Origin of the sequence: Spartinivicinus ruber, assembly GCF_011009015.1 — a bacterium.
Taxonomy (GTDB): domain Bacteria; phylum Pseudomonadota; class Gammaproteobacteria; order Pseudomonadales; family Zooshikellaceae; genus Spartinivicinus; species Spartinivicinus ruber.
Genome location: NZ_CP048878.1, coordinates 3,601,175 through 3,658,845, shown reverse-complemented (window position 1 = coordinate 3,658,845; position 57,671 = coordinate 3,601,175). Strand labels below are relative to the sequence as shown.

Genomic DNA, 57,671 nt, shown 5'->3' with positions numbered 1-57,671 from the left:
TGATATTGGAAAAGCCACCCACAGTAATCGCAGGGGTGTCATTTTCTGCTGCGATAATAATAGTTGAGGTCGCTACATTGCTGGTGCCAACTCCATTCGTCACCGCAACGGTAATGGTGCGCGTCAGTGCTGTGCCTCCAATGTTGGGATCATCCCCTGTGTTTTGGTAGTGAATTAAGGCCAATGCATCAGCATAATCGGCGGCACTGGCCGTACCACTTAACGTCATGATGCCATTGGTAAAGGCACTGGCTGTGATGCCGCCAGGGAGGCCACCTGCGGTACTATCGAGTAGTAGGTCGCCGGCTTGTGGGTTCGCTAAAGTAATCACAGCGCCGGTCAGATTGCCATCAAATGGAATATTGACATCCGTATCCGCAATGGCAACGCTTGGCCCACCAGTGCCTACCTCAGTGAATGTGTTGGTAAAGTTGTTACCCACCGCAGTGCTGTCATCTGCATCAAGATCCAACATCGCTTCATCATCGACCAGAGTAAAAACAGCCGGCGTGCTGTTAATCGTCACGGCAAGATGGCTACTGCCTGTTAGCTGCAACTGAATGGTTTCACTCGCTTCAAACCGCTCATCATCTAGAACCTGCACATTAATGGTGGCTGTGCGTTGACCTGGCTCAATGGCTACGATGCCGGTTAATGCTTGATAGTCACTACCAGGGGTGGCAGTGCCTGAAACGGCATACGTAAAGCTAATGGCTTTGCCGGTGTTATTCACCACACCTAAATCCACAATCAATTGACCCGGTTGGGAAGTGCCTTCTAGCACAGTGACGGTTTTTGTCGCTATTGTCACTGTGGTGGGTGGCAATAAGGTTTGAAAAAAAATGGCTTTATCGAGTTTCAAATCATGCGACACACTGGGGACCATGATTAAGGGGGGATGAGTCACTGGTGATTGGCCATGAAAAGGCTGTTGAATCGCATTCACTTCCTGTTGTATGGAAGAATACGTCAGTTTCCGGGGAACTGGTGTGGGGAGCTGATACCCAGCGTCATTATCACTGTCTTCATCAGCGGATGTTGTCTTTTTAACCGATATGCGACCTTGTGAATCAATGGCACTTGGTAAAGAGCGGATGACATTCGCTAAGGCTTGTAGTTTATCACTGGATAAACTACTGGTGTAGATCACCTGGTGCTGCTCAATCGCCTCAGTGATTAAATTTTCCTGATCGTGAACTTGTTCAGCTTGGATGTAAATCGTTTCGCCATTGGGAGCAGTAATGCGAATTAAACTATCGGGTTGACGGTCTATCACGTAACTTGAATTATCAACTGAGTGTTGATCAATAATGGAATGATAAGCGGAAAGTAAAATAACGCCTTTGCCAGAGGGGTCCGGTAAAGACTGTAGCTTTCCATTCGGTAAAAGGATTTTTAAATCATTAAAAGCCTGACTAAGCCTGGGCATACGACACCTATACTGCATACTCCTGACATAAGTATAAGCATAGTGTCTTTTTTCATTTGGATTTGAATTTATGAGCTAACCAGTAAAAAGCGATCAATTATTGGGTGAATTAACTTGCTACCCCCAATTAATCATGAACAGTTTAGGCGATAACGCATTGGCTCTAAAGACAACACCACAGGGGGGCGTCATTTCTGACCTCCCCACTAAGGAACCAAAACCATACAGTGCAAATATTGCTTTTTGATTGGCTATTAATGACAAGATACAAATTATTAAGCGCCTTATTAATTATGTTTCATCTTTGTTTTTCATGAGCCGCTGCTTCATAACCTAATGCCTCCAGTAATTGCTCAAATGCTTGAATCTGTTGACTCTTTGCCCATTTCCATGCTTTACCCAAAAAAGTGGGGTGAGCAGGCAAACAATCAACACAGCGATTTAACTCAGCAGCCACCAGTGCACGAGTAAAGGGGCGATCATTAATGTGTTTGAACTGATCCGGTAACCGCTGAAAATCGCTTAATAAGTGATCCATCCGTAAAAAGGCATGGTATGGACTCAGGGCAGAGGCTTTGGTTCGCTGATGATGTTCCTTGGGATTGATTTTGGCTAATAGCTGCTTGGCTTGTTGGCAAGCTGTTAAGGCATCTACTTGGAGAGTGGCCACTTGTTTGGGGTTCACCACTTGCGCTTCAAAATAAGCGAGTTTGTCCAATAAAGCATTCAGTGATTGGTCAACGAACTGCCTTTCTAAATTTAGTCCGACTAAAAAGTCTTTGCAGTAACAGTGCATATCCACTTCTGTTTGCGTATCCAGCGACTGCCCTAACCGTGCTTGCTGACAGGTAGGATGTAAGGTTTTCATCAGTGACAAGCCAGACACATGAAAACCAATCGCTTGTGCTAATCGATTATTGAGGGTGACATAATAATCATGGATCAAAGCCTGTTTTATGATGACATCACTTTTATGGCGAATGGTATTGATGAGCCGAGTCAGTGATCGATTGATGGGCTGTGAGCGATAATCATAATTGACCTTTGTTGGCTGCTCCTGTTTTGTTTGGGGTATATAGGAAATTGGCTTGATCGTTCGCGGCTGAATATGACCTAATCGATCAATGGCTAAATAATGAGACAATTGTCCCTGGGTATTTTTAATAGCCTTCCCAAGTATTGTAAATAACAATAATCTTGTCGTGTTATTTTGGAATTTAATGAGTTGATTAAGGACACGTGCTAATGCAATGGGGTCATTCGGTAAGCTTTTACAAATTAGCGTATTGGATTCTCTTTGTAAAAAATAACGTGATAACGCTGGCTTTTGTGTACTTAATGGGAATACTGCTGCTTCTTCTTTGCTACGAATTTGCTGATAAATCTTAAATACATAATTAATTTCATCGGCTATTTGATAAATAGCTGTATGAGGAATGGAGGGTGCCTCTCTCAGTTGTGACGGTTTAACGGCGCCTAACGATACCGTCCCCGTGGTTTTTTCAAGAGAGGCTTTTTCTTGGTCAATCTGTCGGATTAAATGCGAAAAAAGCGGCGCTTGGTGCTGGGTTGATGACGACAAGCGTGCTGTTTGCGTGGCAATCGGGCAGGCGGTATTCACTTCCTCCGTCATAGCGGAGGAAACGCGTGCGGGTTTTACTACATCATTAATGGACATCGTTTTTTTCCTGACACCCATTAACCCCATCAGTTAACTGGCACGCGGAAGGCAATAACCCATCAACCACAGGAAGTTGGCATTGATAAAAGTACATACAAGGTAAACGTCGGAATGAATTAATAGGTTAAATGTGAATGAGCACTAATATATCAATATTGCCACAGGTATGCATTATTTTTATAAAAATATCTCTAATTATTATATAAACACTCTATTAAAATATTCATATTAAACAATCGTTTTTTATTAAAAAGCACTTTAGTAATGGTGAGTAACAATAAATAATTTTTTTAGGGGAATATTTTTAGTGGTATTTTTGGTTGGCGGGCTTTAAGTGACAAAAACAGTTAAACAAAATAGGAAGGAGGATTAATGGTAAAAGCCATCAGTAAAAAGCTCAGCGAACCCAAACCAGGGCGAGGTCGCTGAGTAACAAGTTTTATGTTTATTGCTCACGTTGACCAATCGGTTTAATTTCATTGGAAAGACTGAGGATGGTGATGCCTGCATGGTAAGCATCGTCAGCATCAATTTCAGCTCCTTGAATCCAGCTTTTAAGACAATCGATGGTACGAAGTAGGTCAGTTTTGCGGCCAGCCAGTGTGGCGGCATCATTAGCGTACATTTGATCCAGTGTCATGGTGCTCGTCTACCTTATTCTAGCCAATGCCTTTAGGATGAGGCGGCCACCTCATCCTAATTGACTTTAATGATAGATAATTTCCTCTGTAATCTCTTCTGGAGGTGGTGGAGGCAGGCTGCACTCATCAATATAGTTCGGACTGCTATAAAGATAGCCTTCTACTTTTTCAAATCCCCAGCCTTGCCTACCATTGGCCAAGGCTGTCCAATCAGTGGTATAAAAGTGATCTGTGTTATAGGGGTTCCAGTAGCGATATAAAGGCTTACTCTCTGGTTTTTGTTCAGTCAGTACATACCCAACGATGCCTTCCAGGCGATAAAAGTTTTTATCAACTCCAAGTTCATTCCAGTTTGTAGTGTAAAAATGGTCTCCAGCAACTAAATTCCAATACCGATAAAGTGGGGTTGTTCCATTTTTTGGTTGATTAAATAAATACCCTTCGATACCTTCATAAACCCAGCCATCTTTACCATTTCCTAATTCATTTTTATCGGCGGTATAAAAATGATCACCAATGGCTAAATTCCAGTACCGATGCAGTGGCACTAATTCAGCTTCAACACTGCTGCTTGCATTCACTGCCATACTGCTGAGTAATGCTAGCAATACAACCCATATTTTAGAGAAAACTGAAAACCGCTGAACTAAGTACTGCATAGAGACTCCTTAACGGGAATTTGATCACAATTTGAACGGCGACCATCCTATTAAAACGCGTTGACTAAATCCACAAAAAATATCGAATAAAATGTTACTGTCTGTAAATGAGTTGATAACTATATGACTTTAATAATTATTTTTATCATTCAAAAAAATTAATTAATCATTCAAATTAAAATATAGAGTAAAAAAGAGGTGTTTAGGAATTAATACCTTAGTCATTGGTAAATGCTAAGTGCTGATCAATATAATATATAAATTAACGTGAATTTTGCTTGAAAAACGATCAATGTAATTACTGAAAAGAAATTTAATGAACCTTTGGAAGTATGCTAGTTTCCCCACTACTCTTGTTGGAAGGCCAACTTAATGGTTATGTTGTTTTACACAGTGAACACATCTAATAAGAAGCTCTAGAATGAGTGTAATTGAACTATTTTGCCATGTAGATGATTTTTGCATTGAATTCATGCCCACTTGGGATAATATATTGAAAGACAAAGGCATACGGCAAAAGCCCTGGTTTTTTAAATTATCGATCAGTGAAAAAGTAATTTTTTTATTCACACTCATCAATCTCAATGCAGGAATTTTAAAGAGTATTATACCGGATTTATTTAAAAAATATTTTCGCGGTTATTTTCCAAACTTGCTCAGTTATTCTAGTTTTGTAGGGCAAAAAATGATATGCATTGTTGCCAAAGTATTTTGGTAAACCTCGCTATTTACAACCATGTTCAGCAACATAGAGAACCGCATTGAGTACTTGCTAGTTCGATAGTTTTACATTGCCTCGCTGGAGAGGCAGTAAGTGTTCGATCATTTTAAATTGTTGTTGTAATTTTCATGTGCCTATTTTAACAACATTAGTGTTAACAGGGCCAGCTTAAATAGAAATATTGCCTTATGTACTTATAAAAATGATGAAAATAATAGTGGTAGTCAACTTAAATAGCTTTCCTATAATGACTTTACTATTAATGACATCATTGAAGGAATACAGCTATTTTTAGAGTTTAAAATCGGAAAGCAATAGCAGTAACTATATCTATTGCGAAGGATTAATTTATTAATAATCTAGGACTAGCCCTTAATAAACCCAAATCGATAAAAAACTGGTTAATTTTTGTATAAAAGTTAACCGGTTTGCTCTTTGAAAATCAATTACTTGGGGTTTGCTATACAACAGAGCATCCTGCATTAGTTTGGACACAGTGCTTCTTTCTTTTAAGTTGGTTAAAAATACAGCCAGCCTGTCATTCACATCCTGGTAACTATCATAGCTGGCATTAGAAAAGACGACAGGGGAAGTGGTTGGGGGGGGGAGATAGGTTATCAACCCTTTCAGCGTGTACTTCTCCGTTATAAAATACTTGAGGGATCGACAGACACATTGCGACCTAACATTATACCAATCGTGGTAAATAATCTGTAAAATACCTGGTCACAGTATTTCACTTAATTTGACTAGGAATTTAATAATGGCAAGGATTGCTTCTATTCCAGATGAATTGTATGACTACGACTTTGATGCCTTACTGAACAGAGAACCACATCCAAGAACACGGCTTCGCTTATTAGCGATGGCTCATTTACAAGCAGGTTGGTCTCAAACTGAAATAGCACGAGCATTAAGGAAATCAAACAATACCATTCAGGACTGGCTCAACCGTTTTAGACGAGATGGCCTTGAAGGACTTTATGAACAACCCGGTAGAGGAAAAAAACCGTTTCTTTGTCCTTCACAATATAATGAATTTAAAGCAGCGGTTATTACCTTACAAAACCATCGTCAAGGCGGTAGAGTTCAGGGTAAAGACATACAACAGTTGCTGCTGGAACAATTTAATATAGACTACAGCTTAAGTAGTATTTATGAAGTATTGCATAAAGCAGGACTTTCTTGGATTACATCAAGATCTAAACATCCTAATCATAGCCCAGATAAACAGCAAGCATTTAAAAAAACTTTGAAAAAGAGGCCTTAAAAGTACTTCCCTCATGCGTTTCTCCAGATAAAGTTGATATTTGGTTTCAAGATGAAGCCAGAGTGGGTCAGCAAAATACCTGTACGCGTATTTGGGCAGAGAAAGGTACGCGTCCACGAGTGGTAAAGCAACAACAGTTTGAGTCAGCTTATCTCTTTGGCGCTGTTTGTCCTGCTAAAGATAGAGGAGTGGCTCTTGTATTACCTATTGCTAACACAGAAGCAATGAGGTTGCACTTAACAGAAATTTCAAAAGCCATTTCTAAGGGAAGACACGGACTGGTTATCGTTGATCAAGCGGCATGGCATACGACTCATCGCCTAGAAATACCTGCGAATATCACGCTATTAAATTTACCACCCGTTTCCCCAGAGCTTAACCCGGTAGAGCGGATATGGGAAAAACTGAGAGAAGATTCACTGGCAAATCGTTGTTTTAAAAATTTCAATGATATTGTTGAGTCTTGTTGTGAGGCATGGAATGTATTTGTGAATAAGAAAAATAACATTAAAAGCTTGTGCTCCAGATGTTGGGCTGTTTTAACAAGCTAATAAACAGGATTGGTATTAGTTCCTTCTATATTGAGGTAACCCAGCGAAAACCGAAGATAGTAATACACTGCTTGTAGAATAACACCCTTGGGAAAGTGACAACCTTTAAAGCATTTATCTGTAGGAATAGTGACTACAAATTAACCGCTAGAGTTAACAGGACTATCATCAGTAGTAAAAGTTTGCGACGGAGCCTTTTTAATGACTACTTGAAAACTATTTATTCTCATAATTTATTTTGAGCAATCATTACTTGTGAATTAGTATCACTTTAGATAGTTGTAGATGTGTTCTAGTTAATTAAAAAGAACAGTAATCTCCTTATAATAGCTAAAGTCATCTTCTTGATATACCTGTATTCCATTAATGCTTATCAAAATTTTTATAGGAATATTCATAAATACAAGTGGTTGATTTTAGTTAAAGATACTCGTGAAGGATAAAATATCTTTATAGTTTATAGCCGAGATTACCATTTAATTTCTATAATTGAGTGGGTTATCATTATTTAAAGTGTCTTTATCTAATATACCTTGTCGCAATTTATAAAAGTTTGCTATCTCAACGTAAGAAGGTAAAAGATGTATAATTATCAGCGGAATATTTTTACATCAAATAGTAGTTTAGCATCGTACACTACCATGTTTTTTCGGAAATATTTTAGTGGTTTAACTTTACCCTTAGCCTGCAGTGTAGTGTGCTTAGGATCATTCAATAGTTTTGCTGATGAATGCGCCATTTCGAGTCAATGTCAGGTAGAGCGTGATACTCCAAATTCTGAACTAATAAAAGGAAAGATGCCCCTAACTAATTTTGATACAGTAATGGAGTACATTAATAATAACAATATCACCAGTGTTAAAGGATTTCTCAGCGCCTTACCTGAAAGAATGCACAATAACTATGTTATTATGAGCAAGTCCAGAGGTGGCGTTAAAGATGAAACCAGTTTAGAAAACCCTGGATTAATTATGTATGGATCTGATGCACGATTTCTGGTGCATGCCATTTCTGATAAAACTAAATCTAATTCTCCTGATTCACACTATGAAATGGTAGATCTTGCCAGTTTAGGTGAAGATGGTACCTGGGTTTTTCGGTCAATTGATTTTACTAAGGCTAATAAATCTGGGAATGTGAATGATGTTAAGTTAAGTGACTCTGATCAAACTTGTCAAAAGTGTCATGCTGATATCAATGGTAAAAATCTAAGACCTATTTGGGGGCAGTACCGACAATGGCCAGGGGCATTTTCGGATGATGGTACTTTTATAAAATACTTTAAAGAAGTTATAACAGGCGACCCTACACTAGATGCTCTAATTGCCTCAACCGTTATTAGTAATGAAATTGTTACTCAAACACAAGCTAATACATTAAGAAAGATAAAAAATAAACAACATAATAATGATAGATTTCATACAATAAAAACCAGTGAGTATGGGTTTGATCAAGTAGGTAGAACATTACATTTGCCTGATCATGCATATGGGTATTCACTAGTGCAGTTTAACTTTGAAATTGCCAGTGCGCAGGCTGAGAGTGTTTATAAAAGAGTAAAAAAATCTGAAAATTATGCAGACTTAAGGGAAGAGTATTTAGCTTTAAGCTATTGTGATGGTCGTGCTCAACAACTTGATAATGATATAAAACAAAAAATTACACAACTAGTGAAAAATAAAGGAGGAAGTACCAGCGGCTATAATGGAGATGCTCATTGGTCGGATATTGTCCGATTATGGGGATTAGACCCAGAACATGAGTTAGCTATACACCTTAAAAAGAGAGATATTGAAAAAGCAAAAGATCATAATGGTGGTAAACTATCTTATAGTAACCTAAATTGGAATACTAGTGTTAGTGCGTTAAGAGAAGTTGTGGACTTGTTGATTATTAGGGAGCTGGCAGAGCAAAAAGATAATGGACTCTATGCTATTTTAGCTAATGGTAGGATACCAAATGAATTACTTGGTTACACGACGACAGAATATGGAAACAGCGCATATGCAAATTTAGCTACATTCTTTGAGCGTAGTTATAAAGTTCATTTTGAGCTACTCGGTGAAGAGAGAAGAGAGTCGAGAAAAAAATATTACGACACTAATCTACTTCGTATTCACCAGAGTATGGAGAATATAAAAACAGAATTTTGCAACTTATTAAGTAAAAATATTCGCTAAAAGAAACTCTGCTGTAGACTTTTACCACTGATGATAGTCATTCGAGTTAACTCTATGGTTGTCTTGTAGTTAATATGCATCTGCTATCAATAATTTTTGACTATATAATAATTGCAACTTGACGTTCAACATAACAATAAAAACGCTCTTGTGATAAAAGAGCGATACGTTAAAACGCAGATACTAACTGAGTTAGCAGCAAATACAGAACTGACAGAAAAGGAAATTACGGCAGTTCTTGATGAGCTGACTGGTTGAATGAAAGGACACATTAAGAAGCGTACCTGGATTATTGAGAGTAGTAACTAAGACAAAACCAGCTACCAAAGCCAAGCCTGCGCCAATACAGGTGATAGTTCAGTCACTAAAATGACTAAAGAACTTTGCGCTGACTTAATAAAACAACCATTATTTAAGACCTCGTTGAACGGAGTCTTAAATAATGTAGCTGGGGATTTATCGTTGTATTATAAAGTCAGGGTAAATAAGAGATTAGGCAAACAAGATGAAATAGAATTTTTGCCATTTGTTGTTAATGATGCTCCGGTTCATTTTATGTTCAGTAAGAAGACAACTCCGCAAACTGACCTGACTTTAATTAATCAAAGACTAAAAAAGCTAAAAAAAACACCTGAATATGAGGAGCTTTTTGGTGAGATGAACATTCCTTTTGATACCGACTAGAGTGCTATTTCTCATAGTAACCTTCTAGTAGTTGATCATAGTATTTGTCATAGGTACCATCTTCTTTCATGGATTTTAAACTGTTCTGGTCAAACTAAACCGGACACTTTTCTCTGAGACTGTTCAAAGTTAACCGGAGACATATTTTCATTAGCCGTATGCAAACGTTCCAGATTATAATATTTCATATATGCAGTAGCATCAACATTACCTAATAAACCCTCTTTATAACTTCTAGCCCATTTGTGATAGATAAAAACAACTTTGTATCCTTTGCGTTTAAATGCTTCTGAAATGATATGATGTACAAAACCACCATGTTTAAAGTCTTTTGATGACCAAGGTGGGTATTCACCGGTTGCTACTTTCAAAACCTTTCCTAATTATCATCATACCTAAGCTATATTTAGTAGCTTACCTGGTAGTGGAGGTGTTCTCAGTGCTACAAATGCTAGCCTAGGAATAAATTCTACTAAGCTAAATCTTCGATTAAATCGATACTGAAATTCAGCAAGATAACGTTGTGCATATTTAGCGCGAATAGCATGATAAGTACTACGTAAAGCACTTTTTAAGTTTCCAAGGATGGTGTTAACCCAATAAAATTCAGGTTCCTCTACTGATGCACGACCACCACCGCATACAATTTTATCATGAAGACAACCTGCTTCTATGACACCATTAAAACAGGCCAGTCCATCGGAGATTACGGTACTGCCCTTGGCCAAATTCTGCCTACTCCAAGCCGTTATCTCTTCTTTATTAAACCCTTTTAAAATGCTCAGTTTAATTCGTGTCGGTTGACCTTGTTTTGTTGTTTCTACGGCTGCTACAAAAGGTATTTTCCCATCTGCTCCCCTACCTCTTTTGCAACCTGTACGCTCACCACCAAGATAGGCATCATCAATTTCAATAAAACCCGACAATTGCTTGGTGCCTTCTCTTTCTTGCATCACTTTCATGAGCTTATGTTTCATTCTCCAGGCAGCTTGATAGGAAATACCTAAATGGCGATGTAATTCTATGGCTGATATACCTTTTTTGTCTTGGGAGATCAAATACATCCCTTGGAACCAAGTCTTTAATGGTAATTTGGTTGATTCAAAGATAGTACCTGCAGTTACAGATGTTTGCTGGTGACATTTATAGCACTGCTGAAGCTTTCTAGTAGTGAGTTGACAGCATTTGTCGTATCCACAATTGGGGCACTGAAAACCTTCTGGCCATCGCAATTTGTATAAGGTATTAAAGCATTGTTCTTCTGTACCATATTGTTTGAGAAACTCGTTTAAACTCAGGCCTTTTTGAAATTGAACTTTGTTGATAGCCATTATTTATACCTTCTCAATTAAGTTTCCATGCTGTTCAAATATACAGCAGTTAATGGCTTAGGTATAGTGATAATTAGGAAACCTTTTCTTCAGATGCAGACAAGGTACATATCAATAAAAAAATTAGAGCAATGATTTGCCGCATTAGAAAATACTTGCACAAGCCTTTACATATAAAGGATGTTTAGCAATATCCCAAAGTATCGTTTGAAAATTAGCGCTATTAACAACATGCAAAGATATCTACTATTACCAGGCTCTAGCCCCAGTTCATCACATACAGCGACTTGTCGTTGCTATATTTGCTTATAGGTTCACTTTGTCCTATTACTACTAGGAAAGTAGAAAGAAATTACCAAAGTAACCAATGGTAAAGCTCCAATCTTCACTAACTCAAATACACCCTGCAAAGCTGCATTTTCTGGATAGCACGCATAACCAACAAATACGCCAACACAAATTACAGCTAGCCAGCAAAGAACTTGCTTACCAAACTGTAGTCGTTCCCCCTCGTCAATTGTTACACCATCTCCAAACCTATCTCTAATATCAAACACGCTGATCGACTAACAGGGCTAAGGTCAATATTATTATTTTGATTATTCTCAGAGGCAGCCATTATACCCCCACAACTTTACCAATGGCTTTAAGGTCATCTTTTCCAGCGTTTTCAATGCTTCCCAAGCAACGTCCCTTGCTTTTTTCTTCCTGAGCAATAGAAAGCAAAGCAAAAGCTCTGCGCATTATTTCAGCCTTAGATATACAGTTAGCCTTAGCGATGGCGTCTAGCTCGCTGTTTACTTCGTTTGATAGGTCAAGTGTTACTCGTGGCATGGTCTTGCACTCCTACTCATAAAGGACAGCCCACCAATGCCAGGCATGGAACATCAGCCGACACCCAAAGCAGAAAAATAGTAGAACAAGCAGTCGCATTCTTGAAGGCTGGTCACAAGATACAAGCTGTTTCACCAGGAGCAACTGGGCTACCGAGTATCAAGGACGTTAACCGGTCGTATCAGATGAGCATTAGAGGGTTTTTATCTTAGGTGGTGGGGATACTCTCTACCCCATCACGCTAATACACCTGTAAAAGAGGACTAAACTTTTGTAGAGACCCTGAACTGAAATAGAATTGATATCACTATGGGTAAACTGTTTCGACAAATAGCAAGATGTACACTCTTAGTTTCTGTCATGTGGCATGTATTAGTACCCCCTACATTATTAGCCCAAGAAGTAGAAATTTATACCTACGACATTCTCCCACCATATGCTTACCGAAATGATGCAGGAGAGTTAACGGGCATTTATATTGAGATCACAAAGACTGCTATTTCAAGAATGGAGGGATACAGTTTTAAATTTCGGGTCGTTCCTTGGAGTCGAGCCAAGTTTGCTGTCAAGCAAGGAAAGGCATTTGCCATACTTCCTCCTTATTTTCATGCTCATGACTGGCTTACAGATACTGAACCAAAACGACCGTATATTTGGCCTTATTCTCAGCCACTTTATACTCAGCATGACGTAGTGATTTGTCATGAGCGTATCTTAAGTAAAAAAAGAGCTAAATGGCCTGATGATTTTCAAGGTTTAGGATTTGTCATGTTCAGAGGTGATGGTCGAGCGGGAGAGCAGTTTGCTAGGCAAGTTAAAGAAGGTAAAATCAAGTTAACATTGGTAAACTCTGTTAAAGATACAGCTAGAGTTATGCTGCTTGAACGAACTGACTGCACGGTTACTTCTAGAATCCCATTTGCTTGGCATTTAGTTAATACTATAGAGCAAGCCAGTTATCAACAACAAAAATACAAAAAAAATAGCTTGAAACTGAAAGAGGTACTCTTCATTTCTAAAAATACCGGACATTTGGGATACACTGATATTGATGATGAAAAGAACTTCCCATATAAAAAAGATTTTGCAATAAAATTTGATATTGAACTATATAAAATGAAACAAAGTGGGGAGTTAGATGATATTGCTACTCGCTTCATTGATACTGAGTATGTCAAGCAACTAACGGAGCATAGCCAAGGAAGCAACATTAAGGACTCGGATTAAGCGTCTAGGTAGAATAACAATTGGTTTTCTACGTCAGATAAAATGCATGATATTGTTATAGGATTTTTTATTAATCGCTATGAAATTGGGAGAAAAATTTGAAAAAATACAGATTTGAGCCGCTACCTACAGAACTATGGAATACTACGGTTGCTGATGGCTTATACAGTTATGGTCAGTATGGCTTTTAAAAATTTTCTCAGAAGAATGTTACATATTCTGGTGTTACTCAAACGGGAGGACAGGTTGTCAGTCATATTCCAGAGCCAATGTTGCTGGTTGGTTTGAGGTTGCTTAATTGTTTGCTATTACAATGTCGTAAAAGTAAATAATACACTCTGTGTTATGCATCAAGCTAAGTAAAGGATGTTTAGCTTGATGCGTAAGTACTTAGTTACTCTCTGTTACTCTCTAAAAGATTACTCTTCTTAAAATACAGACCGCGTATATTGCCAGCTATTATTTTGGTAGCAGGCCATTGCTGGAAATGCATCCTGGCTGTCTTCTAGTCTAATCACATAATTACGACAGACTAATCCCATTTGGCTGGTATAGGTACTACCTGCAACAAACCCAACATGTCCTAGCTTAGGGTGGGATATACGACGGTATTCCCCTTCAGCAAAACCGCTGAAACCGGTTTGTATCCACCGTTCATCTTGTTCATCTACAGTTGTTAGTTGGAATTCACTATTAAAACTCCATAGTGTCCACTTGACTATATGGGATCGGTCAATATCCCAAATTGATGGTTGGGCTTGAGAAGCAGCACGGGCTTCACCATTAAAGTTGATCAAGCTTTGCCCAAATGTAATGAATATGGCAAGTAAAAGGGTAGTGTACTTTTTCATAGGGCTATTATAAGTATAAGTGAAATACTACTTCTAAAGTACTCTTCATGAATGATTTTGTCAGCCACTAACAATTTATAAGCACCTGGAGCTTCAGTACTTAATGGTCTCGCTTAAAAATCACACGTTTTGAGTATAATAAAGAATAGTTGATTTTATCAAAATTGTTTCAATAATGACTGGCAAAATAGAATAGCTGAAGATTCGTGATGAATAAAGTGGGGTAATGAATGCGAGTGAATGTGTTTTGTGCGTCAAGGTCTGGATTAGACCCTAGTTTGCCATCTATGGTACAGCAGTTAGCGTTAGAGTTAATAAAAAAGAAAATAGGTGTTGTCTATGGGGGAGCGAATGATGGCTTAATGGGCATGTTGGCAGATCAACTATTGGCATTATCGGGTGAAGTAATAGGAGTCATGCCAAAGCTATTAGTTGAGCGGGAAAGAGAGCATACAGAGCTGACCAAGTTGTTTGAAGTGGATAGCCTGGCTGCCAGAAAAGAAAAAATGGCCAGTTTGGCAGACTGTTTTTTAGTGTTACCAGGTGGCTTAGGTACACTAGATGAGTTGTTTGAAGTACTGACTTGGGCACAAGTGGGTTTACACAATAAACCCATTGCTATTCTTAATCATCAGGGTTATTACAGCCCATTAATAACCTTTTTAGAACAAGGGGTAGCCAGCCAGTTGATTTCTGAAAAAGACTTTAACCGGTTGCTTATTGCAAATACACCTGTTGCTATAGTAGAAAAGTTAATAGAAAGCCTGGCATTTGATTAGAAGTCCTGTGAGGTGTTTTTTTGCAACATCAACTTAGCCATTGGTTGGCTGTGATAAAGCAGCAAGCAGCAGTCAGTCGCCACCGTGCTACCATCATTATTGCGGGTGAACAAGCCTGGACTCAACAACAAGCCCAACAGTTAGTTGCTTTGTTGGGACCATTAGAGAAGGGCTATTGGATAACAAATGATAACATACTGCCTCATGGTATTAATGTAATACCACCACAACAAGTCAAGGCTTTGTTAGGTCAAGAAAGTCAACTTTTGATTTATGATGCATTTACGGGCTTTAATCCTGATCATTTTGCAGCAATATCTGGTACTTTGATTGGTGGGGGGTTGCTATTATTATTGACACCACCTTTAACAGCTTGGGCTGAATTTAATGACCCAGAATATCATCAGCTGACAGTATTGCCATATACTGCAGAGAAAGTGCAAGGCTATTTTTTACAGTGGCTGATATTCACCCTTAATCAGTCTCGTCCCTTATTTATTCAATGGCAACAGGGTCAACCATTACCATCAATATCGACGAAAGTGGCTGCTGAGCAATCAGTAGTCAGTTTAAGTAACCCTATTAATTCAGGTAGTTGTGCTACCCAAGATCAAACGGAGGCTGTAGCGGCAATATTAAAAGTTGTCACAGGGCATAGCAAACGCCCTCTAGTGATTACCGCTGACAGAGGACGTGGCAAGTCGTCAGCATTGGGAATTGCTGCAGGTCAGCTATTGCAGCAAGGTAAGCGCATTTTAATTGTAGCGCCTGACTTTGAGGCTGTGCATACCGTATTTCATCACGCCGCTGTTCAGCTTGATATCAACTGGCAGATACAACCGAGACTGGTCTATAAAAAAGGTTGGCTGGATTATGTGACGCCGGATGAATTAAGTCATGAAATGACAGCGGCTGATGTATTATTTATTGATGAAGCTGCAGCGATTCCGACTGATTTATTATGCTGTTGGACACAGCACTACAAGCGTATTGTATTTGCGACAACCGTTCATGGTTATGAAGGGACTGGACGGGGGTTTACCGTTCGTTTTCAGCCACTGTTAAGCAAAGTTAGACCGCAGTGGCGACTCAAACATTTAACTCAGCCAATTCGTTGGCAACCGCATGATCCATTGGAGCACTTCTGTTTTGAAGCATTATTGCTAAATGCAGAGCCTGTTGCTGACTCACAATTAGTGGATATTGATATCAACTCAATGGAGTTTAAGTCGGTAACTGCTAAAGAATTAGTGCAACAGCCACCTTTGTTAAAAAGCTTATTTGGTTTGCTGGTAACTGCTCATTATCGAACTACGCCTGGTGATTTAAGACACTTATTGGATGGGTCTAATTTACAGATTTGGTTAGGCCTTTATTATGGAGAAGTGGTTGCAGCAAGCTTGCTGGCATTTGAAGGGGGACTGGATCAGGATTTAGCCCATGAAATTTATTTAGGCAAACGTAGACCCAAGGGGCATTTATTACCGCAAACTTTAGCTGCCCACAGCGGTTACGAACAAGCAGTCGGGTTGCGTTGTGCCAGAATTATTCGTATAGCCGTTCACCCTGCCATTCAAGGTAAGGGCATTGGTCGACAGCTAGTGTCTTATATTCACCAAGCCTTAGCAGAGAAGCAAGACTACCTGGCGGTTGCTTATGGGGCTACCCTACAGTTGTTGGATTTTTGGCAGTCACTTGGCTTTTTACCTTTACGGTTGGGGCTTACCCGAGAGCCAAGTAGCGGCTGTTACGCACTCATCATGGCAAAACCAGTGTCGCCAGCTGCAATAAACCTATTGACGGAGATAACAGCTCGATTTAATCAGCAATTCATTTGGTTATTAGCAGAACTATGGCCAGATCTGAATTATCAAATTGTCACTCACATTTTAAGATACCATGGAAATAATAACGTGGTGATATCAAGCCAGGATCAACAAGATGTCTATGCATTTGGTTTTGGTAACCGGCTATATGAAACTTGTATTATACCGTTAAGACACTGGTTACAGTGGCTTATTCTGCAAAAAGAAGGGCAGTGGTTGTTACTCTCAAGTACAGAACAGCAACTCTGGATTAACAAAGTATTGCAGCAACATAGTTGGGAGCGCTTGCAAAAGTCATTTGGTTTGTCGAAAAAGCCCTTGCTCAAACAAATGCGACAGACAGTACAACAATTAATGTGTAGTAAATAAAGTTGTTTACTCTGGCCATGAAATCAGCTAGTCATTTTTGTATGACTTGGCTGTGTAAGGAATGTATGTAGGTTGATGGCCAGTAATGAAAGTGGAGAAAATCACCAAACTGGGTTAACTTGTAGTTAGCAAATAATTTTATATGGGGTGGAGCACTCAATGCCCATCAATGGCGTAGGCAGCTTGTCTCATTTCCCAGTAGTGCAATTACCCACAGTTAATCGTACTTCTGAGCGAGTTGATGGCAACAGCCGGGCAAATAATGAGTTAAAGCAAAATGAGCTTGTTCCCACTACAATCCCCACCTCTAATCATACTGTTGTTGATGTGGTGGCAACCCAGGTGGTGCCTAGTAGCCGTGCAGTACCAGAAATACAACCGCAACCTGGTAACACTACTAATCAGCAAACGACGAGAGACCAGTCAGTCATACCTCAGGGAAGTGCAGGCCAGTTGATAGCCAGTGAACCTGAAAATATTGTCATTACTGAACAACAGCAACAATTACTCCAACGATTTCAACAAGCATCGTTACCTGTGGATAATACCTCCAGATTAATTGATGAAAGAGTTTAAAATAACTTCTCTCAAAACTTATCGCTAATTAACTTAAGAAACTTTATCGGCATAATTAGTTAACAAAAGCAGTAATAACATTCTATTCTTCACTAGTAAGAAAGGTTTTGGTCTCTTTAGATTATTTTAGTTTTAACAAAGGCTCTGTTATGTTTGGATCTAATAAATATAAGCAGCAGTGTTTTAATTTGGAGCAAGAAAATCAGCGTTTACGTGATAAGGTTGCTGAGCTGGAAAAAAGCGTTCATGAAGCAGAGCATGGTAAGGACGATCTGTTGCGAGAAGCAAAAGGTGGTGCAGAAAACCTGAAGCAGTTGATCAACACCTTTTTTTATGGTGAGCAAATGATTCAAAGTATTAGGGAAGCATTGGCTAGTGCTGCACACCAATTACAAGGTGAAAAAAGTAATTTAATGGAGGCTGATAATCTGTTTGTTAATACCGGTAATTTGCTTGACGCATTAAGAACGCGTGTCAGTGGCATTAGTGATGTAGCGACTGATAGCGCAGATAGTGTCCAAAACTTAGAAAAAGTGGCCTCACAAATTACCCAGTTTGTGGGGGTGATTCGTGATATATCTGAGCAAACCAACTTATTAGCACTTAATGCCGCGATTGAAGCTGCACGCGCAGGGGAAACTGGTAGAGGATTTGCTGTGGTGGCTGATGAAGTGCGAAATTTGGCACAAAAAGCAGGGGAAGCCAGCGATGAAATTTCTACTTTGGTTGACACAGTAGTACAAGGTACCCAAGTGAGCACGGCGCAAATTCAAAAAATGGTGGAAGCGACAACTGCGGTTAACCAAGAAACAGAGGATATTGGTAATACTGTTAATGAAGTATTGAATATGTCTCGGCAGATGCAAGGCATTATTGAAGAGTCAGCGAATACCAGTTTTATTCAAACGGTTAAGCTTGACCATGTTGCATGGAAAGTGTCTATCTATCGCCACTTAATTCATCAATTGCCTGTTCAGGAAGGGGCTATTGTTAATCATGAAAAATGTCGCCTAGGGGAATGGTATTACCATGGTGATGGTAAAAACTACCAAAATTTAATGGCCTATCGACATTTAGAAGAGCCCCATAAACTGGTCCATACGAGTGGAGTCCAGGCAATTGAAGCGCAGTTGGCAGGCAATCATGAGGAAGTATTAAAACACCTGGAAACGATGGAATCTGCCAGTGTTAAGGTGGTGGATTGCTTAAGTGACCTGGAATCTGCTATTAGCTCATCTGATCATAACCATGGGTTACATCACTAACTCCTTCTAGGGCCTTAGCTCCAATTATAAAACCCCTTTGTGTTAAGTCGTAATAAACCTGAAATGTGTGGCACCGGATTGCCGCACGGCATTAGCATAATAATCACTAAGCTTTTGTAATTATTGTATTTTTTATTTGGCATAGGCATTGCTCTGGAATAGCTGAATGGCAATGACTGGCGCAGAGCTAACAGGTGGTAATTTCGCAAATGGCTATTGGTTTTGATCAAGCATTAGGGGTTCACCCGCAAGCATTATTGTTACGAGGAAAGCGTGCCGAGCTATTGGCTGATAATTTAGCTAATAGTGATACGCCGGGTTTTAAAGCACGTGATATTGATTTTAAGCAAGTACTGAGTCAGGTAAATGAGCAACAAACTGGCAAGAAATTGCCGTTACAGCAAACCCATCAGGACCACTTGACAGGCTTACGCCAGCAAGGAGATGCTGATCTGCTGTATCGGGTTCCTATTCAGCCAGCCATCGATGGTAATACTGTTGATACCCAACAGGAATACTCTATTTATGCACGGAATGCCATGGACTATCAAAGTACGTTCGAGTTTGTTAATAGTTCGTTTAAAGGCTTAACCAAAGCGATTAAGGGGCAATAGCAATGGCTTTAGTCAATGTATTTAATATTGCAGGGTCGGGGATGTCGGCACAATCTGTGCGAATTAATACAGTGGCAAGCAATATTGCTAATGCGGAAACGGTAAGCAGCAGTATTGATCAAACCTATCGGGCTCGATATCCAGTCTTTACTGCGATTAGTCCGCAGCAGCAAAATGTATCTTTTAATCAGTTACTGCATGAGCAACAGCCTCAAACTGAAAAGGGAGTGATGGTAAAAGCCATTGTTGAAAGCAAAGCACCCTTACAAAGACGGTATGAGCCTGAGCATCCAATGGCAAATGATGAAGGTTATGTATTTTATCCAAATATTAATGTGGTTGAGCAAATGACTGATATGATTTCAGCATCGCGCTCATTCCAAACCAATGTGGAAATTATGAATACCGCAAAAACGATGTTGCAGAAAGTGCTTACACTAGGGCAGTAAGCGTAATTATAGGTAAATTCTAGAATATAGTATTTGTGCTAATTGAAGGCTCGATGAGGTGTTCCAATGAGTACGCCAATAACGAATAACGGCAACGTTAGTTCCAATAATGCAGTTATTGAAAAATATCAGCTGCAACAACCGAAAAGCAGTAACGCTAATACTGAGTTGGGTAAGAATCAATTTTTAGAATTGATGATTACCCAAATGAAGCATCAAGATCCATTGAATCCCCAAAAAAATGAAGAGTTTGTTGCGCAGCTAGCTCAGTTTAGTTCGGTGGAGGGGTTGGAAAACCTTAATCAAACTGTTGAGTCAATGGCAAATGCCTTTAATTCCAGCCAAGCATTACAAGCTTCAGCTTTAGTGGGGCGAAAAGTATTGGTTGCTACTTCAAGTACAGAGCTGGAAGCTGGAGGTAAAGTAGCCGGGTTGGTTGAGGTCCCCCAACCGGTTAATAACTTATTTGTTGATATATACAACAGTAGTGGTCAACAGGTAAGGCAAGTGAATTTAGGCAGACAACCTGCTGGTGAGATAGATATTACCTGGGATGGTAAAGATAACAGTAACCAATCACTCCCTGCAGGAAAGTATGGTTTTAATGCTTATACCATGGTGGAAGGTAAACAAGTGCCATTGAATACACTCTTAGGTGCCAATGTGAATAGTGTGACCTTAGGTGGTTTAAATAATGTGTTATTAAATGTCGAAGGTGTATCAGGGCAAGTGAAACTGAGTGAAGTAAAACGTATTCAATAGCAGTAGGCAAGTAATTAAAGAAAGCACTATTACAGATACTCAATAATATACCCAATTATCTAGTCTAGAAAAGTTGTACGGCAATAGTAGTACATAATTAGGGAAGTACCTCATTTGAGGTAATACCTGTAGCAGTAAGTAATGCTGAGAGGATAGTAGTATGGGATTTAATACTGGCTTAAGCGGTTTAAAGGCAGCCACCATTGATCTGGATGCTATAGGCAATAATATAGCCAATGGCAGTACCATTGGTTTTAAAAACTCAAGAGCAGAATTCCACGACTTATTTGCACGATCATTTGGTGGCAGTGCCAGTAAAGCGGGTAATGGGGTGATTGTCCAAACAGTTGCACAGCAGTTTAACCAAGGTAATCTTAAACCGACAGAGCGTAATTTAGATTTATCAATTAATGGTACTGGTTTTTTTATTACTCGGGCGACAGATGGTGTCAATTATACTCGCCAGGGCATTTTTGGTGTAAATCGAGATGGACAAATAGTCACGAATACGGGAGATTTTTTGCAAGGCTTTATTGCTGATGCAACAGGGGCGATTGTTCCAGGCGTATTATCTGATTTGCAAGTCGGTGAGCAGTTTCAAGACCCACGGTTAACCAGTAATGTTGATATCAGTTTTAATGTTGACTCCAGAGAAACAGTATTAGCTACCCGAGGTACCACCTCTGAGGCCAATGGCGTGATTATAGCCAATGCTCAGGCGGGTATTAATAATGGCTATACAGCAGGTAGTTTTCTGTTACAAGATGTTTCCCAAACACCGGTAGTAACCTTAGCCACTCTGGCAGTGCCCAGCGTCGCGAATTTATCAGCCGGTGCAATAGCCGCTGAGATTGCTCAGCTGGGTGACAATAATGGGGTGATCAGTGCCAGTGCCAATACCCGAGCAAAAGTTGATGTTACTGCATTACCGCTGGGTGGTGCTGCTGCCGCGGGCTCTTCCATAAGTATCAATGGCCAAGCAGTGAGCTTGCCTACGGTCAATAATGTCAATGAGTTGGCGACAGCTATTTCTAATTTAACCGGAATAAGTGCAGCTATTGATGCTGCTGCGCCCAATGAAATCCGAATTTTTAATAATACTGGGGATGATTTAAGGGTTGCCATTAATAATACAGGTGTTGGTGGTGGTATTCCTGTGCAAGGGGCTACTACCACTAGTTTTACTAACGCTGGGGCTGCTGTGAATGTCACGGATGGTAATACAGTAACGGTTGGTGGTGAATTATCATTTCAGTTAGAAGAAGATATTCAAGTAGCCGCCCCTGTATTACCCGCTACAATTTCAAATGTTTTTAATTTACCGCTGACTTATACGCCTTTTGTTGAAAATGATTTTAATCCTATTGATCAGGCTACTTATAATCATGCAACTCAAGTACAAATATTCGATAGCTTAGGAAATTCCCATAATCTAACGTTATATTTTGTTAAAGAACCTGAAATGACATCTACCCCTAATGCCAGTGACTGGAGCATGTATGTGTTGATTGATGGGGAGGATGTCGGTGATCCCATTGTGCCAGGCGGTACAGCAACACGCTCAAGGTTTTCTGTGCAGTTTGATCGGGAAGGCAATTTAGTGAATACCAACCCCATTGTCATTACTAACTGGGTACCGGTTGATGGTAATGGTGATCCGATTAATGCTTTACAACCGGTTAATATTTCTGCTGGTGGTGATGTTTTGCCATTACCAGAACCGCCTACTAGCTCTAATTTCGTTATTGATATTGCAAGTTCCACACAGTTTGGCAGTCCATTTGCTGTGGATAGTTTAACGCAAAATGGCTTTGGCGTAGGCCGTCTAACTGATCTGGATGTCAGTCAGGAAGGCATTTTATTTGCCCGTTATACTAATGGTCAAAATTCCATTTTAGGGCAGTTGGCCATGGCGAATTTTGTTAACCCACAAGGGCTAACCCCCATAGGAAAAACCGCCTGGATAGAGTCAATAGACTCGGGAGAACCGGTAGTTGGTGCGCCAGGGACTGGTGTGTTAGGGTCAGTTGAGTCTGGCTCGTTAGAAGAAGCCAATGTTGATGTAGCAGAGGAATTGGTTAATTTAATTATTGCACAGCGTAATTACCAAGCTAATGCCAAAACCATTCAAACTGAAGATACGATTACACAAACAATAATCAACTTAAGATAACTATACACTTCGCTGTAAGTATATGTCGCTTTATTTTTACATCTAAAAATGAATCGTGATGAGTATATATCTTTTGCTGTGATTATTTAACTGTTTAATTTGTATTTAAATGTAAGTTGTGAAAGGAATAAATTCTTACTTTTTAAGTATAATAATATTAAAAACCAGTTTTGTTAAAACTGGTTTTTTTTTTGCAGGACTTCTTGAGGCATCTTCCCATTTTTTTGGTTAACAATCGGTATCGTTTCTCATGGATAAAGCATTATATATAGCGATGACTGGGGCCGTACAAAATATGCAGGCTCAAGCTATTCGAGCCAATAATTTGGCAAATGTGAATACCACTGGGTTTAAAGCAGATTTTGAACAGGCTCGTTCCATGCCGGTATTTGGTGATTTCTATCCCAGCCGCGCCTATGCCTTAACGGAAAATCCTGCTACTAACTATAACCCGGGTTGGCTCCAGGAGACAGGTAATGACTTTGATGTGGCGATTAAAGGGGATGGCTGGATTGCGGTAATTGGCCCTGATGGTACTGAGCGTTATACCCGTATAGGTAACTTATCAATAGGCCCCAACGGGCAGCTTTATACCGGCAATAATTTGCAGGTATTAGGCGAAGGTGCCCCTATTGTGATACCTGAATTCGATAAAATTGAAATTGGCCTTGATGGTACTATCAGTATTCGCCCCCGTGGCCAAGGGCCGCAAGAGTTAGCACAAATTGACCGAATTAAATTGGTCAATCCACCATTGGAGCAGTTGGAAAAAGACGAAAATGGATTATTTAAATTAAAAGAAGAAGGTGCAGGTCCAGTATTGCCTGATGCCAACGTCAGAATGGTATCAGGTTTTTTAGAAGGAAGTAATGTGAGTGCTGTAGAAGAAATGATTCACATGCTTTCCTTAGCTCGCCAGTATGAAGTCCATGTGAAAATGATGAGCCGTGCTGATGAAAATGCAGAGGCAATGGCGCGTATATTGCAAATTGGTTAGTTAATACAGTCTAGTAAAAAGATGCTAAATCAAATAGTGACTAGAGGATGAAAAAAACTACTTAGAAAAGGAGCATTTTTATGCATCCCTCTCTCTGGATCAGTAAAACCGGCATGCATGCCCAGGATAAACAACTTTCTGTTGTAGCCAATAATTTAGCAAACGTGGCAACAGTTGGTTTTAAAAGGGATAGAGCAGAATTTGAAGATTTGTTTTATCAAATTCAACGACAACCGGGCGCTCAGTCTTCTCAGGATAATCAAATTCCCTCTGGATTACAGATTGGTACTGGGGTAAGAGTAGTTAGTACACAAAAAGTGTTTTCCACCACTGGATTTCAAACCACCGAACAACCACTCGATGCTGCCATAAACGGACGAGGTTTTTTTCAAATTTTATTACCTGATGGCACGATTGCTTATACGCGAAATGGGCAATTTCATTTAAATTCTGACGGTGATGTAGTGAATGGCAATGGTTTGCCATTAGAGCCAGGCATTACCGTGCCGAGGGATACCATTAATTTTACCATTGGCGAAGATGGTACCGTTACGGTTCAAACACCCGGTAATGCCCAGCCACAACAATTAGGGCAAATTACCTTAGTTGATTTTGTTAACCCGGGTGGCTTACAGGCAGTGGGCAGTAATTTATTTTTAGCGACTGGCGCCAGCGGTGATCCTGTTGAAGGTACTCCTGGCCAGGATGGTTTAGGTTTTCTTAAGCAGTATACATTGGAAAGTTCTAATGTCAGTGTCGTGGAAGAAATGGTCAATATGATTACCACCCAGCGGGCATATGAAATGAACTCAAAAGTAATTGCTACTGCAGATCAAATGCTACAGTTTGTGAACCAAAATGTTTAATGAGTAAGTAAACGATAGAGTATTTATATCAATAAAGTAGTGTATATACTTATCACGATTCATTTTTAGGTGTTAAAAAACAGCAAGAATACCCACAGTGAAGGGTATTTTAGGCGAGGCCATCGAGCGATGAAGTCCCAGGAGTTTAGATTCAACTAAATGACTGGGGTGAAGACAGTTTATTGCTCCTGCATAAATTGCATTCACACCATCCGTGGTGTTCAACGACGATAACAAAGCCTAAAATTCATTCACGAAGGGTATATCGAAAGGGAGTGTAGTAATGAAATATCCATATTTTCTGCTTATTATCATCGCGACCACAGTTTCAGGTCTACCAGGCTGTATTTCATTACCTGCACAACCTAATGATCCTGCTTATGCCCCTGTTTATCCCGCGACGCCTAAGCCCACAGAATTAAATAACGGTGCTATTTACCAGTCAGGATTTGAAATTACTTTATATGAAGACCGTAAAGCTCACCGCGTGGGAGACATTATTACCATTCAATTAGATGAATCGACTCGAGCAAAAAAAGAAGCAGATACCGAGCTTAGCAAAAATACAGATGCTACCATTGCAAATCCCACCGTATTAGGGAAAACAGTCAAAGGTCTGTTTGGAGGTGATTTAAGCTTGGATACCAGCTTATCTGCTGAACGAGATTTTGATTCAGAAACTGAGTCGAAGCAAAGTAACAGTTTAAGCGGCAATATCACCGTTACGGTCTCAGAAGTATTACCGAATGGTTTATTAAAAGTGCGGGGCGAAAAATGGTTAACCCTCAACCGTGGTGATGAATATATCCGTATTATGGGTTTAGTCCGGCCAGATGATATTGGTCCAGATAATGTAGTTTCTTCACAAAAAGTAGCGGATGCACGTATTACTTATAGCGGCCGAGGTGAATTAGCGGACTCAAATACAGTAGGCTGGATTACCCGGTTAATTTTAAGTGCATTTTTTCCATTCTAGTGTTACCTGGGAATGACAAGTTGTGAATATCAAAGTAGCGAATAAATTATCCTTTGTTGTGACTATATTCGTCGTCTGGTTTGTAACCGTCTGGTCTTTAAATGTCACTGCTGAACGGCTAAAAGACTTAGCAAGTATCGCTGGGGTAAGGTCAAACCAGCTGGTGGGTTATGGTTTGGTGGTAGGTTTAGATGGTACTGGGGATAAAACCAGTCAAACCCAATTTACCTCACAATCATTTATGAGCATGTTAAAGCAATTTGGTATTAACTTGCCACCTGGCATTAGGCCTCAATTAAAAAATGTAGCAGCTGTTGCGATTCATACTGATTTACCGCCTTTTGCCAAGCCAGGGCAAAAAATTGATGTGACGGTTTCTTCTATTGGTAATGCTAAAAGCCTACGGGGAGGCAGTTTATTATTGACTCCCTTAAAAGGGGCGGATGGACGAGTTTACGCGATTGCACAGGGTAATTTAGTGGTTGGAGGGTTAGGCGTTGAGGGTGCTGATGGCTCTAAGGTAACAATCAACGTACCCAGCGTGGGTCGTATACCTAATGGAGCAACTGTTGAGCGCGCAGTACCAAGTGGTTTTAATCGTAATAATAAAATTTTACTTAATTTAAATCGCTATGATTTTACCTCAGCAAAAAGAGTGAGCGAACAGATTAATCAGTTACTTGGGCCCAATATTGCTCAGGCAATTGATGGTGGTTCCATAGAAGTTACGGCACCATTGGACCCTTCCCAACGGGTGACTTATATGTCGGTATTGGAAAATCTGGAAATTGATCCTGGTGAAGCGCCAGCAAAAGTGGTGATTAACTCGCGCACGGGCACTATTGTAATTGGCAAACATGTGCGAGTGTCACCAGCGGCGGTTACCCATGGGAATTTAGTTGTAACGATTAGTGAAGATGCTGCTGTCAGTCAACCTAATGAATTAGGTACAGGGGATACCGTTGTAGTACCTCAGTCAAATGTGGAGGTTGAGCAGGAAAGCGATAAAATGTTTTTATTTAAACCAGGCGTAACGTTAAATGAAATTGTTCGAGCAGTGAATCAAGTCGGTGCTGCGCCAGGTGATTTAATGGCAATATTAGAAGCGCTAAAAGAGGTAGGGGCTTTAAGAGCAGATTTAGTCGTAATTTAATGATGAAAACCATTTGCTTTGGATGAATTTGTTTGAGTGTTATTTTGGGAGGATTAGGCTATGGAGCATCAGCCTACAAGTATGTATAGCCAGTTAAATAGTTTACAAAATTTAAAAGGGCTTGAGAAAAAAAATCCTACCCAAGCATTAGAGCAGGTTGCTAAAGAGTTTGAATCGCTTTTTACTCATATGTTACTAAAAAGTATGCGTGCAGCGAATCAGGTCTTCAAAGAAGGTAATTATTTTAATAGTAACGAAACAGATTTTTTTGAAGAAATGCTCGATAGTCAGTTATCAGTTGAATTATCGAAAGGGAAGGGAATTGGTTTAGCTGATATGCTGATTAAACAATTGGCTCCGCGTAGTCAGATTGGTCAACAAACCGAAGCTAATCTTGAGCAGAAGTCTTTAGAATTTGAGCAAGCGGCAAAACAACGGCAGTTATCGTATACTTTGAGTTATGTTCAAGCGATGAAAATGCTGCCCGAAGAGGAAAGCAAGCAGGAGACAAACCAACCACAAATAGAACATCCTCCCCTTTATAATTCTGTGACAGCTGGGGAGAGAAAAACTGAGCAGAATCATAATCATCAGTCTATTATAACCAAGCTTGATAATATTTTAACCAGCTTGTCTGGCTCAACATCAGATCCGAGTAATTTTGTCCGTCCTGAATCTTTTATAAAGCATGTTTATCCCATTGCCAAAAAGCTTACGAGTGCTCTAGGCTTTAATCCGGCTGTTTTAGTAGCTCAAGCTGCATTAGAAACTGGTTGGGGCAAACATATCATTAAACAAAAAGATGGTAACTCCAGTTATAATTTATTTGGCATTAAAGCCGACCGACGTTGGCAGGGTGATAAAGCGCATGTTAATACCACTGAATATCGGCAAGGAGTTGCCATAAAAGAGCGGGCGGCTTTCCGCTCTTATGACTCTATTGCATCGAGTATCAATGATTATCTGGAGTTTTTGCATGTGAACCCTCGATATCAAACGGCACTTACCAAAAAGGATAATCCGGAACAATTCTTGAATGCATTACAGAGGGCAGGTTATGCAACGGATCCAAATTACGCTAAAAAGATTTTAAAAATAGCTAATGGACCTTTATTTAAAGCCACTATCGAGAAGTTATAAACTCTGGAATTACCAATAAAACTTGCCTGGTATATTTAATACTTTTCGTGTATAGCCACAACTAAGAGGTTATAACAGGAGCTAAACCATGGCAGGTAATTTACTGCAAATAGGCACCACTGCCTTACAAGCTTACCAACGGGCATTAGCTACAACTGGACATAATGTGGCTAATGCAAACACACCTGGTTTTTCACGCCAAGAAACAATTTTCGATACCCAAAAAGAACAGTTTATAGGGGGTGTATTTTCAGGCAGAGGTGTGCAAATTACAGATATAAGACGTTTAGCTAATGAGTTTGTCACTAACCAGTTGCGTTTAGATACATCGAGTTTTTTTCAGCTAAATGCCTTTGATCAGAATATTCGTCAGCTGGATTCGGTATTGGCTGACGAAACCACTGGACTAAGTGTGGGGCTTGAAAAATTTTTTAATGCGATGCAAGCTGCTTCTGAAAATCCCACATCAATTCCATCACGTCAACTGGTATTAACAGAAGCAAAAGGATTAGCGACGCGGTTTAATTCATTATATTCTACCTTTGAAGAGCAAAATAATGCACTGAATACTGAAATTGAAGCATTAATTGGGGAAATTAATGCATTAGCTGCAGGTATTGCGGATCTTAACTTACAGATTTCTAATGTGGTTGGTAGCGGTACCAGCACGGCTGGACAACCTAATGACTTATTGGATAAACGGGATGAGTTGCTGAGAGAGCTGTCTGAAATTGTGGGTGTACAGGTGGTGCGTCAGGATGATAACACTATTAATGTGTTTATTGGTAAAGGCCAGGCGTTAGTATTAGGTAGCAGTAGTTCAACACTAATTACGCAACCAGGCGGAGCTAATAACGAAGGCTTTGATGTGGTTGTGCAAAGTACTAATCAACCGATAAACCAAGATTTAACAGGGGGAACTTTAGGCGGCTTAATTACTTATCGGGATACCATTTTAGACCCTTCTTTTACTAATTTAGGTTTAATCGCTGTGGGCTTAGCCAAAACAGTTAATGATCAACAACGCATAGGCTTAGATTTAACAGGTAGTTTTGGGGAGCGAATTTTTAATGATGTGAATGAACGTCAGGCGACCTTAGACCGAGTGTTTGCTGATAGTCAAAATGCTTTACCTGTGGACCGAGTGTTATCATTAGTGATTAAAGATGTACAACAGATGCAGGCCAGTGATTATATCTTTAAGTTTTCAGGCTCAGACAACTTTACTTATTCCATTACCCGTAGCAGTGATGGGGTAATAGTCAAACAAGGCTCTATTAGTGGTTCATTTCCTGAGACACTGGAGTTTGATGGTTTAGAATTAGCCTTAGAAGGTGGTACATTTCAAAGCGGGGATACTTTCTATTTACAACCTACCAGGCGTTTCTCCCGTGACTTTACTGCGGTTATGGGTGACCCTAGAGAATTAGCGTTTGCAGCTGCTATTCGCACGTCAAGTTCTACTACTAATCAGGGAACAGGACAAATATCCCAAGGAGATGTTTTTCAAGTCTATGATCAGGTATCTGGTGCATTATTGCCTGCATTTGCCACATCAGGACAACTATCTCCACCCATTATCATTAAATTTACCAGTCCTACGACTTATGACGTGTTGGATAACTCTGACCCAGCTAATCCTGTACAACTGATGCCGCCCATTCGCAATCAGGTGTTTGTACCAGGTACGCAAAAAGATGTTTTTACTACGGATGTTAATGAAACCATTGGCTCTACTCGACAACGGGGAACAGGTAATATTGGTTTGGTGGTTGCGCCTGTCATTAATCCAGTAGCACCTAGCCCATTAAATAGTTACCCATCAGAAACGATTTCAGTTTTTAATCGTGATCCTGTCACTGGAATAATTACCACCACTAATATTATTACTGCAGCAAATGCATCCGCTCAAGAAATTGCTAATCAACTGACTCAAATTGATGGGGTTACCGCTAATGCATTTAATCAGGTTGAGCTAAGAAATATTACCGGTGTTGTTGGTAGCAACATGGAGTTTTTTTTGAATGGGGAAGATTTAACCAACCCAGCATTAGGGCCTGTACCTACACCTGATACTAATCCACTATTAAACCAACCGTATATTCAGTTTTTGGCCGACCGAATTAATAGTAATGGTAATTTAACCAATCAAGGTATTCGCGCGGTTGTATCTGAGTCCGGTGGGCCACCACCCATTCCTACATTAAAAGTGTTTGCAACAACTGGGGTGGATTTAGATGTGAGCTTGAGAACATCATTAGGTGCAGGCAGTGTTGAAGTCACAAATGGTGAAGCTGGAGGGTCATTTTCAGCCCAGACTTTAGATGGTGCTGTGGCGGGTGCGGGAAACCAGCATGCAACGACTATTGGTGGTAGTCTTGATGTTACCATGGCCGATGGGGTGTCAATGCGTACAACACCTGTTGTCAGTAACTTATTTGGTGACACCGCTTCATTCAATTTCGCTCAGAAATCTTTTAAAGGTTACCAGGTAACTGTACAAGGCCGCCCTGAACCTAATGATACTTTTACTATTAACTTTAATAGCAATGGTACTTCTGATAATCGCAATGGATTTAAAATAGCTAATTTAGGCACAGATAAAACTTTACTAAATGGCTCTGCCAGTTATGCTGAAGGCTATGCGCAATTTATTGAATTTGTGGGGGTTAATGCAAGTCAAGCGGCAATAGATAAAGCGGCCAGTGAAACGCTGTTAGCACAAACGGAAGGTGTTAGGCAGTCGGAGTCTGGTGTTAATTTAGATGAAGAAGCTACAAACTTAATTCGGTTTCAACAGGCTTATAATGCCTCAGCACAACTAGTAACTGTGGCTAGGGAATTATTTGACACTTTATTAAATAGTGTATAGAAAAATTCTTGCTAAAGCGCAGGGTATCGTTATGCGAATTTCAACATTAGATATTTTTCGACTAGGCCTTAATCAGATCCAAAAAAATAATGCTGAGTTACTGAATACTCAACAACAAGTCGCTACTGGGCGGCGGGTGGTGACTCCGGGTGATGACCCGGTAGCTTCAACGAAAATAGTTGCTATTCAGCAAGACCAAGCGATAGCTGCACAATTTCGGCGTAATTTAGATGCTGCAGAGAATAGTTTAAAAATAGAAGAAGCAGCATTGCAAGGAATTAAAAATGTTTACCAACGGGTAAGAGAGCTAACAGTAAGAGCCGGTAATGGTAGTTTAAGTTTATCTGATAAAGCAGCGATTGCCGACGAAATTGAAGTACGGCTGGACGAACTTAAGGATTTATTTAATCGTAAAAATGCTGATGGCGTATTTATATTTGCTGGGTTTCAAGCAAGTCAGTCGCCTTTTATAGATAAAGCTGGAGGCGGGTTTGAGTACTTAGGTGATGAAGGACAGCGTTTTTTACAAATTGCGGCTAGTGCCAGTGTAGCGATTAATGATAGTGGCAAAGATTTGTTTGTTGATGTACCCAGTAATCAAAAAACCTTTTTAACATCGGCTAACCCTAATAATACCGCTAATCCGCTAGCGACTATTACAGTGGGACAAATTGTTGATCAGGATGACCTGGATGCTTTTTATCCCGATGATTTGATTATTACTTTTAATCCAGAAACAGCGGTTGTACCTAATGGTGCGAACTATACAGTAAAAACCAAAGAAGGGGGGCTTACCTTAGCCAGTAATATCCCATTCCAGGCAGGGGAATCCATTTCTCATAATGGCATGGCTGTGGTTATTGAAGGTACGCCAAATGCAGGGGATACATTTTTTATTGATACCAGTGATAAACAGGATGTACTGACAACAGTTAAACGACTTCAGGATGGTTTAGACAATGCGCAAAATGATGGCCCAGGCAGGACAGTTTTACAGAAATTATTAGATGATACCTTAGTCAATATGGATAATGCGATTTCAAGTTTGCTGGAAGTGCAAAGCGAACTGGGTGGGCGGCTAAATATTATTGATAGTACACGGGCCCAAAATGAAGACTTTAATATAGTCAGTGAAGAGTTTTTAGCTGAAATTTTGTATGTTGATCAAGCTGAAGCAATTAGCCGGTTGTCGTTGCAAAACTTCTTGCTACAAGCCGCACAGCAGAGTTTTACAACGATTAGTAACCTTTCATTGTTTAATAATTTATAGTGTGCTTTTCGTATGTAAGAAGTTATATCGCTTGGGCAAAAAACTGATACATTCCTAGGAAAGCTAGGGGATTTTGCTTTTCAAATTCATGCCATGCGGTTAAATCTTGCATACTGGCAGGAGAGGGATATAGCTTTTTAAACTGAGTAAAAAGCTCATGGCTTCTAAAGTAAAACCCTCTAAAGCCTAATGAATGGTCTTTTAATAATTTGGCTACTTCTAGTGCCGTATAGCAATGTTCTTGTGCATGAAACAATAAATCACGGCACATACTGGTAGAAAAAAAATCACTCACTTTTATACACGTATCGAATTCTTCTCTTTTTTGGGTTAACGCTTGAAAACGAAATTGGCGGATGTTGGTTAAAGTGGGGGCAATTGTATTATTCGCGCGAAACTTCTCTATTTCCTGGCGTGCTGTTTGGCTATACAGTCCTAGTTTCATAACACCTTGCTTAACCAGTAAATTTCTCAATATTGCCAAGCCATTGGCAGGTTGCTCCATATGGTGGAGTACCCCTACACATTCAATAATATGGAATTTTTCTTTCAATGCATCCAGCTGCAGAATATCACCTTGGTAAAAGCTTATATTGTTAATTTTTAAATGATCAGCCATTAACTTGGCATAAGCCAAGCTTCGGCTGCTAAGGTCAACAGCAATAATCTGCAAGTCAGGAAATAATAATGCTTGGCTAATCGGGTGTTTGCCAGTACCACAACCTGCTACTAACATTTTTAGCGCTTTAGTTGAAAATTTGGGTTTGATAAATGGCGGCTTATGAATATGATAATACTTAATATAGTTGCAGTAATTTGGTAGTTGAACGACTTCTGTCCAACGTGGATAAGGGTTTTCTTCATATTGGTTTTGGACGGCAGAAGAAACTGGGTGATCGATAGGTGTGAGCTGAGGAATCGTTTTGGCTAGGATGATTTCCTGTTGCTGTTGATACAGTACTTTTTTCATGCAAGCCTGCATTTCCAGTGGCCAGTCAACGAGTGAATAGTTTAATAGGTGCTCAAAGTAAGGTTGCTGGGATAATGACTCATACAGGGACATTAATAAGATTAAACCAGCAATTTGGTCTAGTGAATGATCAGGGGCTTTTAGTAAGTTACTAATAAAATCATGAATAGAGTCGATGGTACTGGTTTCATCACTGTTTATAAAGAAAACATATTCATTCAGATAGGCTTGCAGAGAAAATGCACACAGTAAGTCGTTTAAATGCGGAGGAATTTCTCCTAATTGAATAATTGTATTTAATAAGGTATTACGTATTTTAAGTAAAAATAACTCAATATCAGGATCGGAAAAAATAATCCGTTGGAGTGCTTCAATTAAAAATCTATCTTGAGCAATACCACTTAAGTCAACGGAAAGGTTAATTTGATTATCAATTAATTGGTATTTGAACTTGATGAGTGAAGTCACTAGAGAAGCAATATCTTTGCTATCAAAACGACTATCTTTTAAATAGTCTGTTGCACCTTGTACCAATGGTTCACTGTATTTGGTAGCTTCTATGTGCTGTAAACAGTTACGTGATTTAATAATTAATAAGTTATTAATGGGAAAGCTGTTGACTGCTTTGGTGAAATTATAAAATGCTTCTGTAAACTTACACTGTAGAAACTGTGCTTCAGCAACGAGAATAGCAAGTAGTGGATTAGTGATAACTGATTTATCAAGCGTTATAACAGTGTTAATTACCTCATCAGGCTGACTGTTACACAAGTGGATACAGGCAGAGCGTAAACTTTGTAGATAACTAGATTTTATATGAGCACTTTTTAATAAAACCTGACTAAGCCCCCGAAATTCACCTTTCAGTAAACAGTAAGTTACGTTGGCTAAAAACGTGACGGAGTCGTTATGGTTTTTTGACTTTCTTATTATTGAGGAAAGCGACTTTTCATCTAACTGAGATAGCTGATTAATTAATGCAGTGACTTGTTGATCACTATTAGCAACAAATTGTTTGGAGTTAACCAGGTTATTCATATGATTACCACACTACTGTTAAAGAAGGCCATTACCAATGCCTATTAGTTAATCATTACGCCAATCTGAATAAGACTTTGTAATAAAGTTGATAAAACAGTATTGGCTACTTCATTATTATTGGCTGGCTGTTGCATTTTTTTAGTGAGTGAAAAGTCGAGCTTGCCTTCTTCTAATAGCTGTTTGACTGCATTGATTAATTCACTGTTTGTACGGGTACCATCAAGCAAGGGAATAAAGTGCTTTAGGTTGGCATCAAGCGATAATGATTCATGGTGTTGGGTAGTGAATACTTCATGATTATCCCTTAGCTGCTGTGCAATCAACGGGCTAGCAATGGGTTTATCACCTACTTGATTAACACATAGCGGAGGGGTAATTCTAAATAATCGAAGTGAATTGGCCTGAAAAGCTGTAATGATATCGTCACATAACTGTTGTATATCCTTTTCCAGTATTTCTTGAGTCTGGTTGTCAATGGATAGCCCCAGCTTTTGATAACTTAACTGAAATAATTCGTTAAAACTTAAACTGCAAGGCCAGCTGTCTTCTAAGCTTTTGAATGCTGCTTTTGTGATAGGCATAGATACGGTTAATTCTGGGGATACTTTGCTTTGTGAGATAAATTGCACACTGGATCGATCAGCTAAGTCATAAATTTTATCTTGTACTTTTAAATCGCTGAGTAAACTTAACAGGCGAACTCGCTGTGTTTCAACAATCGGGTTTATCTGATGTTTATCATGCACCAATAAACTCGATCGAAAGGTACGGGCTGTGGCAAAATCATAATATTGCTCTACCATTACCCGATCATCAGAATAATCAAGCATTTTTTGCTGAAATTCACTCGGTAAATTGCTTATAAAGTTGTCGTTAAAGCAGGCATCACAGAGATAAGTCAACTGGTATCGTTTGGCAAGATTCATAAAATCGTAGAAATAGTAGGGAATATTAAAATCAGCTAAGTGTTCATGCAGGATATAATGGTCAGGTACACTGTTTAAGTGTTCAAGTTGTTGGTTGAAAATATCTTTGAACTGAGTATTTTCAGCAGTGTACTTAGCATATAATTCAACAATAGCTTTAGCTTCTTTCACTTTGTTTTCTAAAGGTGATTTTTGTACCCTGAGACGCATGAGGTCTTTAACAATATTTTTAATATGCCAGCCTGGGTGAACGTTATAGCTGATATAAGCAATGCCAAATTCGCTCAGTTGTTTTTGGCATACCTCAAGAATTTTTTGTTGGACTTGAGGGGGAACCCAGGAAAATACCCCATGGCAGATGATAAAATCAAATTGACCAAAGCTATCATCTATTTGTTCAATACTTACATTTAATAATTTGATGTTTTTAAGTCTAAGATTTGCTGCTTGGTCAGTTGCAATATCAATTTGATTCTTTGAAATATCAATTCCAACGAACTCACTATCTGGGTAGTTCATTGCCATCGGTATAATATTGCCACCCATAGCGCAGCCAATTTCCAATACCCGACATTGCAATGGATTAATTGGCGTGAAGCCAAAGAGTACCCCTAAGCTTGCAAGATGTTCTGGGTGGGTTTTAACAAAAGGATCACTACGGTAAAGGGTATCATCATAGGCCTGGGCAATGGTTTTAGACGCTTGTTCCCCTTCAACTAAGTTACTCATATAGAATATTCCATTACATTACAGTAGTGGTATAGCTTTATTATTGTTCATTGCAATAAAGCATAGCGCTTTTAGCCATGATCGGTAGTATTTGTTTGCAAGAAAAGTCACAAATAGCTGTTTTATGTTTGATATGTTAATGATGTGTGATAAAAAGTGCCTGACTTACTAAAGTAAGTCAGGTGCTGGAATGACTACGCTAGCCTTGTAATAATTGTAATACCTGTTGTGGCTGCGCATTGGCTTGAGCGAGTATAGATATACCCGCCTGTTGTAGTACTTGGGTGCGAGATAGCTCGGCAGTTTCTGCTGCGAAGTCGGCGTCTTTAATTCGTGAGTTGGCTGCAGATAAGTTTTCGGCAGCAATTGCTTGGTTAGCAACGGTTGATTCAAAGCGATTTTGAATAGCGCCTAAATTGGCTCGTTGAATATTAATCGATTGTAAGGCATTATCCACAGCATCCAACGCTCTCAGTGCACCTTCTACTGTTGATACATCAATGTCTTTAACAAATTGGCCTGATTCTGCACCACCAAAGGTACCTGCTTGTAATCCATGGTTAGTCAGGCCATTTGCATTATTGGTGGTTAATACAATCGGGTTGGCAGACGAAAGCCGTAGCGAAGATTCATAAGTAGCTTGGGGCTCTGCACCACCTGGGTCTGTGTCTACTAGTCCCGTTGCAGCAGGAGTTAAAGTAGTGTAGCTAATGGTAATATTTCTGCCATCTTCTGCCAGTAGTTGTACTCCACCTGTATTACTCCCTGTATCAATAGCCATAACCCCAGTTTGCCCTGATATAGCATTAATCGCATCAATGACACTAATACGACTGGTTTCTGCATCTGTTGTTGTGGTAATGGACGCTGTGACAACGCCGTTAATAGTTATTGTTCCTGTTAGTGCAGCAGGTGTCATGGTAGATCCATTGACTAAATTTGGATTGGGTTTTGCTGTTACTCCTGTCCGTTCACTCACCTTATTAATAGCGGCTGCTTTAGTAATAGCACTACCGGCTTTATTCATATTTGAAGCAGTATCATCCAAGATATTACCTGCTGGTACAGGTACATCGTTAATAACGATGTCTCCATTCATGAGTGCTGGTGCATCATCTTTTGCTGTGGTAGCAGTATTGCCATCAATAGCTGCTAGTGACGATAAGAATGCCCCAGTTCCGGAATAGGTACCTTCTGCCAGGCCGACGTTTTGATTAAGCTGGCCATCAGGGCCCTGTTCAATTTTAATATTTGAGCCATCACGGGATATGAGTGTAAACCCACCCGCTGCAGTAGCACTCAGTTCTTCTGCTGGAGTAGGTACTGCACCTGCTGCAATGATGCCTGTAGTGGCTCCAATAGCTGGTAGTCCAGTAGAAGCAGGTGTAACGCTCCCATTGCCATAAACTAAAGTGATATTACGGCCATCTTCTGCTTCTAAAATAATCCCAGACTGATCTGCTCCGGTATTAATAGCAACAACCCCAGTTTCATCAGAGCGTGCATTGATTGCTGATATAACAGCATCACGATTAGCATCAGTTGACAAATTGGTATTCGTTGCTAGTGCAATGGTAACACCATTTAAGAATATATTTCCTGTAAGGTCTGCGACAACTTGACTGGTGCCTGCAACCGTATTGGTTAATACTTCAGCAGTAACACCTGTCTCGTCAGCTTTAGAATTAATAGCAGACACTTTAGCAATAGCGCTGGCACTTTTGTTAGCAATCGAAGAGGTATCATCAGTGGTTTTAGAACTAGGGATGGAAATACCATTAATTAATAAATCCCCTTGGGCAATACTGGAATTGGTACCTCTAGCACTGACTCCCACCGATTGAGATGCACCCAGTTCATCTACCCGAGCGCCATCCACACCAAAAGTGACATTTTCACCTTCATTAGCACCAATTTGAAAGGTCACTTCAGTGAAAGTGCCGTCTAATAATAAAGTGCCATTAAAGGCTGTTTGCTCGGATACTCGTTGAATTTCTTTTTTCAGTTGTTGTACTTCTGCATTTAATGCCTCACGGTCTTGGGCACTATTAGTTGCATTTGCAGATTGTAGGGAAAGGTCTCGAATACGAAGTAAATTTTCTTTCATGGCCCCTAAAGCGCCTTCAGCGGTTTGGGCTAGCGAAACCCCGTCATTGGCATTGCGGATAGCCACATTCAAACCACGAATTTGGGCATCAAATCGAGTGGATATTGCAAGCCCTGCTGCATCATCTTTTGCACTATTAATCCGTAAACCGGATGACAAACGCTGCAAGGCAACAGCATTGTCGGCTTGGGATGTATTTAAGTTTCGTTGTGCATTCAACGATGGAATGTTGGTATTAATGACTTGAGGCATAACCTCCCTCCTACTAACTGCTTACCAGCTGTAGTCACGGCATTTATTCAACAAATGCCGTATTGATAAGCTGGCAATTTACTACCGGAGTACCAAGCGTACTTTGGCTGAGGAATTGGGATTCAAAGGCTATGCCAATGTAATTAATAACAATATATTGAAATAAATCTTTTATTAAAATCAAGTAATTAACTTATTTACATTTTATGAATTAAAAAACAGCGAAGTAGGGATGAAGAAAAAGAGGCAGTTTTTTGCCACTAATATTCGAGAGCTAGATGAAGTAGGAGAGTCTTAGTGACGTGCACGCTCCTATAACAGCATAATAGACATTATTTGGTTAAACTGGCATAAAACCTGTTTTGTTTATTGATTATCATAATTATCCATCAAAGGTATTTCACCATGTCAGCAGTCAGCGATCCGCAGGATTTGGACCAATTTGAAACAGCTGTCAGACTAATGCAACAGAATCAACTCAATGAAGCAAAAAACTTGCTGATGCAATTGCTGGAAAAAAATCCAATGAATTCAGCTGCCAAGCATAAACTGGCTGAGATTTATCTGGCGGTTGAGCAATATGATACTGCATTACCCTATCTGTTAGAGGTTGTTCAGCAGGAGCCTGAAAATGCCTATTATTTATATCGGCTAGGGTATACCATGCTGAAAATGAATCACCTTGAGCAGGCCATTAAATCATTACAGTTAGCCACTCGAATTGACCCGAATCTGGCAGAGCCCTATCCATTATTAGGCACCCTTTATCAAAGCATGGGTAAAGATGATGAGGCTTTGCAGTGTTATTTGGCAAAAGCCGATGAAATGAATATTCCAGAGATTTTTGAAACTATTGGCCAACTTTATCAAAAGCAAGAACAATTTATTGAAGCGCAAAATTACTATAAAAAAGCACTTAAGATAAAGCCTGCGATGCAAACTGCTCAAGCCCGTTTAGCGAGTGTCACCGTTGATCAAATGGTAAAAGAATGCCGGTATGACCCTGCTGCAGCGGCAACCGTTCGTAATCTATGTCAACATCAGCAAGGCAATGTATTAGTCAAGCGGGCCTTAGGTAACCTCGCATGCATTGAAGGGGATTCGGAAGCCGCCATTAACCATTATCGACAAGCCATTGAATTACAGCCAGATGATAATCAGGTACGGGCTAACTTGGCAATTACCTTATTACGTAGTGGTCAGTATCAAGAAGGCTGGTCATATTTACGCTGGCGGCAGGATCTATCCCGCCATGACTATGGGTTTGTTAGCCAAACCATAGCAGGGGTTTTTGCACCACAATGGAAAGGAGAAAAAAAACCAGGCATGACACTACTCGTGACGTCTGAACAGGGAGTAGGGGATCAGGTGCTTCATGTACAACACTTGCTGCCACTGGTAGAGGAAGGCATTAATATAATACTGACTTGCAATGTTAAATTGGTGGGATTATTTCAACGGTCTTTTCCGTTCATTACAGTCCTACCGGATAATCAGCCTGTGTCAGAAAATTTAAGTAACCGTATTGATGCACAGGTTTTTTTACTGGATGTGCCGTATTTAGCGAAACTCAATTTACCTGACTATCAGGCACCTGGACAGTATTTAACAGCAGATCCGGTATTGGTTGAACAATTTCGCCAGAAATTTTCGCAAGAAAAACCACAAGCTCGTTTCAATATTGGTGTTGCCTGGCAAAGCAGTAGTGGCTCGACAGGGAGAGGTAAGTCAGTCGCATTGGAAACACTCAATCCGCTATTCCAGTTGGCCAACTGTCACTTTGTCAGTATTCAGTATGGAGAGGCGGTGCAAGATGCTCTTCGGTTAAAGCCTCCTTTAGTAGAAGTTGATGAATCTTTCAATCCTTTTGATGACTTGGAAAAAGCGGCAGCACAAATTGCTGCGCTTGACCTGGTTATATCCGTTTCTAATGCGGCTGTGCATTTGGCAGGGGCATTAGGTATTTCTACTTGGGTATTGACCCAGCGGGTGCCTCTGTGGCACTGGTTTGAACAACGTGAAGACAGCCCTTGGTATCCCACTGTTCGGTTATTTCGACAGCCCACTCATGGCGATTGGGACAGTGTAATACAGTGGGTTTGTAGTGAGCTGCAAAAGTTAATTATAGAAAAAAGCTAGCTGGTCGATACAAGTAAGAAGCAATATATAAAATATAGTCAAAGTGAATGGCTTTTAGGGGCGGCCGTCGTGCAATGAAGCCCTATGAGTTTATGTTTTTATAAATGATTAGGGTGAAGAGTGACGACAACAAACCCTAAAAATCATTCGTGAAGAATATAGTGTTAACCAATGAGGAAGAGGTGTTATGATCCGGGTATTTATTGGTTATGACCGTGCAGAAGCGGCTGCTTTTAGTGTACTTGCTCATAGTATTCATACTCATGCTTCCCAGCCAGTCGCGATAACCCCATTAATGCTCAGCCAATTACAGGATGTATTTACCCGTGAGCGTGACCCATTGCAATCCACTGACTTCTCTTTTTCCCGATTTTTAGTGCCTTATTTGTGTGACTATCAAGGATGGGCCATTTTTATGGATTGTGACATGGTGGTGAAAGATGATATTAATCAATTATGGTCATTGGGTGATAATCGCTTTGCAGTGCAAGTGGTTAAACATGATCATAAGCCTGAAAATCAACGTAAATTTCTCAATCATGTGCAAACACGTTATCAAAAGAAAAACTGGTCCAGTGTGATGTTATTTAATTGTGAGCGTTGCACAGCACTGACACCTGATTTTGTAAATCAAGCCTCTGGGTTAGAGTTGCACCAATTTAAATGGCTATCATCCGACCACTTAATTGGTGAATTACCGCCTCGCTGGAATCATTTAGTTGGCTATGATCAACCTGCTTATGATATTGCATTATTACACTATACCGAAGGTGGTCCCTATTTTGATGAGTATCGTCATTGTGAATATGCCAATGACTGGCTTCAGGCTCGTGACCATATGCTATTTGTGGCGCAAGGCGTTCGAGCGGCTAATAAAATGAAAGCCCATAAAGAGGGGAAACCATCATTATCCAATACCTCAAAGGCTGTATGCTCCCAAAAAAACTAAGAACAAGAAAAAATACAAAGGATGCCTAAAAAAATTTTATTGCTAGGCAGTAAATCATTGGGGCTCCGTGTATTGGAGCGAATATTCCAGCTTAGTACTGCCCAAACGTTAGCGGTTATCACCTTCAATGATCAACAGGACTGTCGTTCCTGTTTTAGTGATTTTCAGCAATTTACCAAGAACCATCAGATCGAATTAATTGTTGTTAATGATCAAAATCATGCCAATTGTGTGATTAGTGAATTAAAACCCGACATATGTTTTGTTGTGGGATGGTATTGGTTAATCCCTGAAAAAATCCTGCAACAGGTACCAATGGGTTTTATTGGCTTACATAATTCACTATTGCCCCAATACCGAGGGGGTTCACCACTCGTGTGGACATTAATTAATGGCGATAAACAGGCGGGCTTTTCTTTTTTTACTTTAACAACAGGAATGGATGATGGCCCTATCTGGGCACAAGGGCAAATAGCGGTCAGTGAAGAGGATACCATTGCCGACTGTTTAGCCGCTTTGGAAGCGAAAAGTTTGCAGGTATTTACTCGGATTTACCCTCAAATATTATCAGGCCAATTACAACCCAAGCCACAAAACCATGAGCAAGCCAGCTACTGCGCTTTGCGTTACCCAGAAGATGGTAAAATTAACTGGCACTGGTCAGCTAGGCAAATAAAAAACTTTATCCGGGCACAAACGATGCCTTACCCAGGAGCATTTACCTTACTCAATGGCAAGCGGGTGATTATCTGGCAAGCCCAGGTATTTAGTCAGACTTTTTATGGTATAGCTGGACAAGTAGCTCAAATGAAGGATGAACAAGTGGTGATTGTTTGTGGTGACAACACTGCACTTATTGTCAAGCAAGTGCAAGTTGATGACCAGTTGTACCTCGCAAGTACTATTTTTAAGTCAATTAAACTACGGCTTTAATTGCTTCAATAACCTGATCAACAGGCATTTGGTCATAGCAGGGAAGGGTGATGGTTTGTTCTTGTAGCAATTTGGCATTGGGCTGTATGTTGTGGTATTTATGTTGATAGTAAGAAGTAGCACTTAAACAATAAGTGCCAATAGTCGTTTCTATTTGTTTTTCACGTAGCTTTAGAATTAATTGATCCCGATTAATTGAATGAGGAATTTTAAATACGATAGATTGACAGTTAAACATCACCTGATTGCCTATAGCTTGTGGAGTAAAACCAAGCGGTATCAATGCTTGAATATAGTCGTCTCTCGTTTTATTACGTTGGCGGATAATGTCGTTAATGAGTGGTAACTGGGCTAATAGCATTGTTGCTTGTAATTCTGATAGCCGATAATTAAAACCACTGCTAATAAAATCTTGAGTAATATTATCTTTACTGCCATTAGCGCCATGGTTGAGTAGAACTGTTAATTGTTTTCCCAAGTGGTCATTATTGGTGGTAATGGCCCCACCTTCACCTGCTGTGATGAGTTTTCGGGGGTGAAAGCTAAAACAGCTAAGGTCGGCAATAGTTCCACAGTTTAGGCTGTTTTCACTGCTACCAATGGCACAGGCGGCATCTTCAATTAACCATAGCCTATGATGGTGGCACCATTGTTTTACTTGATGAATACCGGTTGGGTTACCAAAACTATCGACAAAAATCACAGCTTTGGTTTTTTTTGTACGTTTTTTTTCCAGTATTTCAACCGGCAGATTAAAAGTGTCTAAATTTACATCGGCAAAAACTGGGGTAGCTCCACAATTTTCTACGACATTCACAGTTGCTGGAAATGAAAAGTCAGCAACAATCACTTCATCGCCAGGACCAATCTTAAGCACAGCAAGGGCAGTGCTTAAGGCGGTAGTAGCTGAACTGGTACTAAAAGCATATTGACAGTTTAGGGTATTAGCTAATTCGGCTTCCAGTTGTGCAATATATTGTCCTTTACTGAATTGACCCGACTGAAAAATATCAGCAAAGGCGGTTTCTACATCAGAGAAGGTTATATATGGTTTAATTAGCCTGATCATTTCATTCGAGAAGGGTATACCATTCGATGGTTTTTGCTAACCCTTTTTTTAAAGGCGTAATCGAAGGGTTAATTAAGCGATAGAGTTTTTGATTACTGGCATTATGCGCCGTCACATCAGCAGGTCTGGCGGGTTTGGTGATAATTTCGCCGTGATAATCCATTTGCTCACATAATTCAGTAATTAACGCTTTAATAGACAGTTGATTTTGCGTAGCAATATTAACACTATCACCTGCTGGTAATACATCGTATAACTGAGTAATGGCGGAGACGGTATCATTGACATAGATAAAATCACGGCTTTGCTCTCCCGTGCCATGTATTTCAGGTGCTTCTCCCGCTAGGAGTCGAGTGATAGTTAAAGGGATAATACTGGCCAATTGCCCCTGATAATTTTGACGAGGGCCATAGTTATTAAAAGGCCTGACAATAAAAGCATCGAGGTCAAACATCCGGACATAAGCTTCTACGGCTAAATCAGCAGCGGCTTTACCGGCTGCATAGGTGGTAGTAGGGTTTCGCGGATGTTGCTCATCCATCGGTTCATATACAGCAGTACCATACACTTCAGACGTTGAAAAATGACAAAGGGTTTTATACTGCCCTTGTCGTAAATATTCCAGTAGATTGATAACACCATTGGTATTGGTTTGATAAGCATCTGCAGGGTTAATGAAGGAATAATTCAACGCTTTAGTGGCACAGTTAAATACTGTATCTATCGAATATTCATTAAATAAGAAGGATAACGTTGCTGCTACCTCAATATCCCCTTGTAAAAAAATACAGCCGTGATTAATTGCTTCCGTCAGGTTGGCTTCCTTACCTAAAAATAAATTATCCACGGCAATAACCTGTTTGACGCCTAGCTGTATTAACTGATCAACTAAATGGCTACCAATAAAACCAGCACCGCCTGTGACTAAAATGGTTTGGTTAGTCAGTGAGTCCCTCATGCGTTATAGATACTCTCCATAATGATGGCCATTACTGATTTGATGAGTAATGGCGGAATGAACTTTCTGGCAAATAATTGCTGCACTTAGGGCCTGCTGAATACCGGGGTAAGGCAGCATGATACCTTGGCAATTGCTTATAAAGGTTTTCAACTCTTTAAGTAAAGCTTCTTGGGGAGGAACTGCTACTGACTCAACTGTCGAGGAAATGGTATAAGGGCTATTATCATTGTGAAATATTTGTGATTGCCGGTTAATAACAATTTCTTTCCGGAGCAAATCGCAATCAATAAAACGATCGACACAAGTGGCTTGAATCAAGCGAGTTTTCTTTTCTGTTAATCGGCTGGCTAATATGCGTGAGAAAGCACCATTTTCATGAATTAAGGTAGCAGAGGCAAAACCAACATTGCCATTTTGTTCAGTTAGCCCGTTGGCACGAATTTCAGTCACGGGGCCATTCAGTAGCAGAGCCAAGTCAATGTCATGAATCATTAAGTCTGAAATGACGTCCACATCGGTAATGCGCTCACTTAATTTATTAGTACGAAAAAAGTCAATGTTAATCACTTGGCCGCTATTTTTAAGAATATTTTCTAATTCAACAATGGCTGGACTAAAGCGCTCAATAAACCCTACCTGAATAGACAGTTGCTTTTGATTGACTAAATTTGCAATGGTGTCAATGTTAATCATGTTGTCTGCTAAGGGCTTTTCAACAAACATTGTGGCCACATACTGACTGCATAACTTAACATAATGGGCATGGGTGATAGTGGGAGTTGCAATCACAACGGCATCAACCTGCGGTAATAAAGAATGCAAGTTAGTACTGCAAGCAGTTTGATATTGACTGGCGAGGGTGTCCATTCGTTGTTGGTCGGTATCAAAGACAAAGACTAAATCAACTGCACGTAACATGGCTAAAATGCGCAAGTGATTTTGACCCATTTTTCCCAGGCCTAATAAGCCAATACGAACGGGTTTTAATGGTTGAACAGCCACTTGATACCTCTAATGACTCTTTGTGAATGATATACACTACACATTTGGTTTAGCTTTGACTCTATTACCTGTTTTATCAACATAACCCATGTGACAAGCGGGATTTCCTATAACCAGAGAAAAAGGGGCTACATCTTTGGTGACCACTGCGCCTGCGGCTACCATGGCATATTCACCAATGGTAATACCACAAATAATCGTAGCATTAGCGCCAATGCTCGCACCTCTATACACCACTGTAGGGGTAACCTGCCATTCCTGGCTAAATGCCCGTGGCACTTTATCATTAGTAAAACAGACATGGGGGCCAATAAATACGTCATCATGAATGGTTACACCATAAAATACAGAAACCCCATTTTGAATTTTGCAGCCATTACCAATAGTCACATCATGATCAATATAAACGTCCTTGCTAATAATACAGCGAGCACCAATTTTAGCATTTTCACGAACTTGAGCATTAATCCATATTTTGCTGTTTTCACCAATAACAACAAATTCGCCGATAGAAACATTTTCAGCAATTGTAGTGTTTTCACCAATGCTTGTGTTTTCGCTAATATTGGCTGAGTTAGTTGATGAACTCTCCGTTGAGAGTTTAGAAGCAATATGTGCTCCAGCTGAGGAGGCTACTTGTCTAGAGTCTTCGGCCATTGAGTTTTCCCTGGCTATTTTAGGGACGTGCACGTCTCTTATTTATAGTTATCGTTAGTAGATGCAATGACTTTAATCACTTTATTGATGGTAGTTTTACCTAAATAGGGGTGCATTGGTATACTGAACAAAGTGTGGCAAAGCTGTTCAGCTACTGGCATAGCCCCTGGCTGGTAACCTAAATATTGAAAAGCAGGTTGTAAATGAAGCGGTATTGGGTAGTAAATGTTATAAGGAATTTGCTGTGCTTTAAGTGCAGAACAAATAGCTGAACGATGATTATTATTGTTGGCCTGTACGGTAAACTGTGCCCAAGCACTTTGTTTGAGAATAGTTGGGCTTGTATTAATTATCTGGGTGGTTAGCCCTATTTTTTGAAAAGCCTGTTGGTAATGTGCTGCAATAGTTTGCCGCTGTTGCAGTTCTTGCTCGAAAATTGACAGTTTGGCTAATAAAATAGCGGCTTGTAAGGTATCTAAACGGCTGTTAATACCAATGTGAGTATGTTCGTAAGGCGTTACCCCTTGACCATGAACACGAATTGAATGAGCAATTGTCGCCAGCTCATCATGATTAGTAAAAACGGCACCGCCATCCCCGTAACAGCCTAAAGGTTTGGCAGGAAAAAAAGAAGTGGTTGTGATGTCTGCGAAAGCACCGACTTTTTGGTTATTAATACTGCTACCAAAACTTTGAGCAGCATCGGCAATAACAATTAAGTCATATTGTTTGGCTATTTGATTAATTTGCTGGTAATTACAAGGCAAGCCAAATAAATCGACGGGAATAACACCAGCAATTCTGCTATTAACTGATAACTGTTGTTGTAATAGCCTGGGTAATTGGGTTTGGTTGCCATAAAAATCACTTATCAGGGGTTCCAACAGGGTCTCATCTAAATTAAAGTCCATTGGGTTAACATCGCAAAACAAAGGAATAGCTCCTACTAGGGCGATGGCTTCAGCGGTAGCAATAAAGCTAAAAGGAGTAGTAATGATTACATCCCCTGGCTTAACTTGTTGAGCATAGAGTGCCAGTACCAGAGCATCAGTGCCAGAAGCACAACTAATAGCGTGCTTTACTTGGCAATAATCGGCAAGTTGTTGCTCCAATTCAGCGACTTCAGGACCAAGAATATATTGACCATGGCTTAGTACTTTATTAATGCCCTGAGTAATTTTATCTTTGATGACAGCCTGTTGCGCTTGAAGGTCAATAAAGGGAATCATGCTTGTTGGCTGATGGTTAGGAAATGACGACAGTAAATGTCTGCACAACGTTGTTGATTGGCAAATAGTTCATTAATGAGTTGCACATTGAGTTGACTGGCTTGCAGATATTTTTCCTGTTGAGTGGCAAGGCGAAGAGCGATGTCTTGATATTCAGTGATATTGGTTGCCACTGATGCATAGAAGGCTTCTGTCGTGATATGAGAGGGAAGATAGTTTTTTATTAATGCAGCAATCGTTGGGTAATAACTGATGTATGTAGGGTTGTTAAACAACACCACGGGTTTAGCCGCTGCCATGCTTTCTAATAATGAGTAACCACTACCGCAGGGGAAGGAATCAAGAAAAATATCAATGACCTGACAATACAGTTTAGAATTAATCCAACCAACAAAGTGGCAACGGGAGGCTACACCTTGTTCCTCAAAAACCTGCTTAATCATTGGGTCTAATTCACGACCAGTAAATAAGTATCCTGCATTGGGGTTGGCGATTAAAATTTCAGCAATACAGTTAAGGAAAAGCGGGTCGTTCAGTTTTTCTTCACGGGCGATGGTGCCGTATAAGCAATCGTAGGGATACTGATTTCGCAGTTGTTTGGCTGGGGCTGTTTGGGTTTCATCAAACCAATTGGCTGATGAAAGTGTCCCACCATGCCATTGGATTCCGTTGAGCTCAAAGGTTTCTTCCACATGCATACTTGAGACATAACCATCAATATCGGGCAGTGAAAAACCATGAAACTTCATGGTCCACCAGATTTGGGTTTTGGCTAAACGTAAGCCGAATGCAAATGACATTTCAGGTACCGAGGTTATCCAGACCAAGGTTTGATAGCCCTGGGTAAATAAATAAGACTTTAAAAAAGCATACCGGGCAGAGCGGGGCATTTGAGGGTGCTCGGCCTCAATCTCCATTATTGGTACCTTGAGCGCTCGAAATTGACTGACCATGTCAGCGTTGTTGTTGGCAATAGAAATCACTATTGGGCTAATTAATGGAGTGGCTAATTGCTGATGACCAGCGAAAAAACTAATGAGTGCCTCCACATGGGCGAGGGTGCTGCTGGTATGTAAAATAAAGGCAATTTTAGGTAAATTATTTTCTGTTAGTGGTTTGCCCGCAGACCAGTTTTCATTGGCAATTATCTCGTCAACGGTTTTTCGATAACGTTGACCAGCTGCATGCATCTGGTTTTTCCAGTGCTTAAAAGCCTGTTCAAAATGGGCTTCTGATTCTTCCCGTTTTACATAATGCTGATAAATATAACCTTCCAGAAAAAAAGCTAAGTCATAATGGTCATGTTGAGTAGCTGTTAGCAGGATAGGTAGTGCATAATTATCAAAGACTGCTGTTAGCCATTCCATAGGCTCAGCTTTATTAAATGACAGTTTATCAAAGGTGAGCTTGATTAAATTACCAGTTTCAGGTTTTAACTCAGGATATATCCATTGAGATAAAGAATTAGCTAGCAGTTTTAAATATTGATCAGCAAGGCTACGTTTTTTTCCCACCAGGGCACAAAGGTTATAAATAGCATCCGTGTTAGTAGGGTTAGCCTGCATGGCCTTGGCAAAATATTCAATTGCCTCAAGAGTATTGCCCTGCAATGCGGCAATAACTGCGGCAATATTAAGTGCCTTGTCATTATTGGGCTGTTGTAATAATACTGGTTGGATAGTAGCAAGTGCGTCATTATACTGCTGTTGACGTACTAACTGTTCGGCATGTTGAATAATATGATCCATATACCCTTCAATAATAGCCCTTAATGCGTTTATTATAGTTTAGCATTATGCTCCTTTTATATGACTATTTTATTATACGTCATTAGCCTTGTAATAATTGTAACACCTGTTGTGGTAGTGCATTCGCTTGTGACAGCATTGAAATACCCGCCTGTTGGAGTACTTGGGTTCGGGCGAGTTCAGCAGTTTCTGCGGCGAAATCAGCATCTTTAATTCGGGAATTGGCTGCAGATAGGTTTTCTGCTGCAATAGCTTGGTTAGCGACTGTTGACTCAAAGCGGTTTTGAATAGCACCTAAATTTGACCGTTGCAAGTTAATTGCTTGTAAGGCATGGTCTACAGATTCCAAAGCAAGTAATGCTCCTTCAACGGTGGAAATATCAATATCTTGTAGAAATTGCCCAGTTTCTGCACCACCAAAAGTGCCAGCCTGTAACCCATGATTGGTCAGGCCACTGGCATTGTTAGTTGTTAAAGTTATTGGTGCAGAAGAATTTAGCCGAATGGATGACTCATAAGTTCCCGCAGTGCCTGCGGCTAGACCTGTATTGACTAAACCTGTTGAAGCAGGTGTTAAAGGCGTGCCCGCTGTTGGATAGGTAATGGTAATATTTCTACCATCTTCAGCAAATAATTGTACTCCACCTGTATCACTGCCTGTATCAACAGCTGTAACTCCCGTTTGGCCTGAAATCGAATTGATGGCATTAACTACGGCAAATCGGCTAGCTTCAGAGTCAGTTGTTGTGTTTATTGTGGCTGTTTGTACTCCATTAATGGTTAGGATTCCACTGGTTGCTGCAGCCGTCATCGTACTTCCGTTAACAAGATTTGGATTGGGAGTAGCAGTAACCCCTGTTCGTTCACTGACTTTGTTGATAGCAGCTGCTTTAGTGATAGCGCTACTGCCTTTATCCTGACTGGAAGCAGTATCGTCCAGTGGGTTACCAGCTGGTACAGGCACATCATTGATGACAATGTCACCGTCGTTGAGGGTTGGTGCAGCTTGTTTTCCTGCAGTACCTGTATCGCCATCAATAGCAGCTAAAGAGGAAAGGAATGCCCCTGTACCAGGGTAGGTTCCTTCTGCTAACCCCACATTAAGATTTAGTTGGCCACTAGTGCCTTGCTCTATTTCTATTGCAGAGCCATCTTGAGAGATTAAGGTAAATCCGCCTGACACGGTGCCTGCCAACTCTTCTGCTGGAGTTGGAATAGCACCAGCAGCAGTGGTACCCGTTGGTAATCCTGTTGCAGCAGGCGTTGGGCCACCGTTGGCGTAAACTAAAGTGATATTTCTCCCGTCTTCTGCCTCTAACACAATACCTGAGGCATCCTGGCCAGTATTAATGGCCACAACACCTGTTTGTTTAGAGAATGCATTAATTGCAGATACGACAGCTTCCCGGTTGGCATCGGTTGTTAGGTTTGTATTCGTGGCTAAAGCAATAGTGACGCCATTAAGAAATACATTACCAGCTGTAGTGGCATTGACTTGATTTGTACCTTCAACGGAGTTTGTGAGCACTTTAGCGGTAACGCCAGTTTCATCAGACTTTGAATTAATGGTTGCAACTTTGGAGATAGCGCTGGCACTTTTGTTTGTGAGAGAGGCTGTGTCAGCAGTAGATTTAGAGCTGGGAATTGGTACACCATTAATTAATAAATCCCCTTGAGCAATTCCAAAGTTCGTTCCTCTAGCACTAACTCCTACTTCTGGGGATGCGCCTAAAGCATCTACTCGTGCTCCTTCAATATTGAAAGCGATATTTTCACCTTCATTGGCACCAATCTGAAAGGTAACTTCAGTAAAAGTACCATCTAACAGTTGTGTACCGTTGTAGTTAGTTTGCTCTGAAACCCGTTGAATTTCTTTTTTCAGTTGTACTACTTCTGCATTGAGTGCTTCACGATCTTCTGGGCTGTTAGTGGCATTAGCTGCTTGTAAAGCCAGATCGCGAATCCTTAATAGATTATCTTTCATCGCACTTAATGCACTCTCAGCTACTTGTGCAAGGGAAACACCGTCATTGGCATTACGTATAGCTACGTTTAAACCGCGGACTTGGGTATCAAATCGAGTGGATATAGAAAGACCTGCTGCATCATCTTTGGCACTGTTAATGCGTAAACCTGAAGACAATCGTTGTAATGCAGTGGCATTGGCCGATTGTGAAGAATTTAAGTTGCGCTGGGCATTCAGCGAAGCAATATTGGTGTTAATAACTTGTGGCATCACTGCTCTCCTTGTCTATACCCTTCGTGAAAAGCTTTTCGCTACCTGCTAAAAACCAACAGTTGGGGTATATCTTTCAACCTTAACGGACTGTTGCGTTAACCAGTGGAAGGGTTAACGAACAACTGTCTTTGGTTTAATCTCTGGTCGTCGTGGACAATAATTGACTCAATAATGGTTTAACAAGGACTATGCCAAAGGACTATTTAGTACACTTATTGGGCGGAATAAGTCTTATAAAACAAGGGTATAGTTTAATTCTAGACTGAAAAAAGTAGTTAATAAAATGCTATTTGGTGGCAGGAAATTGCCGCTAAAAAAAGTGTTTTTAATAGCGAAAAAATGTAAAAAAACATTAATTTTTCTAATCTCTAAGACGTTAAAAGGCTGTAAATAAACTGACTTTCAGGTGAAATAAGCAGAAAGAATAATAACGAGCTAATAATAAAAACTTAATATTAAAAAAGTGACTTAATCTGTCACGATTAAGTTACTGATTTATTGCGCTCCACTAACCTTAATAGTAAGGCTGGTGGCGCATTTGTTTGTTTACTCACTGTGAAAGCCTTCTAGGGGGTGTTGTCATCACGACTCTCCCCCAGTCACTTATTACAATAAGCTCCTGGGGCCTCGCCGTTTGACGGCCTACCCTAAAATTCTTTCACAATGAGTAAACATTATTAATAGGCGATATAGGTGTGCCACAAATTACCCAATAATATACTCACAGCGAAGGGCTCTATAGGCGAGGTCATCGAGTGATGAAGCCTCAGGAGCTTAGATAAACTAAGTGACTGGGGTGAAGGCAGTTAAATGCTCCTGCTTAAACTGCATTCCCACCGTCCATGGTGGTCAGCGAAGATAACAAAGCCTAAGAGCGATTCGCGAAGAGTATTGGGTAAAGCCTCTCGATCAGCAGGGCAGGATGATCAGGGGTGACTTATGGTGCAGGTTATAAACACCAATATTGCGTCGTTGATTGCACAGCGCAATTTGGATCGTGCTGACCGTTTACAAAGTACCGCTTTGGAACGGTTATCTTCCGGGTTACGGGTTAATGGTGCCAAGGATGATGCGGCGGGCTTTGCCATCGCCATTCGTTTTGATAGCAAAATTCGCAGTACATCCGTTGCAATTCAAAATGCCAACAATGGCATTTCCCTTTCTCAAACTGCCGAAGGTGCACTTGGCTCAATTACTGAAAACCTTCAACGCATTCGCGAGCTGGCATTACAGTCGGCAAACACGAGTAACACTGAATTGGATCGAGGTGCATTAAATGAAGAAGCTAAACAATTAATTGCTGAAATTCAGAGTGTTGCTGTTAATACTGATTTCAATGGTAAAAAATTATTGGATGGCTCATTTACCACCACGTTATTTCAAACAGGCCCGGATATTGGTGAAACCATACCGTTAAATATTGTAAAAACCACAACTGATAGCCTTGGCAGTGCGTTAACCGATGGCATTTCTTCTACGAGACCGGGTATAGTTTCCGCTTCTTTAGCCGGCGATTTATTGATTAATGGATTTTCAGTGGGGGCCTCTAGCGCCGTGGATGATAACCTGTCCAGTGTGTCTAAAGATGCCAGTGCAATTGCAAAAGCTGCTGCAATTAATAAAGTATCCAGCCAAACCAACGTCACTGCCACGGTCAATGCGAATACTGTCGGCTATACCGGTGGAGTCGCAACCAATGCCACAGTTAATGGTGCTATCAACATTAATGGCGTGTCCATTACAGTGTCTACCAATAATGCATTAACTGCTGATGTGAATCGTGCTGGTGTCGTCACTGCGATTAATAATGTTAGTGGTCAAACTGGAGTTACTGCTATTGATACTGGTAACACCACCACCGGTATAACTTTGAACGCCAGTGATGGCCGGAATATTGAGTATGATGATAATGGTTCAGGTTTATCGGCGGCAGTGGGGGTAGGGCAAGCAGGGGCGGCAACGACGTATGTCGGTACTTATAGTTTGATTTCAACTAATGGTACAGAATTCACCATTGATTTTGGCCGCTCAGAAATTGGCAATAATATTTTTGGCCTGAATGTAGGCACTTTTAGTGGTGGCAACAGTGGTGCAATCAGTCAACGTTTGGTAAATAGTACTTTAAATGTTGGGGATTTAGTGATTAATGGCATTGCTGTGGGGCAATCTTTAGCCAGTGCTGATACGGCATCCTCTAGTACCAATGCAGGGAGTGCTATTGCGAAAGCGGCAGCGATTAATACAGTAAGTAGTCAAACCGGCGTAACAGCCCAGGCACTTTCCACCATTGTATATGGTGGTGGGATTACCACGGGTAATACTCGAAACGAGTCCATTGAAATTAATGGGGTAACAATTAATATCTCGTTTAATGCCGGAGATAGTGCCAGCACTATTGTTAACAACGTTATTACGGCTGTTAATAATAATGAAGGTGCTACAGGGGTAAAGGCTGAAACCTTTGATACTTCGTTTCGACTTGTTGCAAAAGATGGTCGAAATATTATTTTGGAAAATGAATCTGCCAATATTGCTGAAGCAGGGTTTGGCGCAGCAACAGTATTTTTTAATAGTGCGCAAGCAGCTCCCATATTATTATTGTCAGCAGGAAAAATTGCGTTAACTACGAATACTGGCAATATTGGCAGCTCTGGTTTTAGAGTCGGTAACTTTGGCAATGTACTATCTGGGCAGTTAGTCAAAGATATTGATTTAACCACCAGTACAGGGGCTAACGATGCAATAACAGCAGTTGATAATGCCCTCGATCAAATTGCCCTCCAGCAATCCCGGTTAGGTGCCTTACAAAACCGATTTCAATCAGCCATAGATAATTTATCCATTTTTAATGAGACTCAAACAACCGCATTATCCAGAATTCGTGATGCAGATTTTGCCGCCGAAACGGCTAATTTATCCAAGGCACTGGTATTACAACAGGCGGGTATTTCAGTATTAGCACAGGCCAATGCCAGACCGCAGCAAGTATTAGAGTTATTGCAATCAGCAGAATAAATTAATCCATTCCCTCAGAGGCTACAGCAAAAAGGCTCCCCCCCTTTGATGGACTCTGATCGCTCATACGCAACACCTTCTACACTCAGTCATTAACTATATATGACGTTTTGTTATCAAAAAATATGAAGTAATTTTGTATTTTTTGTTAAAGAAATCACATTGATCGCCGTTAACCCAATCAGACAGGTGAGTCGCGATCCATTCAGCTAAGTCGCTGGGACGTCGCGCCGACCCTCTGACCATAACCAAGTGATTGGTGATGTAACGGGAGATCAAGCATGCCCCAGATAATTAATACCAATATTGCTTCGCTGAATGCGCAGCGGAACTTAGACTCTTCTCAAGCTGCAACTGACCGTGCCTTACAGCGGTTATCTTCAGGTTTGAGAATTAACAGTGCCAGGGATGATGCAGCCGGCTTAGCCATTTCAAGCCGTTTTGAATCACAAATTCGTGGTACGTCTGTCGCTATTCGAAATTCCAATGATGGTATTTCTTTAGCCCAAACTGCAGAAGGTGCCTTAGCCTCTATTACTTCCAACTTGCAGCGGATTCGTGAGCTGGCCTTACAATCAGCTAACGGCAGTAACACCGATATTGACCGTAATGCCCTCAATGAAGAAGTTCAGCAACTAATTACTGAAATCCAGAATGTGGCAGAAAAAACCAACTTTAATGGTAAAAAACTACTTGATGGCTCTTTTACTGATACTCGTTTTCAAACTGGTGCGAACCTTGGAGACACGATTGATGTAACTGTTTCAAAGGTGACTACAGAAAGTTTGGGGAGTGCACTAGAAGCAGGATTTTCTTCTAATCGCATTGCCGCCAATGCATTAGCGGCAGGTGACTTGGTGATTAATGGTATTGCAGTTGGAGCTTCTTCAGGGGTAGATGATAAGTTTTCAACGGTGGATCAGGAGCAAAGTGCTATTGCTAAGGCTGCAGCAGTAAATAAAGTATCTGATCAATCAGGAATTATTGCTACTGTTGACGGTACAACTGTGCTTGGCACAGCATTTACGTCAGCTGCTGGTGATAAAAATGGCAATGTGTTAATCAATGGTGTGACGATCGAAGTTGCTGTGGATCAAAACCTAACTGAACAGGCTAATTTGCAAAGTGTGGTGAACTCTATTAACGAAAAGTCTGGTCAAACAGGGGTTGTTGCATCTTTTGATGGTAACGCAACTACTGGAATAACTCTGGATGCCGAAGATGGCCGAAACATAGTATTAGTTGATGGCTCTGTTACAACTAACGCGGTTGGGTTAGCTACAGGAGGAGCTGCTCCAGGCACTACGTATATTGGAACTTATTCTCTCATCTCCCGCGATGGCTCCGATTTTACCTTGGATACAACGACTGGCAATATTGATAATGCGGGTTTTGAGGTTGGTACTTTTAGTGGTGTTAATGGTGGCGCGGTAGGCGATGTGGTTGATGCAAATGCCTTCGTGACAGGTGATCTAGTGATCAACGGAATTGCAGTTGGTCCTACTCAGGCGTCATTTGATACAGCATCCAGTGTTCAAAATAATGCTAGTGCGATTGCCAAGGCTGCGGCTATCAACTTAGTCAGTGATCAAACTGGGGTAACTGCAACAGCTAATGCAACATTTGTAGTGAGTGCAGCCATTACAGCTGGTACTGCTGAGAGTGGTGCGGCGACAATCAATGGTACGAGCATTAGTATCTCCTACTCAGACACTGACTCTATAAGTGATATTCAAAATATCATTGTCACAGCGGTTAATAATGCCTCTGGACAAACTGGCGTAAGGGCAGAAGCCTTTGGAGCAACTCAGTTTAGGCTAATTGCTGATGATGGCCGTAACATTGATGTAACTTCATTGACAGGGATTACGGCAGGTAACTCTGGCTTTGCAGTTGCAACCACTCAAAGTTCAATTTCGCTAATCTCAGCAGGTAAATTTGAGCTTTCGACGAATACAGGTAACATTGTTAGTGCTGGCTTACAGATCGGTACCTTTGGTGGAGGAGAAGATGGCCAATTGGTCAAGGATATAGATGTGTCAACTGTCGTAGGAGCCAATGAAGCCATAATCTCTGTGGAAAATGCTCTAGCTCAAATTTCGGCCCAGCAAGCAGAACTCGGTGCGGTACAAAACCGGTTCTTATCTACCATCAATAACTTATCGATCAGTAGTGAGAACCTATCAGCAGCTAACTCACGGATTAGAGATGCGGACTTCGCAGCTGAAACGGCTGAACTATCAAGGGCACAGGTACTACAACAAGCTGGTATCTCAGTATTGGCACAAGCCAATGCGAGACCTCAGCAGGTGTTGTCACTCCTTCAGTAATAATAAATACGGTAATAAAAACACCGGGCTTGTTAACCAAGCCCGGTTTTAGCCATAAAGAAAAGGGCGTTTAATTTAAAGAGAGGAGGCAAGTTAGAGCGAGAGCGCTGTAAGTCATTGAGAAGCAAATATAAATTTTAGTGATTTAAGGTAATTAATATTAATGATGTTTTTGATCACGAAAACATCTAAAACTTTTTCTCTTTATTGCCGCTAACCAAAACAGGAAGGTTAGCCGCGACACTTCAGTTTCAAGCTGAGACATCGCGTAGGCCCTCTGACCTGGATTTGTTAGAGGTTAATAAGGAGAACACAGCATGCCTCAGATCATCAACACCAATATTGCTTCCCTCATTGCTCAGCGAAATTTAAATAACTCTCAAGCGGCTCAAGGTCAGGCGTTACAGCGGCTGTCATCTGGTTTGAGAATTAACGGAGCAGCTGATGATGCTGCCGGTTTAGCCATATCGACTCGATTTGATACACAAATTAGAGGTACATCAGTGGCAATACGTAACGCAAATGATGCCATTTCACTAGCTCAGACCGCCGAGGGAGCCTTAGCATCGATAAGTTCGAATTTACAGCGGATTCGTGAGTTGGCAGTCCAGTCAGCTAATGCCACTAATACTGATATTGATAGAGAGGCATTAAACGATGAGGTTAATCAGTTAGTTGCTGAAATACAGTCTGTAGCAGAAAAAACGGCTTTTAATGGCCAGAAATTAATTGATGGCTCTTTTACTGCTGCGAGATTTCAAACTGGGGCAAATGTAGGGGAAGCAATTAGCGTCAATATTAATGGGGCAACTACCGATAAAATGGGAAGTGCTGCAACAGATGGGGTTTCCTCCCAACGTACCGCTACAAGCTCTGCTTTAAATGGTGGGGACTTGATAATTAATGGTATTGCTGTTGGCTCAAGCCTGGGAAGTGATGATGCCCTATCTACTGCAAGTAAGGAAATGAGTGCCATTGCTAAAGCAGCAGCTATAAATAAAGTTGCTGATCAAACAGGTGTTACGGCGACAGTAAATGCTAATGAAGTCGGTTACACCGGTGTTGCAGCAACGAATGGAACAGTAGCAGCAGGTGATCAACTGACTATCAATGGTGTTAGCATTTCAGTTTCTTCTGACACTAACCTTGATGCCGATACTAACCGTGAAGCAGTGGTAAATGCCATTAACCAAAAGTCAGCACAAACCGGTGTAAGAGCTGTAAATACA

Annotated in this window: 46 protein-coding genes and 4 pseudogenes (2 of these 50 running past the window's edge); 32 read left to right on the top strand and 18 right to left on the bottom strand. The window is 40.5% G+C overall.

Going from position 1 to position 57,671, the window contains the following annotated elements; translation table 11 throughout:
• From G4Y78_RS16715 to G4Y78_RS16700, 4 genes are all read right to left on the bottom strand, one after another.
• Positions 1–1,429: the start of an FG-GAP-like repeat-containing protein gene (locus tag G4Y78_RS16715; RefSeq protein WP_163834106.1), read on the bottom strand. 2,357 nt of this gene lie to the left of the window's left edge; the window shows 1,429 of its 3,786 coding nt (coding positions 1–1,429); the start codon lies at positions 1,427–1,429; its stop codon lies beyond the left edge, outside the window.
• A gap of 298 nt (positions 1,430–1,727) precedes the next feature.
• Positions 1,728–3,107, bottom strand: a complete 1,380-nt coding sequence (locus G4Y78_RS16710) for a hypothetical protein (RefSeq protein WP_163834105.1) — start codon at positions 3,105–3,107, stop codon at positions 1,728–1,730.
• Between the two features lie 448 nt (positions 3,108–3,555).
• Positions 3,556–3,750, bottom strand: coding sequence for a hypothetical protein (locus G4Y78_RS16705; protein WP_163834104.1), 195 nt, complete (start codon positions 3,748–3,750; stop codon positions 3,556–3,558).
• A gap of 66 nt (positions 3,751–3,816) precedes the next feature.
• Positions 3,817–4,410, bottom strand: a complete 594-nt coding sequence (locus tag G4Y78_RS16700) for a hypothetical protein (protein WP_163834103.1) — start codon at positions 4,408–4,410, stop codon at positions 3,817–3,819.
• Positions 4,411–4,831: 421 nt separating this feature from the next.
• Between G4Y78_RS16700 and G4Y78_RS16695 the strand changes: the two genes are divergently transcribed.
• From G4Y78_RS16695 to G4Y78_RS16675, 5 genes and pseudogenes are all read left to right on the top strand, one after another.
• The gene (locus tag G4Y78_RS16695) at positions 4,832–5,128 is read left to right on the top strand and encodes a hypothetical protein (protein ID WP_163834102.1); all 297 of its coding nucleotides are present in this window, start codon (positions 4,832–4,834) and stop codon (positions 5,126–5,128) included.
• Positions 5,129–5,894: 766 nt separating this feature from the next.
• Positions 5,895–6,401 carry an IS630 family transposase gene (locus G4Y78_RS31400; protein ID WP_163831121.1) on the top strand — a complete coding sequence of 169 codons (507 nt, stop codon included), beginning with the start codon at positions 5,895–5,897 and terminating at the stop codon, positions 6,399–6,401.
• 23 nt (positions 6,402–6,424) lie between these two features.
• A pseudogene (locus G4Y78_RS31395) lies at positions 6,425–6,952 on the top strand (IS630 family transposase); the annotation flags it as partial.
• A gap of 581 nt (positions 6,953–7,533) precedes the next feature.
• Positions 7,534–9,132 carry a hypothetical protein gene (locus tag G4Y78_RS16680; protein WP_163834101.1) on the top strand — a complete coding sequence of 533 codons (1,599 nt, stop codon included), beginning with the start codon at positions 7,534–7,536 and terminating at the stop codon, positions 9,130–9,132.
• A gap of 369 nt (positions 9,133–9,501) precedes the next feature.
• The gene (locus G4Y78_RS16675) at positions 9,502–9,816 is read left to right on the top strand and encodes a hypothetical protein (RefSeq protein ID WP_163834100.1); all 315 of its coding nucleotides are present in this window, start codon (positions 9,502–9,504) and stop codon (positions 9,814–9,816) included.
• An 89-nt stretch (positions 9,817–9,905) separates the two neighbouring features.
• Here the strand turns inward: G4Y78_RS16675 and G4Y78_RS16670 are convergent, their stop codons facing one another.
• Together G4Y78_RS16670 and G4Y78_RS16665 are read right to left on the bottom strand one after the other, a co-directional pair.
• The gene (locus tag G4Y78_RS16670) at positions 9,906–10,187 is read right to left on the bottom strand and encodes a hypothetical protein (RefSeq protein ID WP_163834099.1); all 282 of its coding nucleotides are present in this window, start codon (positions 10,185–10,187) and stop codon (positions 9,906–9,908) included.
• Positions 10,188–10,211: 24 nt separating this feature from the next.
• On the bottom strand, positions 10,212–11,147 hold the full coding sequence (locus G4Y78_RS16665; protein ID WP_163830705.1) for an IS1595 family transposase: 936 nt from the start codon (positions 11,145–11,147) through the stop codon (positions 10,212–10,214).
• Between the two features lie 367 nt (positions 11,148–11,514).
• Here G4Y78_RS16665 and G4Y78_RS16660 point away from each other — a divergent pair, with 367 nt between their 5' ends.
• Complete coding sequence (locus tag G4Y78_RS16660) at positions 11,515–11,694, top strand: hypothetical protein (protein ID WP_163834098.1); 180 nt, start codon at positions 11,515–11,517, stop codon at positions 11,692–11,694.
• Positions 11,695–11,765: 71 nt separating this feature from the next.
• Here G4Y78_RS16660 and G4Y78_RS16655 read toward each other — a convergent pair whose 3' ends face one another.
• Positions 11,766–11,981: a hypothetical protein gene (locus tag G4Y78_RS16655; RefSeq protein ID WP_163834097.1), complete on the bottom strand. Its 216-nt coding sequence runs from the start codon at positions 11,979–11,981 to the stop codon at positions 11,766–11,768.
• Between G4Y78_RS16655 and G4Y78_RS16650 the strand changes: the two genes are divergently transcribed.
• From G4Y78_RS16650 to G4Y78_RS31890, 3 genes and pseudogenes are all read left to right on the top strand, one after another.
• Positions 11,975–12,193 (top strand): hypothetical protein, encoded by a 219-nt coding sequence (locus G4Y78_RS16650; RefSeq protein WP_163834096.1) that lies wholly within the window; start codon positions 11,975–11,977, stop codon positions 12,191–12,193. The genes G4Y78_RS16655 and G4Y78_RS16650 overlap by 7 nt on opposite strands.
• 97 nt (positions 12,194–12,290) lie before the next feature.
• Positions 12,291–13,208: a substrate-binding periplasmic protein gene (locus G4Y78_RS16645; RefSeq protein ID WP_456242944.1), complete on the top strand. Its 918-nt coding sequence runs from the start codon at positions 12,291–12,293 to the stop codon at positions 13,206–13,208.
• Positions 13,180–13,310: pseudogene (locus tag G4Y78_RS31890) on the top strand (IS1 family transposase); the annotation flags it as partial. The gene G4Y78_RS16645 and the pseudogene G4Y78_RS31890, both read left to right, overlap by 29 nt.
• 326 nt (positions 13,311–13,636) lie before the next feature.
• Here G4Y78_RS31890 and G4Y78_RS16640 read toward each other — a convergent pair.
• Complete coding sequence (locus G4Y78_RS16640) at positions 13,637–14,059, bottom strand: hypothetical protein (protein ID WP_163834094.1); 423 nt, start codon at positions 14,057–14,059, stop codon at positions 13,637–13,639.
• 230 nt (positions 14,060–14,289) lie between these two features.
• Here G4Y78_RS16640 and G4Y78_RS16635 point away from each other — a divergent pair, with 230 nt between their 5' ends.
• The 16 genes and pseudogenes from G4Y78_RS16635 (at position 14,290) to flgL (ending at position 32,146) form a co-directional block, all read left to right on the top strand.
• On the top strand, positions 14,290–14,838 hold the full coding sequence (locus tag G4Y78_RS16635) for an LOG family protein (protein ID WP_163834093.1): 549 nt from the start codon (positions 14,290–14,292) through the stop codon (positions 14,836–14,838).
• A 20-nt stretch (positions 14,839–14,858) separates the two neighbouring features.
• Complete coding sequence (locus tag G4Y78_RS16630) at positions 14,859–17,033, top strand: tRNA(Met) cytidine acetyltransferase TmcA (RefSeq protein WP_163834092.1); 2,175 nt, start codon at positions 14,859–14,861, stop codon at positions 17,031–17,033.
• Between the two features lie 159 nt (positions 17,034–17,192).
• Positions 17,193–17,609, top strand: coding sequence for a hypothetical protein (locus tag G4Y78_RS16625; protein WP_163834091.1), 417 nt, complete (start codon positions 17,193–17,195; stop codon positions 17,607–17,609).
• 551 nt (positions 17,610–18,160) lie between these two features.
• A pseudogene (locus G4Y78_RS31740) lies at positions 18,161–18,490 on the top strand (methyl-accepting chemotaxis protein); the annotation flags it as partial.
• Positions 18,470–18,874 (top strand): CZB domain-containing protein, encoded by a 405-nt coding sequence (locus G4Y78_RS31735; protein ID WP_230425766.1) that lies wholly within the window; start codon positions 18,470–18,472, stop codon positions 18,872–18,874. The pseudogene G4Y78_RS31740 and the gene G4Y78_RS31735, both read left to right, overlap by 21 nt.
• A 209-nt stretch (positions 18,875–19,083) precedes the next feature.
• Entirely contained in the window at positions 19,084–19,488 is a 405-nt protein-coding gene (gene flgB / locus G4Y78_RS16615) for a flagellar basal body rod protein FlgB (protein WP_163834089.1), read from the top strand.
• A 2-nt stretch (positions 19,489–19,490) separates the two neighbouring features.
• Positions 19,491–19,937 carry a flagellar basal body rod protein FlgC gene (gene flgC / locus G4Y78_RS16610; RefSeq protein WP_163834088.1) on the top strand — a complete coding sequence of 149 codons (447 nt, stop codon included), beginning with the start codon at positions 19,491–19,493 and terminating at the stop codon, positions 19,935–19,937.
• Positions 19,938–20,003: 66 nt separating this feature from the next.
• The gene (locus G4Y78_RS16605; protein ID WP_163834087.1) at positions 20,004–20,699 is read left to right on the top strand and encodes a flagellar hook assembly protein FlgD; all 696 of its coding nucleotides are present in this window, start codon (positions 20,004–20,006) and stop codon (positions 20,697–20,699) included.
• A 160-nt stretch (positions 20,700–20,859) separates the two neighbouring features.
• Complete coding sequence (locus tag G4Y78_RS16600) at positions 20,860–22,872, top strand: flagellar hook protein FlgE (RefSeq protein ID WP_163834086.1); 2,013 nt, start codon at positions 20,860–20,862, stop codon at positions 22,870–22,872.
• Between the two features lie 250 nt (positions 22,873–23,122).
• Positions 23,123–23,869 carry a flagellar basal-body rod protein FlgF gene (flgF, locus tag G4Y78_RS16595; protein WP_163834085.1) on the top strand — a complete coding sequence of 249 codons (747 nt, stop codon included), beginning with the start codon at positions 23,123–23,125 and terminating at the stop codon, positions 23,867–23,869.
• An 80-nt stretch (positions 23,870–23,949) separates the two neighbouring features.
• The gene (flgG, locus tag G4Y78_RS16590; protein WP_163834084.1) at positions 23,950–24,735 is read left to right on the top strand and encodes a flagellar basal-body rod protein FlgG; all 786 of its coding nucleotides are present in this window, start codon (positions 23,950–23,952) and stop codon (positions 24,733–24,735) included.
• A gap of 283 nt (positions 24,736–25,018) precedes the next feature.
• A complete protein-coding gene (flgH, locus tag G4Y78_RS16585; protein ID WP_163834083.1) occupies positions 25,019–25,711 on the top strand; it encodes a flagellar basal body L-ring protein FlgH in 693 nt (230 codons plus the stop codon).
• A 58-nt stretch (positions 25,712–25,769) separates the two neighbouring features.
• A complete protein-coding gene (locus G4Y78_RS16580; RefSeq protein ID WP_163836503.1) occupies positions 25,770–26,864 on the top strand; it encodes a flagellar basal body P-ring protein FlgI in 1,095 nt (364 codons plus the stop codon).
• A 60-nt stretch (positions 26,865–26,924) separates the two neighbouring features.
• Positions 26,925–28,004, top strand: a complete 1,080-nt coding sequence (gene flgJ, locus G4Y78_RS16575) for a flagellar assembly peptidoglycan hydrolase FlgJ (RefSeq protein WP_163834082.1) — start codon at positions 26,925–26,927, stop codon at positions 28,002–28,004.
• A gap of 88 nt (positions 28,005–28,092) precedes the next feature.
• Positions 28,093–30,876, top strand: coding sequence for a flagellar hook-associated protein FlgK (flgK, locus tag G4Y78_RS16570; RefSeq protein WP_163834081.1), 2,784 nt, complete (start codon positions 28,093–28,095; stop codon positions 30,874–30,876).
• 31 nt (positions 30,877–30,907) lie between these two features.
• Positions 30,908–32,146, top strand: coding sequence for a flagellar hook-associated protein FlgL (gene flgL / locus G4Y78_RS16565; protein ID WP_163834080.1), 1,239 nt, complete (start codon positions 30,908–30,910; stop codon positions 32,144–32,146).
• 22 nt (positions 32,147–32,168) lie between these two features.
• Here the strand turns inward: flgL and G4Y78_RS16560 are convergent, their stop codons facing one another.
• From G4Y78_RS16560 to G4Y78_RS16550, 3 genes are all read right to left on the bottom strand, one after another.
• Entirely contained in the window at positions 32,169–34,154 is a 1,986-nt protein-coding gene (locus G4Y78_RS16560) for a class I SAM-dependent methyltransferase (protein ID WP_163834079.1), read from the bottom strand.
• Positions 34,155–34,198: 44 nt separating this feature from the next.
• Positions 34,199–35,812 (bottom strand): methyltransferase regulatory domain-containing protein, encoded by a 1,614-nt coding sequence (locus G4Y78_RS16555; RefSeq protein ID WP_163834078.1) that lies wholly within the window; start codon positions 35,810–35,812, stop codon positions 34,199–34,201.
• Between the two features lie 199 nt (positions 35,813–36,011).
• Positions 36,012–38,171 carry a flagellin N-terminal helical domain-containing protein gene (locus G4Y78_RS16550; RefSeq protein ID WP_163834077.1) on the bottom strand — a complete coding sequence of 720 codons (2,160 nt, stop codon included), beginning with the start codon at positions 38,169–38,171 and terminating at the stop codon, positions 36,012–36,014.
• A 405-nt stretch (positions 38,172–38,576) separates the two neighbouring features.
• Here G4Y78_RS16550 and G4Y78_RS16545 point away from each other — a divergent pair, with 405 nt between their 5' ends.
• The 3 genes from G4Y78_RS16545 to G4Y78_RS16535 all read left to right on the top strand — a co-directional run bounded on the left by G4Y78_RS16545 (position 38,577) and on the right by G4Y78_RS16535 (position 42,192).
• On the top strand, positions 38,577–40,310 hold the full coding sequence (locus G4Y78_RS16545; protein ID WP_163834076.1) for a tetratricopeptide repeat protein: 1,734 nt from the start codon (positions 38,577–38,579) through the stop codon (positions 40,308–40,310).
• A 187-nt stretch (positions 40,311–40,497) separates the two neighbouring features.
• Positions 40,498–41,259: a glycosyltransferase gene (locus G4Y78_RS16540; RefSeq protein ID WP_163834075.1), complete on the top strand. Its 762-nt coding sequence runs from the start codon at positions 40,498–40,500 to the stop codon at positions 41,257–41,259.
• Between the two features lie 21 nt (positions 41,260–41,280).
• On the top strand, positions 41,281–42,192 hold the full coding sequence (locus G4Y78_RS16535) for a methionyl-tRNA formyltransferase (protein WP_163834074.1): 912 nt from the start codon (positions 41,281–41,283) through the stop codon (positions 42,190–42,192).
• Here the strand turns inward: G4Y78_RS16535 and G4Y78_RS16530 are convergent.
• From G4Y78_RS16530 to G4Y78_RS16500, 7 genes are all read right to left on the bottom strand, one after another.
• Positions 42,176–43,261, bottom strand: coding sequence for a DegT/DnrJ/EryC1/StrS family aminotransferase (locus G4Y78_RS16530; RefSeq protein WP_163834073.1), 1,086 nt, complete (start codon positions 43,259–43,261; stop codon positions 42,176–42,178). The genes G4Y78_RS16535 and G4Y78_RS16530 overlap by 17 nt on opposite strands.
• 1 nt (position 43,262) lies before the next feature.
• A complete protein-coding gene (locus tag G4Y78_RS16525; protein WP_163834072.1) occupies positions 43,263–44,219 on the bottom strand; it encodes a dTDP-glucose 4,6-dehydratase in 957 nt (318 codons plus the stop codon).
• Positions 44,220–44,222: 3 nt separating this feature from the next.
• Positions 44,223–45,224, bottom strand: coding sequence for a Gfo/Idh/MocA family protein (locus G4Y78_RS16520; protein ID WP_163834071.1), 1,002 nt, complete (start codon positions 45,222–45,224; stop codon positions 44,223–44,225).
• A gap of 36 nt (positions 45,225–45,260) precedes the next feature.
• The gene (locus tag G4Y78_RS31075; protein WP_163834070.1) at positions 45,261–45,881 is read right to left on the bottom strand and encodes an acyltransferase; all 621 of its coding nucleotides are present in this window, start codon (positions 45,879–45,881) and stop codon (positions 45,261–45,263) included.
• Between the two features lie 38 nt (positions 45,882–45,919).
• Positions 45,920–47,110, bottom strand: coding sequence for a DegT/DnrJ/EryC1/StrS family aminotransferase (locus G4Y78_RS16510; RefSeq protein ID WP_163834069.1), 1,191 nt, complete (start codon positions 47,108–47,110; stop codon positions 45,920–45,922).
• The gene (locus tag G4Y78_RS16505; protein WP_163834068.1) at positions 47,107–48,858 is read right to left on the bottom strand and encodes a tetratricopeptide repeat protein; all 1,752 of its coding nucleotides are present in this window, start codon (positions 48,856–48,858) and stop codon (positions 47,107–47,109) included. Before G4Y78_RS16505 ends, G4Y78_RS16510 begins: the two co-directional genes overlap by 4 nt.
• A gap of 82 nt (positions 48,859–48,940) precedes the next feature.
• Positions 48,941–51,094 (bottom strand): flagellin N-terminal helical domain-containing protein, encoded by a 2,154-nt coding sequence (locus G4Y78_RS16500; RefSeq protein WP_163834067.1) that lies wholly within the window; start codon positions 51,092–51,094, stop codon positions 48,941–48,943.
• A gap of 942 nt (positions 51,095–52,036) precedes the next feature.
• Between G4Y78_RS16500 and G4Y78_RS16495 the strand changes: the two genes are divergently transcribed.
• From G4Y78_RS16495 to G4Y78_RS16485, 4 genes and pseudogenes are all read left to right on the top strand, one after another.
• Positions 52,037–54,112 (top strand): flagellin N-terminal helical domain-containing protein, encoded by a 2,076-nt coding sequence (locus G4Y78_RS16495; RefSeq protein ID WP_163834066.1) that lies wholly within the window; start codon positions 52,037–52,039, stop codon positions 54,110–54,112.
• 281 nt (positions 54,113–54,393) lie between these two features.
• A pseudogene (locus G4Y78_RS31730) lies at positions 54,394–54,810 on the top strand (flagellin N-terminal helical domain-containing protein); the annotation flags it as partial.
• 72 nt (positions 54,811–54,882) lie between these two features.
• Complete coding sequence (locus tag G4Y78_RS31550; RefSeq protein ID WP_408022099.1) at positions 54,883–56,442, top strand: flagellin; 1,560 nt, start codon at positions 54,883–54,885, stop codon at positions 56,440–56,442.
• A gap of 317 nt (positions 56,443–56,759) precedes the next feature.
• Positions 56,760–57,671, top strand: partial view of a flagellin N-terminal helical domain-containing protein gene (locus G4Y78_RS16485; RefSeq protein WP_163834064.1) — the 5' end (the start) only. It continues 1,143 nt past the right edge of the window; 912 of the gene's 2,055 nt are visible here — the first part of the coding sequence; it begins with the start codon at positions 56,760–56,762; its stop codon lies beyond the right edge, outside the window.

What these genes read in the sequence shown, in the direction of transcription:
- G4Y78_RS16710 (WP_163834105.1), bottom strand. Translation starts at nt 3,107, where the DNA reads ATGTCCATTAATGATGTAGTAAAACCCGCACGCGTTTCCTCCGCTATG.
- G4Y78_RS16705 (WP_163834104.1), bottom strand. Translation starts at nt 3,750, where the DNA reads ATGACACTGGATCAAATGTACGCTAATGATGCCGCCACACTGGCTGGC.
- G4Y78_RS16700 (WP_163834103.1), bottom strand. Translation starts at nt 4,410, where the DNA reads ATGCAGTACTTAGTTCAGCGGTTTTCAGTTTTCTCTAAAATATGGGTT.
- G4Y78_RS16695 (WP_163834102.1), top strand. Translation starts at nt 4,832, where the DNA reads ATGAGTGTAATTGAACTATTTTGCCATGTAGATGATTTTTGCATTGAA.
- G4Y78_RS31400 (WP_163831121.1), top strand. Translation starts at nt 5,895, where the DNA reads ATGGCAAGGATTGCTTCTATTCCAGATGAATTGTATGACTACGACTTT.
- G4Y78_RS16680 (WP_163834101.1), top strand. Translation starts at nt 7,534, where the DNA reads ATGTATAATTATCAGCGGAATATTTTTACATCAAATAGTAGTTTAGCA.
- G4Y78_RS16675 (WP_163834100.1), top strand. Translation starts at nt 9,502, where the DNA reads ATGACTAAAGAACTTTGCGCTGACTTAATAAAACAACCATTATTTAAG.
- G4Y78_RS16665 (WP_163830705.1), bottom strand. Translation starts at nt 11,147, where the DNA reads ATGGCTATCAACAAAGTTCAATTTCAAAAAGGCCTGAGTTTAAACGAG.
- G4Y78_RS16660 (WP_163834098.1), top strand. Translation starts at nt 11,515, where the DNA reads ATGGTAAAGCTCCAATCTTCACTAACTCAAATACACCCTGCAAAGCTG.
- G4Y78_RS16655 (WP_163834097.1), bottom strand. Translation starts at nt 11,981, where the DNA reads ATGCCACGAGTAACACTTGACCTATCAAACGAAGTAAACAGCGAGCTA.
- G4Y78_RS16645 (WP_456242944.1), top strand. Translation starts at nt 12,291, where the DNA reads ATGGGTAAACTGTTTCGACAAATAGCAAGATGTACACTCTTAGTTTCT.
- G4Y78_RS16640 (WP_163834094.1), bottom strand. Translation starts at nt 14,059, where the DNA reads ATGAAAAAGTACACTACCCTTTTACTTGCCATATTCATTACATTTGGG.
- G4Y78_RS16635 (WP_163834093.1), top strand. Translation starts at nt 14,290, where the DNA reads ATGCGAGTGAATGTGTTTTGTGCGTCAAGGTCTGGATTAGACCCTAGT.
- G4Y78_RS16625 (WP_163834091.1), top strand. Translation starts at nt 17,193, where the DNA reads ATGCCCATCAATGGCGTAGGCAGCTTGTCTCATTTCCCAGTAGTGCAA.
- G4Y78_RS31735 (WP_230425766.1), top strand. Translation starts at nt 18,470, where the DNA reads ATGCAAGGCATTATTGAAGAGTCAGCGAATACCAGTTTTATTCAAACG.
- flgB (WP_163834089.1), top strand. Translation starts at nt 19,084, where the DNA reads ATGGCTATTGGTTTTGATCAAGCATTAGGGGTTCACCCGCAAGCATTA.
- flgC (WP_163834088.1), top strand. Translation starts at nt 19,491, where the DNA reads ATGGCTTTAGTCAATGTATTTAATATTGCAGGGTCGGGGATGTCGGCA.
- G4Y78_RS16605 (WP_163834087.1), top strand. Translation starts at nt 20,004, where the DNA reads ATGAGTACGCCAATAACGAATAACGGCAACGTTAGTTCCAATAATGCA.
- G4Y78_RS16600 (WP_163834086.1), top strand. Translation starts at nt 20,860, where the DNA reads ATGGGATTTAATACTGGCTTAAGCGGTTTAAAGGCAGCCACCATTGAT.
- flgF (WP_163834085.1), top strand. Translation starts at nt 23,123, where the DNA reads ATGGATAAAGCATTATATATAGCGATGACTGGGGCCGTACAAAATATG.
- flgG (WP_163834084.1), top strand. Translation starts at nt 23,950, where the DNA reads ATGCATCCCTCTCTCTGGATCAGTAAAACCGGCATGCATGCCCAGGAT.
- flgH (WP_163834083.1), top strand. Translation starts at nt 25,019, where the DNA reads ATGAAATATCCATATTTTCTGCTTATTATCATCGCGACCACAGTTTCA.
- flgJ (WP_163834082.1), top strand. Translation starts at nt 26,925, where the DNA reads ATGGAGCATCAGCCTACAAGTATGTATAGCCAGTTAAATAGTTTACAA.
- flgK (WP_163834081.1), top strand. Translation starts at nt 28,093, where the DNA reads ATGGCAGGTAATTTACTGCAAATAGGCACCACTGCCTTACAAGCTTAC.
- flgL (WP_163834080.1), top strand. Translation starts at nt 30,908, where the DNA reads ATGCGAATTTCAACATTAGATATTTTTCGACTAGGCCTTAATCAGATC.
- G4Y78_RS16560 (WP_163834079.1), bottom strand. Translation starts at nt 34,154, where the DNA reads ATGAATAACCTGGTTAACTCCAAACAATTTGTTGCTAATAGTGATCAA.
- G4Y78_RS16555 (WP_163834078.1), bottom strand. Translation starts at nt 35,812, where the DNA reads ATGAGTAACTTAGTTGAAGGGGAACAAGCGTCTAAAACCATTGCCCAG.
- G4Y78_RS16550 (WP_163834077.1), bottom strand. Translation starts at nt 38,171, where the DNA reads ATGCCTCAAGTCATTAATACCAACATTCCATCGTTGAATGCACAACGA.
- G4Y78_RS16545 (WP_163834076.1), top strand. Translation starts at nt 38,577, where the DNA reads ATGTCAGCAGTCAGCGATCCGCAGGATTTGGACCAATTTGAAACAGCT.
- G4Y78_RS16540 (WP_163834075.1), top strand. Translation starts at nt 40,498, where the DNA reads ATGATCCGGGTATTTATTGGTTATGACCGTGCAGAAGCGGCTGCTTTT.
- G4Y78_RS16535 (WP_163834074.1), top strand. Translation starts at nt 41,281, where the DNA reads ATGCCTAAAAAAATTTTATTGCTAGGCAGTAAATCATTGGGGCTCCGT.
- G4Y78_RS16530 (WP_163834073.1), bottom strand. Translation starts at nt 43,261, where the DNA reads ATGATCAGGCTAATTAAACCATATATAACCTTCTCTGATGTAGAAACC.
- G4Y78_RS16525 (WP_163834072.1), bottom strand. Translation starts at nt 44,219, where the DNA reads ATGAGGGACTCACTGACTAACCAAACCATTTTAGTCACAGGCGGTGCT.
- G4Y78_RS31075 (WP_163834070.1), bottom strand. Translation starts at nt 45,881, where the DNA reads ATGGCCGAAGACTCTAGACAAGTAGCCTCCTCAGCTGGAGCACATATT.
- G4Y78_RS16510 (WP_163834069.1), bottom strand. Translation starts at nt 47,110, where the DNA reads ATGATTCCCTTTATTGACCTTCAAGCGCAACAGGCTGTCATCAAAGAT.
- G4Y78_RS16505 (WP_163834068.1), bottom strand. Translation starts at nt 48,858, where the DNA reads ATGGATCATATTATTCAACATGCCGAACAGTTAGTACGTCAACAGCAG.
- G4Y78_RS16500 (WP_163834067.1), bottom strand. Translation starts at nt 51,094, where the DNA reads ATGCCACAAGTTATTAACACCAATATTGCTTCGCTGAATGCCCAGCGC.
- G4Y78_RS16495 (WP_163834066.1), top strand. Translation starts at nt 52,037, where the DNA reads ATGGTGCAGGTTATAAACACCAATATTGCGTCGTTGATTGCACAGCGC.